49 protein-coding genes, 1 tRNA gene, 1 pseudogene and 1 riboswitch (2 of these 52 cut by a window edge) are annotated in these 56,721 nt (G+C 67.8%); of the genes and pseudogenes, 27 read left to right on the top strand and 24 right to left on the bottom strand.

Annotation, left to right across the window (positions count from 1 at the left end; translation table 11 throughout):
- The 5 genes from recN to OLX23_RS19320 all read right to left on the bottom strand — a co-directional run.
- Positions 1-866, bottom strand: the 5' portion of a protein-coding gene (gene recN / locus OLX23_RS19340; RefSeq protein WP_264446691.1) for a DNA repair protein RecN. 799 nt of this gene lie to the left of the window's left edge; only the first 866 of its 1,665 coding nucleotides appear in the window; its start codon is at positions 864-866; its stop codon lies beyond the left edge, outside the window.
- 36 nt (positions 867-902) lie between these two features.
- The gene (locus tag OLX23_RS19335; protein ID WP_264446690.1) at positions 903-1,346 is read right to left on the bottom strand and encodes an RrF2 family transcriptional regulator; all 444 of its coding nucleotides are present in this window, start codon (positions 1,344-1,346) and stop codon (positions 903-905) included.
- Between the two features lie 103 nt (positions 1,347-1,449).
- Positions 1,450-2,247, bottom strand: a complete 798-nt coding sequence (locus OLX23_RS19330; RefSeq protein WP_264446689.1) for an outer membrane protein assembly factor BamD — start codon at positions 2,245-2,247, stop codon at positions 1,450-1,452.
- A 67-nt stretch (positions 2,248-2,314) separates the two neighbouring features.
- Positions 2,315-3,601 carry a hypothetical protein gene (locus OLX23_RS19325; RefSeq protein WP_264446688.1) on the bottom strand — a complete coding sequence of 429 codons (1,287 nt, stop codon included), beginning with the start codon at positions 3,599-3,601 and terminating at the stop codon, positions 2,315-2,317.
- A 2-nt stretch (positions 3,602-3,603) separates the two neighbouring features.
- The gene (locus OLX23_RS19320) at positions 3,604-4,167 is read right to left on the bottom strand and encodes a TetR/AcrR family transcriptional regulator (RefSeq protein WP_264446687.1); all 564 of its coding nucleotides are present in this window, start codon (positions 4,165-4,167) and stop codon (positions 3,604-3,606) included.
- An 85-nt stretch (positions 4,168-4,252) separates the two neighbouring features.
- On the opposite strand from OLX23_RS19320, the gene OLX23_RS19315 reads away from it, so the two are divergent.
- Together OLX23_RS19315 and OLX23_RS19310 are read left to right on the top strand one after the other, a co-directional pair.
- Complete coding sequence (locus tag OLX23_RS19315) at positions 4,253-6,313, top strand: molybdopterin-dependent oxidoreductase (protein ID WP_264446686.1); 2,061 nt, start codon at positions 4,253-4,255, stop codon at positions 6,311-6,313.
- A gap of 202 nt (positions 6,314-6,515) precedes the next feature.
- Positions 6,516-6,776: pseudogene (locus OLX23_RS19310) on the top strand (endonuclease domain-containing protein); the annotation flags it as partial.
- 82 nt (positions 6,777-6,858) lie between these two features.
- On the opposite strand, the gene OLX23_RS19305 reads toward OLX23_RS19310, so the two are convergent.
- The 8 genes from OLX23_RS19305 to OLX23_RS19270 form a co-directional block, all read right to left on the bottom strand.
- Positions 6,859-7,728, bottom strand: coding sequence for an SDR family NAD(P)-dependent oxidoreductase (locus OLX23_RS19305; protein WP_264446685.1), 870 nt, complete (start codon positions 7,726-7,728; stop codon positions 6,859-6,861).
- 146 nt (positions 7,729-7,874) lie between these two features.
- Positions 7,875-8,723, bottom strand: a complete 849-nt coding sequence (locus tag OLX23_RS19300) for a TauD/TfdA dioxygenase family protein (protein ID WP_264446684.1) — start codon at positions 8,721-8,723, stop codon at positions 7,875-7,877.
- Between the two features lie 330 nt (positions 8,724-9,053).
- Complete coding sequence (locus tag OLX23_RS19295) at positions 9,054-9,905, bottom strand: TauD/TfdA dioxygenase family protein (RefSeq protein WP_264446683.1); 852 nt, start codon at positions 9,903-9,905, stop codon at positions 9,054-9,056.
- A 135-nt stretch (positions 9,906-10,040) separates the two neighbouring features.
- The gene (locus tag OLX23_RS19290) at positions 10,041-10,874 is read right to left on the bottom strand and encodes a TauD/TfdA dioxygenase family protein (RefSeq protein ID WP_264446682.1); all 834 of its coding nucleotides are present in this window, start codon (positions 10,872-10,874) and stop codon (positions 10,041-10,043) included.
- Between the two features lie 29 nt (positions 10,875-10,903).
- Positions 10,904-11,527 (bottom strand): TetR/AcrR family transcriptional regulator, encoded by a 624-nt coding sequence (locus OLX23_RS19285; RefSeq protein ID WP_264446681.1) that lies wholly within the window; start codon positions 11,525-11,527, stop codon positions 10,904-10,906.
- A gap of 126 nt (positions 11,528-11,653) precedes the next feature.
- Positions 11,654-12,892 (bottom strand): MFS transporter, encoded by a 1,239-nt coding sequence (locus OLX23_RS19280; RefSeq protein ID WP_264446680.1) that lies wholly within the window; start codon positions 12,890-12,892, stop codon positions 11,654-11,656.
- Positions 12,892-14,148 (bottom strand): MFS transporter, encoded by a 1,257-nt coding sequence (locus OLX23_RS19275; protein ID WP_264446679.1) that lies wholly within the window; start codon positions 14,146-14,148, stop codon positions 12,892-12,894. The genes OLX23_RS19280 and OLX23_RS19275 overlap by 1 nt, the downstream gene beginning before the upstream one ends.
- Positions 14,149-14,243: 95 nt before the next feature.
- Positions 14,244-16,793, bottom strand: coding sequence for a TonB-dependent receptor (locus OLX23_RS19270; RefSeq protein ID WP_264446678.1), 2,550 nt, complete (start codon positions 16,791-16,793; stop codon positions 14,244-14,246).
- A gap of 342 nt (positions 16,794-17,135) precedes the next feature.
- Between OLX23_RS19270 and OLX23_RS19265 the strand changes: the two genes are divergently transcribed.
- Together OLX23_RS19265 and OLX23_RS19260 are read left to right on the top strand one after the other, a co-directional pair.
- Positions 17,136-18,392: an MFS transporter gene (locus OLX23_RS19265; protein WP_264446677.1), complete on the top strand. Its 1,257-nt coding sequence runs from the start codon at positions 17,136-17,138 to the stop codon at positions 18,390-18,392.
- Positions 18,392-19,663, top strand: coding sequence for an MFS transporter (locus OLX23_RS19260; protein ID WP_264446676.1), 1,272 nt, complete (start codon positions 18,392-18,394; stop codon positions 19,661-19,663). Before OLX23_RS19265 ends, OLX23_RS19260 begins: the two co-directional genes overlap by 1 nt.
- On the opposite strand, the gene OLX23_RS19255 is transcribed toward OLX23_RS19260, so the two are convergent.
- The 4 genes from OLX23_RS19255 to OLX23_RS19240 all read right to left on the bottom strand — a co-directional run bounded on the left by OLX23_RS19255 (position 19,660) and on the right by OLX23_RS19240 (position 25,230).
- On the bottom strand, positions 19,660-21,276 hold the full coding sequence (locus tag OLX23_RS19255) for an ATP-binding protein (protein WP_264446675.1): 1,617 nt from the start codon (positions 21,274-21,276) through the stop codon (positions 19,660-19,662). The genes OLX23_RS19260 and OLX23_RS19255 overlap by 4 nt on opposite strands.
- A 151-nt stretch (positions 21,277-21,427) precedes the next feature.
- Positions 21,428-22,732 (bottom strand): cytochrome P450, encoded by a 1,305-nt coding sequence (locus OLX23_RS19250; protein WP_264446674.1) that lies wholly within the window; start codon positions 22,730-22,732, stop codon positions 21,428-21,430.
- A gap of 102 nt (positions 22,733-22,834) precedes the next feature.
- Positions 22,835-24,088, bottom strand: a complete 1,254-nt coding sequence (locus OLX23_RS19245; RefSeq protein ID WP_264446673.1) for an MFS transporter — start codon at positions 24,086-24,088, stop codon at positions 22,835-22,837.
- 128 nt (positions 24,089-24,216) lie between these two features.
- Positions 24,217-25,230 (bottom strand): methyl-accepting chemotaxis protein, encoded by a 1,014-nt coding sequence (locus OLX23_RS19240; RefSeq protein ID WP_264446672.1) that lies wholly within the window; start codon positions 25,228-25,230, stop codon positions 24,217-24,219.
- 319 nt (positions 25,231-25,549) lie between these two features.
- On the opposite strand from OLX23_RS19240, the gene OLX23_RS19235 reads away from it, so the two are divergent.
- The 3 genes from OLX23_RS19235 to OLX23_RS19225 all read left to right on the top strand — a co-directional run bounded on the left by OLX23_RS19235 (position 25,550) and on the right by OLX23_RS19225 (position 29,163).
- Positions 25,550-27,658, top strand: coding sequence for a RelA/SpoT family protein (locus OLX23_RS19235; protein WP_264446671.1), 2,109 nt, complete (start codon positions 25,550-25,552; stop codon positions 27,656-27,658).
- 83 nt (positions 27,659-27,741) lie between these two features.
- Positions 27,742-27,832 (top strand) — tRNA-Ser (locus tag OLX23_RS19230).
- A gap of 197 nt (positions 27,833-28,029) precedes the next feature.
- Positions 28,030-29,163, top strand: a complete 1,134-nt coding sequence (locus OLX23_RS19225) for a hypothetical protein (RefSeq protein WP_264446669.1) — start codon at positions 28,030-28,032, stop codon at positions 29,161-29,163.
- An 18-nt stretch (positions 29,164-29,181) separates the two neighbouring features.
- Here the strand turns inward: OLX23_RS19225 and OLX23_RS19220 are convergent, their stop codons facing one another.
- Both OLX23_RS19220 and OLX23_RS19215 read right to left on the bottom strand, forming a co-directional pair.
- Positions 29,182-30,393 carry a thiolase family protein gene (locus OLX23_RS19220; protein ID WP_264446668.1) on the bottom strand — a complete coding sequence of 404 codons (1,212 nt, stop codon included), beginning with the start codon at positions 30,391-30,393 and terminating at the stop codon, positions 29,182-29,184.
- A gap of 2 nt (positions 30,394-30,395) precedes the next feature.
- On the bottom strand, positions 30,396-30,881 hold the full coding sequence (locus OLX23_RS19215) for a Zn-ribbon domain-containing OB-fold protein (protein WP_264446667.1): 486 nt from the start codon (positions 30,879-30,881) through the stop codon (positions 30,396-30,398).
- Positions 30,882-31,027: 146 nt separating this feature from the next.
- Here OLX23_RS19215 and OLX23_RS19210 point away from each other — a divergent pair, with 146 nt between their 5' ends.
- The 8 genes from OLX23_RS19210 (at position 31,028) to OLX23_RS19175 (ending at position 41,707) form a co-directional block, all read left to right on the top strand.
- Entirely contained in the window at positions 31,028-32,293 is a 1,266-nt protein-coding gene (locus OLX23_RS19210) for an MFS transporter (protein ID WP_264446666.1), read from the top strand.
- 84 nt (positions 32,294-32,377) lie between these two features.
- Entirely contained in the window at positions 32,378-33,289 is a 912-nt protein-coding gene (locus OLX23_RS19205) for a LysR family transcriptional regulator (protein WP_264446664.1), read from the top strand.
- A gap of 164 nt (positions 33,290-33,453) precedes the next feature.
- Positions 33,454-34,572, top strand: a complete 1,119-nt coding sequence (locus OLX23_RS19200) for an amidohydrolase family protein (protein WP_264446662.1) — start codon at positions 33,454-33,456, stop codon at positions 34,570-34,572.
- A gap of 22 nt (positions 34,573-34,594) precedes the next feature.
- Positions 34,595-35,761, top strand: coding sequence for a thiolase C-terminal domain-containing protein (locus OLX23_RS19195; protein WP_264446661.1), 1,167 nt, complete (start codon positions 34,595-34,597; stop codon positions 35,759-35,761).
- Complete coding sequence (locus OLX23_RS19190; protein WP_264446659.1) at positions 35,758-36,201, top strand: Zn-ribbon domain-containing OB-fold protein; 444 nt, start codon at positions 35,758-35,760, stop codon at positions 36,199-36,201. The genes OLX23_RS19195 and OLX23_RS19190 overlap by 4 nt, the downstream gene beginning before the upstream one ends.
- Positions 36,198-37,889: a class I adenylate-forming enzyme family protein gene (locus OLX23_RS19185; RefSeq protein WP_264446658.1), complete on the top strand. Its 1,692-nt coding sequence runs from the start codon at positions 36,198-36,200 to the stop codon at positions 37,887-37,889. Before OLX23_RS19190 ends, OLX23_RS19185 begins: the two co-directional genes overlap by 4 nt.
- 29 nt (positions 37,890-37,918) lie before the next feature.
- Positions 37,919-40,288, top strand: coding sequence for a TonB-dependent receptor (locus tag OLX23_RS19180; RefSeq protein ID WP_264446657.1), 2,370 nt, complete (start codon positions 37,919-37,921; stop codon positions 40,286-40,288).
- Between the two features lie 114 nt (positions 40,289-40,402).
- Positions 40,403-41,707 (top strand): LLM class flavin-dependent oxidoreductase, encoded by a 1,305-nt coding sequence (locus OLX23_RS19175; protein WP_264446655.1) that lies wholly within the window; start codon positions 40,403-40,405, stop codon positions 41,705-41,707.
- Between the two features lie 27 nt (positions 41,708-41,734).
- On the opposite strand, the gene OLX23_RS19170 is transcribed toward OLX23_RS19175, so the two are convergent.
- From OLX23_RS19170 to OLX23_RS19160, 3 genes are read right to left on the bottom strand one after another with little or no spacing between them, the layout of a single operon-like run.
- Positions 41,735-42,313, bottom strand: coding sequence for a TetR/AcrR family transcriptional regulator (locus OLX23_RS19170; protein WP_264446653.1), 579 nt, complete (start codon positions 42,311-42,313; stop codon positions 41,735-41,737).
- A gap of 3 nt (positions 42,314-42,316) precedes the next feature.
- Positions 42,317-43,717: an efflux transporter outer membrane subunit gene (locus OLX23_RS19165; protein ID WP_264446651.1), complete on the bottom strand. Its 1,401-nt coding sequence runs from the start codon at positions 43,715-43,717 to the stop codon at positions 42,317-42,319.
- A gap of 11 nt (positions 43,718-43,728) precedes the next feature.
- Positions 43,729-45,342 (bottom strand): DHA2 family efflux MFS transporter permease subunit, encoded by a 1,614-nt coding sequence (locus tag OLX23_RS19160; protein ID WP_264446650.1) that lies wholly within the window; start codon positions 45,340-45,342, stop codon positions 43,729-43,731.
- Positions 45,343-45,429: 87 nt separating this feature from the next.
- Between OLX23_RS19160 and OLX23_RS19155 the strand changes: the two genes are divergently transcribed.
- The 5 genes from OLX23_RS19155 (at position 45,430) to OLX23_RS19135 (ending at position 48,881) form a co-directional block, all read left to right on the top strand.
- A complete protein-coding gene (locus tag OLX23_RS19155; RefSeq protein WP_264446648.1) occupies positions 45,430-46,596 on the top strand; it encodes an HlyD family secretion protein in 1,167 nt (388 codons plus the stop codon).
- 30 nt (positions 46,597-46,626) lie between these two features.
- On the top strand, positions 46,627-47,433 hold the full coding sequence (locus OLX23_RS19150) for an SDR family NAD(P)-dependent oxidoreductase (RefSeq protein ID WP_264446647.1): 807 nt from the start codon (positions 46,627-46,629) through the stop codon (positions 47,431-47,433).
- Entirely contained in the window at positions 47,426-48,073 is a 648-nt protein-coding gene (locus OLX23_RS19145) for a glutathione S-transferase family protein (RefSeq protein WP_264446646.1), read from the top strand. Before OLX23_RS19150 ends, OLX23_RS19145 begins: the two co-directional genes overlap by 8 nt.
- Entirely contained in the window at positions 48,070-48,381 is a 312-nt protein-coding gene (locus OLX23_RS19140; protein WP_264446645.1) for a winged helix-turn-helix transcriptional regulator, read from the top strand. The genes OLX23_RS19145 and OLX23_RS19140 overlap by 4 nt, the downstream gene beginning before the upstream one ends.
- Before the next feature lie 89 nt (positions 48,382-48,470).
- Positions 48,471-48,881, top strand: a complete 411-nt coding sequence (locus tag OLX23_RS19135; protein WP_264446644.1) for a cupin domain-containing protein — start codon at positions 48,471-48,473, stop codon at positions 48,879-48,881.
- Positions 48,882-48,911: 30 nt separating this feature from the next.
- Here OLX23_RS19135 and OLX23_RS19130 read toward each other — a convergent pair whose 3' ends face one another.
- Positions 48,912-49,820 carry a formylglycine-generating enzyme family protein gene (locus OLX23_RS19130; RefSeq protein WP_264446786.1) on the bottom strand — a complete coding sequence of 303 codons (909 nt, stop codon included), beginning with the start codon at positions 49,818-49,820 and terminating at the stop codon, positions 48,912-48,914.
- Between the two features lie 162 nt (positions 49,821-49,982).
- A riboswitch (cobalamin riboswitch) is annotated at positions 49,983-50,219 on the top strand.
- Between the two features lie 241 nt (positions 50,220-50,460).
- Between OLX23_RS19130 and cobG the strand changes: the two genes are divergently transcribed.
- Genes cobG through cobJ form a run of 4 tightly spaced genes read left to right on the top strand, consistent with a single transcriptional unit; the run spans position 50,461 to position 53,691 of the window.
- Positions 50,461-51,594: a precorrin-3B synthase gene (gene cobG, locus OLX23_RS19125; RefSeq protein WP_264446785.1), complete on the top strand. Its 1,134-nt coding sequence runs from the start codon at positions 50,461-50,463 to the stop codon at positions 51,592-51,594.
- Positions 51,594-52,223 carry a precorrin-8X methylmutase gene (locus tag OLX23_RS19120; protein WP_264446643.1) on the top strand — a complete coding sequence of 210 codons (630 nt, stop codon included), beginning with the start codon at positions 51,594-51,596 and terminating at the stop codon, positions 52,221-52,223. The genes cobG and OLX23_RS19120 overlap by 1 nt, the downstream gene beginning before the upstream one ends.
- Entirely contained in the window at positions 52,220-52,945 is a 726-nt protein-coding gene (cobI, locus tag OLX23_RS19115) for a precorrin-2 C(20)-methyltransferase (RefSeq protein ID WP_264446642.1), read from the top strand. The genes OLX23_RS19120 and cobI overlap by 4 nt, the downstream gene beginning before the upstream one ends.
- The gene (cobJ, locus tag OLX23_RS19110; protein WP_264446641.1) at positions 52,942-53,691 is read left to right on the top strand and encodes a precorrin-3B C(17)-methyltransferase; all 750 of its coding nucleotides are present in this window, start codon (positions 52,942-52,944) and stop codon (positions 53,689-53,691) included. The genes cobI and cobJ overlap by 4 nt, the downstream gene beginning before the upstream one ends.
- On the opposite strand, the gene OLX23_RS19105 is transcribed toward cobJ, so the two are convergent.
- Positions 53,667-54,416: a cobalt-precorrin-6A reductase gene (locus OLX23_RS19105; protein WP_264446784.1), complete on the bottom strand. Its 750-nt coding sequence runs from the start codon at positions 54,414-54,416 to the stop codon at positions 53,667-53,669. The two genes, cobJ and OLX23_RS19105, sit on opposite strands and share 25 nt — an antisense overlap.
- Here OLX23_RS19105 and cbiE point away from each other — a divergent pair.
- The 3 genes in view from cbiE to cobM are tightly spaced (each overlapping or abutting the next) and all read left to right on the top strand, a layout consistent with a single transcriptional unit that may run on beyond the window.
- Positions 54,415-55,623, top strand: a complete 1,209-nt coding sequence (gene cbiE / locus OLX23_RS19100; protein ID WP_264446640.1) for a precorrin-6y C5,15-methyltransferase (decarboxylating) subunit CbiE — start codon at positions 54,415-54,417, stop codon at positions 55,621-55,623. The genes OLX23_RS19105 and cbiE overlap by 2 nt on opposite strands.
- A complete protein-coding gene (locus OLX23_RS19095) occupies positions 55,605-55,985 on the top strand; it encodes a cobalamin biosynthesis protein (RefSeq protein WP_264446639.1) in 381 nt (126 codons plus the stop codon). The genes cbiE and OLX23_RS19095 overlap by 19 nt, the downstream gene beginning before the upstream one ends.
- Positions 55,982-56,721: the 5' portion of a precorrin-4 C(11)-methyltransferase gene (gene cobM, locus OLX23_RS19090; protein WP_264446638.1), read on the top strand. It continues 46 nt past the right edge of the window; the window shows 740 of its 786 coding nt (coding positions 1-740); the start codon lies at positions 55,982-55,984; its stop codon lies off the right edge, out of view. Before OLX23_RS19095 ends, cobM begins: the two co-directional genes overlap by 4 nt.

The following is a 56,721-nucleotide window of genomic DNA, read 5'->3' as shown; positions in this document are numbered from 1 at the left end:
GCCTCGATCGCGCGGCCGATGCGATCCTCGGCCTCGCTCGCCTCGATCACCGCGCGGTCGAGCGATTCGAGCGCTTCGGCCAGCAGGGGATGCTCCTCGGCGATGCGGTCGAGCCGGCGCGCCGCACCGCGCAGCGCGGCCAGCGCCGAATCCGATCCCGACCACAGATGCTGCAGCGCCGACAGGTCGTCGGACAGCTTCTCGCCCTTCTGCATCGCCGCGCGGGCTTCGGCGAGCTGCTCCTCCTCGCCCGCCTCGGGCGCGAGCGCGGTCAGCTCGGCGAGATGTGCGAGCAGCAGGTCCTGGTCGGTCGCCGCCTGCTCGACCCGCGCGCGCGCCGCGGCCAGGGCGTCCTCCGCCGCGCGCCAGCTGCGCCAGGCGGCCTCGAGCCCGGCGGCATCGGCGCGCGCATAGCGATCGACGAGGGCGCGGTGGCCGCGCGGATTGACCAGGCCGCGGTCGTCGTGCTGGCCGTGGAGCTCGACGAGGAAGCCGGCGAGCTCGCGCAACAGCGCGACACCCACGGGCTGGTCGTTGATGAAAGCCTTCGACCCGCCATCCGCCTTGAGCTGGCGCTTGACGATCAGCGGCTCGCCGGGCTCGATTTCCACCTCGGCGTCATCGAGGATCGCTGCGATGCCCCCCGGCAGCTTGCCGAATTCGAAGCTCGCGGTGACGCTGGCCTTGTCCTCGCCGGCGCGGACCAGGCCGCTGTCGGCGCGGTTGCCGAGCACGAGCCCCAGCGCGTCGAGCAGGATCGACTTGCCCGCGCCGGTCTCGCCGGTAAGCACGCCGAGACCGCGCGCGAAATCGAGGTCGAGCGCTTCGATCAGTACGATGTTGCGGATGGAAAGGCGGGTCAGCATGTTCGCGGGACGTTCTAGCGCAGCGAAATCAGATCGTCACTCGACTTCGGTGCCTTCGAACGGCGGCACCAAGGTGATCGGATCGGCGAGCGAAACCTTGTCGAGCATGTCGGCCATCTCGTCGCGCAGGGTCAGCATCAGCCCGCGCAGCCGGCATTCGGCCTCGGGCAGGCAGTTCGTGCAATGCTCGTGGGCGTTGCGCGCGGCGCAAGGCACCAGCGCCAGGCTGCCGCGCGTCAGGCGGATGATGTCGCCATAGCGGATGTCGAGCGGCGACAGCGCGAGTTCGTAGCCGCCCTCGCGGCCGCGGTGCGAAATGACCAGGCCCTCGCGCACCATTTCGGAGAGGATGACGGTGAGGAACTTGCGCGGGATGTTCTGCGCTTCGGCGATGGCATCCAGGCGCACGGGCCCCTGCTGCCAGGTGTCCGACAGGTGCTGAAGGGCGCGGATCGTGTAGCGTGTCTTCTGCGAGAGCATGTGCCCTCACTCAGCGCGCGCTCACGCGAAATGTCAACTTGGGGAGTAGAAACGGACGGGGATTTGTTCTTCCCCGTGTCGCTCAGGCCTCAGCTCCTGCCCGTCAGCTCGTCGTCGTGCCGGGCGCGTGCTTGCCCATCAGCTCGTAGGCCTTCTTGTACCACTCGCTGTCGGGATAGTTGTTGCCGAGCACGGCAGCGGCTTTCTGCGCCTCTTCGGGCACGCCCAGCGAAAGGTAGGACTCGACCAGGCGGAACAGCGCCTCGGGCGTGTGGCTGGTGGTCTGATAATTGTCGACGACGTTGCGGAAGCGCAGGGTCGCGGCGACCCAGCGGCCGGTGCGCTCGTAGAGCCGGCCGATCGTCATTTCCTTGCCCGCGAGGTGATCGTTGACGAGGTCGATCTTGAGCCGCGCGTCGCTGGCATAGCGCGTGTTCGGATAGCGGCGCGTGACCTCGGTAAGTGCGGTCTTGGCCTGGAGCGTGATCTTCTGATCGCGCGTCACGTCGCTGATCTGCTCGTAGTAGCAGAGCGCGATCAGGTAATAGGCGTAAGGCGCGTCCTTGTTGCCCGGGTGGATCGACAGGAAGCGCTGCGCCGACTGGATCGACTTGGTGTAGTCGCGCGCGACGTAATAGGAAAACGCACTCATCAGCTGCGCGCGGCGCGCCCAGGGCGAATAGGGATGCTGACGCTCGACCTCGTCGAACAGCGCCGCGGCCTGGCGCGTATCGCCCCGATCGAGGCGGGTCTTGGCGGCGGCGTAGAGCGTGTCGACGTCGCGCGCGACATAGGCGGTATCGCGGTTCTTGCCCCCTCGCCCGCCACAACCGGCGGTGAGCAGCATGGCGCCGGTGGCGACGGCAAGGACGGTGAGCTTCAGCGGCGATCGATCGAGCATGGCGGGGTCTATAACCAGCGGTGTGCTGAACGCCAAGTGAAGTTGCGCGGGTGTAAACAGACCCGATTCAGACCAGTGACCGCATCGCGTCCAGGCTCGCGCCGAAATCGCGGCGGGCCCAGAGGTCGAGAAAATTGGTCGAAACGTGGAGGAAGCCGCGGACCACGGGGTCGCGGTCGATCAGCGGGTCGCGCGGGCCGCTGGCCGAGGCCGCCTCGGGCAGGCGCGCGGTGAGCAGGGCCGGGAATTCGAGCATCAGCGCGAGGCCGAGCATGGCGACCGACAGGTCGAAGTGCAGGTCGAGCCGGTCGCGCGGCAGTTCGGGACCACCCCGCGCCGCCAGTTCGCGCGCGAAGAGGTCGAGCAGGTCGTCGAGATCGGCTTCGAGCATCGCGCCCTCGGCTGCCGAGAGGCCGCCCCAGAGGCCGTAAGCGAGGTTCATCTGGCGGGCCATGCCCCAGTCGAGCAGGCCGCAGCGCAGGACACCGGCGGCATCGCGCCAGAACCAGGCGTTGTCGATGTTGGTGTTCCAGTGCGTCAACGCGACGAAGCGCGGATCGGCGTGGAGGAAACGGCGCACCGCGGCTTCGTGGCGCTGGAAAGCCAGCGCGTCGCGTTCGAGCCGCTCTATGAAGCCCGGCGCCCGGACCGCGGGCGGGAACAGCTGCGGGCTGCCCTGCACCAGCGCACCGATCGCCGCGACCCTGGCGCGGATCTGCGCGGGCTCCTGCGGGATCGGAAGGTCGGCCGCGGCGGCGGCTTCATCCCAGGGGAACAGCCGTTCGAGCTCGGGCGACAGCGCCCCGCGATGCTGCGCGGCGGCGAGCGCCGCGAGCGCGGTCACGGTCGCCTGGTAGTGTTCGAGCGCGTTGGGCAGCTCGTGATCGCGGCACTTCGCGCGCAGCGGTTCGAGCCCGCCTTCGCCGAAAGCAATCTGCTGGGTGATCAGCAGGCCCGAGCCGCTGGCGGGATCGAAGTCGGCGAAATAGGGCTTGGCCACGGCGACCGGAAACGCCGGCAGTCGCGCCAGCTCGGCGAGCCGCACTTCGGCCTCGAGCTCGTGGCGACGGCGGTCGCGGAAGGCATCGGCGAAGTCGCGCGACAGCTTGACGAAAAGCCCCGTGTGCAGCGCCGGATCGGGCCTGGCATATTCGACGCTGAGCAGCAGCTTCTGCCCCGAATTGCCGGCATGGCACGGTTCCGCAGCGACGATCCGCGCGACGGCGTTGTCTGCCGGCAGCGAGCCGAAGGCGTGAAAGGCGCGCGTCAGGAACGCGGCGCCAGCTTCTTGCAGCGCTTCGGGATGTGTCGGCATCGCCAGGCCCGTGGCCCGACCGGTCGCGAAGTCCTCCACCGTCAATCCTCGCCGTCGACGATCGCCTGGAGCGAACGCGCGAGCCAGCGCAGCGAATGGTCGGGGATCGTCTCGGGATAGAGACCGTCCATCTGGATGACGAAGCCCGTCATCAGCGCGAACAGGTCCATCGCGCGTTCGAGCGCGTGCGGCGGCCCCAGCCAGTCGACCAGCGGCTGGATCATGTGCTCACGCGAGACGCGGCGGGCAATCTCCTTCGCCTCGGGATCGGCGAGCGCGGTCACCAGCATGACGGTGATGTTGGTATTGCTGCGCTCGGGGATCAGCCGCGCCATCGCCTCGCCGAAGCCCACCTTCTGCCAGGTGAACACCGAGTTGGCGCGCAGGACGTGGACCAGCGCCTCCTCGAACAGCGCCGCCTTTGAGCCGAAGTAGCGGCTGACCAGCGAGGGCGCGACCTCGGCCTGGACCGCGATCTCGCGCAGGCCGGAATTGGCATAGCCCGAGCGTGTGAACACGTCGGCCGCGGCCGCGAGGATGCGCGCGCGCGTCTGCTCGAGATTGCGGCGCTTGGGCTCCGGTTTGTCGGCGAGAACGGACTCCATCGCCCCGGCCTATCAGAGTGCTTCCCGTTGACAAGGTTTCACAAGTGGCCGATTGACCACTTATTGGGATTTGGGAGTTCGAACCGTGGAAAATGCGGTCAGCAAGAAGACCTATTGCCGGATCTGCACCAACCAGTGCGGCATGGTCGTCGACGTCGCGCGCGACGAGGCCGGCATCGAGCAGATCGTCAAGATCCGCGCCGACCGCGAGCATCCGCTGAGCAAGGGCTACTCCTGCCCCAAGGGCCGTGCGATCGGCGGTATCCACCACCACCCCGATGCGATCACCCGGCCGATGATGCGCAAGCAGGGCGCGCTCGTCGAAGTGAGCTGGGACGAGGCGCTCGACGACATCGCCGCCAAGCTGCGCGGCGTGATCGACGCGCACGGCCCCCAGGCGATCGGCGTCTATTTCGGCAGCGGGCTCGGCATGGACGCCTCGGGCTATCGGCTGGTCGACACCTTCTACAAGGCGCTCGCCGAAAAGGGCGGCGTCGCCCCGCCCAAGTTCTCGCCGCTGACGATCGACGGCACGGCCAAGCTGCTCGTGGCGATGCAGGTCGGCGGCTTCCCCGGACTCAATCCCAAGACCGACGACAAGAACTGCGACATGCTGGTCTATGTCGGCACCAACCCGATGGTCAGCCACGGCCACAACACCGGCATGTTCAACCCCGCCGGCCCTATCCGCGCGATGGCCAGGCGCGGCGAAGTCTGGACGATCGACCCGCTGCTGACCGAGACCGCCAAGTTCTCGACCCGCCACATCCAGCCCTATCCGGGCAAGGACTATGCCGTGCTCGCCTGGCTGGCGCGCGAGATCATAGACGGCGGACCGATGACGCCGGCCCAGCCGATCCAGGGCCTCGACGACCTGCGCGCGGCCCTCGCCGGCTTCGACCTCGCCACGGCGGCCGAGATCGCCGGCGTGCCCGAGGCGGACCTGACCGACCTGCTCGCCGCGGTCCGTCGCAAGGGCCACGTCACGATCGAGACGGGCACCGGCGTGACCATGTCGAAAAGCGCCAACGTCACCGTCTGGCTCGGCTGGGTGATCAACATTCTGACCGGGCGGATGAACCGCGAGGGCGGCACCTGGTTCCATCCGGGCTTCATCACCCAGTTCGACAGCTTCGAACTGCCCGTACTCGACGATCCCTTCACCCCCGGCGCGCCGACCATGCCCGAGGTCTCGGGCATCTTCGGCGACTGGCCCTGCGCCGCCCTTCCCGGCGAGATCGCGGCGGGCAACATCCGCGCGATGATGAACTTCGGCGGCGCGCTGCTGCGCTCGTTCCCCGATGCCAACGTGCTGACGCCGCAGCTCGAAAGCCTCGACCTCCACGTCACTTTCGAGATCGTCGCCAACGAGACCACCGCGCTCTCGACCCACGTCCTGCCGACCAAGGACCAGGTCGAACGCCCCGACATCGCCTTCTGGGATACGTTGTCGGGCAGTCTGTCGATGATGCACACGCCCGCGCTCGTCGAACCGCAGGGCGAGCGCCGCTCGGCCTGGTGGGTGATCGCCGAGATCATGCGCCGGGTGGACCTGCCCCTGCCCGACTACGTGCCCGAGAGCGACCTCCAGCAGGGCGCCGACGAGGCCATGCTCGCCGCGCTGATGCCCTATGCCCGCGCCAGCTACGACGAGGTCGCGGCGAACGGCGCCGTGGTCCTGCCGATGGAATTCCCCGGCAAATGGGTCGACGCCCATATCGAGCGCATGGGCGGCTGGAAGCTCGCGCCGCCCGCGCTCGTCGGCTTCTGGCAGGAACTCCGCGCCGAGGACGAGGCCCTGCTCGGCCAGCCGCGCCCGCTGTGCTTCATCTCGCGTCGCCAGCGCCGCAAACTCAACGCCGCGCTGAGCTTCCTCGGCAGCCCCGCCGACATCATCCTCCACCCCGCCGACGCCGAGGCTAACGGGATCGTCCACGGCGATCCGGTGCGCGTCAGCACCACGCGCGGCGAGATCGTGCTGACCGCGAACGTCAGCGACACGATCCGCCGCGGCGTCGCCTCGATCCCGCACGGGCACGAGGCGGCGAACGTCAACCTGCTGACCAGCGTCGAGCAGGTCGACCGGCTGACGGGGATGGTGCTCTACACGGGGATCCCGATCGAAGTGGCACCGGTGGCGGCCTGAGCGGAGCGCGAAGGGAGGGGGCGGAAACGGATGCAATCGCCCTTCTCCCGCTGGCGGGAGAAGGATACGCAGGCTTGGCGCTTCAGCGCCTAGCCGGAGTTGGATGAGGGTGGCGATCACACGTCGCACCAATTCTCACGCACGCCAGCTCAGGCGTGACATGACCGATGCCGAACGACGGCTTTGATATTGCCTCAGGGATCGCCGGTTCGCGGGCTGGAAGTTCCGCCGGCAAGTGTCCGTAGGGCCATTCGTAGCGGACTTCCTCTGTCACTCCGCAAGGCTGATTATAGAGGTCGATGGCGGCCAGCACGGGAACGAAATCGACGCGCGGCGGACGGCCTTTCTCGAGCGAGCAGGCTATCGCGTGGTGCGGTTCTGGAACAACGAAGTGCTGGAGAACAACGACGGCGTTCTGCGAGCCATCGATAATGCGCTAAACCACCCTCACCGCTGCGACTAAGCCGCTACGCGGCCAAGTCTCGCGCCTCTCCCGCCGAGCGGGAGAGGGTTGGAGCTTGGGATGAAGGTTGCGCGGCCGCCGCTCACTTAACCTTGTAGGCGCCGTACTCCACCGGCGCGATGCCGGTCGCCTCGCGGAACGAGGGCGCGAACTGGCCGCCGAGGTCGGTGATGCCGTAGTGCTTGGCCATGTCGGCGCCGACCAGGGTCTTGCCGTTGTAGTCGAGCAGCTTGGGATCGTTGTAGAGCGCCCAGGCGACGTGGCCGGTGAGCCCGGTGGATTCGAGCTGGCCTTCGAGGTGTTTGAACTTCTCGGGCTCGGCCGCCATCATCTCGAGCAGGCGTTCCGAGGTCAGCGCGCCCATCCAGATCGACACGGCGGCGACCTTGGAACCGGCATCGGCGAAGTCGACGCCCATGTCGAAGGCCATCTTGTCCATGCCGGCCTTGTGCGCGCCGTAGGCCGGGCCGAAGCAGTAGTGCATCGCGCCGGGCGACGAGGTGAACAGGATCAGACCGCGATCTTGCTTCACCATGTGCGGCGCGACGTGCCAGCTCGCGACGAAGCCCGAACGCACGCCGACGTTGATCATGTCGCCGATCTTGAGCGGCTTTTCCCAGAAGTTTCCGGGCATCGACAGCTCGTCGTAGATGGCGCAGGCGTTGTTGATCAGGATGTCGACCCGGCCCTGCTCGGCGATCACGCGTTCGACCAGCGCCGCGACTTCCTCGTCCTTGCTGCTGTCGCAGGCGACCGCGATGCCCTGGCCGCCGGCCGCGGTCACCTCGGCCGCGGTGGCGTGGATCGTCCCCGGCATCGAGGCCTGGCCTTCCTTCTGCGAACGGCCGGTGACGTAGACGATCGCCCCGTGCGAGCCGAGCGCCGTGGCGATGCCCCTGCCCGCTCCGCGGCTCGAGCCGGTGACGATCGCGACGGGTGGCTGGGTCATCATGTCTCTCCCTGATTTCGATTCGTCAGGTTGTTAGCGACGTGCGCCGGGAGCGGTCAATCTCCGGATACGCCGCTCCAGCACCTGCCACCACCGTCATCCCCGCGCAGGCGGGGATGACGATCAAAGGGCTGTCTAGCGAAGCACCCTCAAGCGAAGGCTTCTTCGCCCTCGAGCTTGGTCCGCATCATCAGCCGGCCGCTCTTGTGGTCGTAGGGCAGCGCTCGGTGCATGGTGCCGGTGTTGTCCCAGATCACCATGTCGCCGAGCTTCCAGGTGTGGCGATAGGAGAACTGCTCCTGCGTCGCCCAGTCGCGCAGGCGGACGAGCAACGACTCGCTTTCGGTCGGGTCCTTGCCGAGAACCGACAGCGCGGTCGCGCCGAGGACCAGCGACTTGCGGCCCGAGCGATGCTTCCACACCAAGGGCAGCGTGTTCTTGCCGCGCGACTGCCACTGCTGGAGCAGCGCATAGCTCGGCTCGGGATTCACGTAGAGCTGCGAACGCCACATCGCGTGGTCGACCTGCAGCCCCTCGATCGCGGCCTTGTCTTCCTCGGGCAGTTCGTCCCAGGCGGCATAGGTGTTGCAGAAGTCGGTCTCGCCGCCGACCGGCGCGAGCGCACGCGCGCTCATGATCGAGGCGAGGATCGGCTTGTCCGACATCGTGCCGTCGAGGTGCCAGAAGAAGGCGCCCTTCAGGTATTCGGCGATCGGGTTGATGCTCGAATCCATGGTGATCGGATAGACCGCATCCTTGCCGCCCGCGGCCTCGCCGTCCTCGTGCGCGAAAGTGCCGAGCGTGTGGGTGAAGGCGATCTGCTCGTCGTCGGTCAGGTTGATCTCGGGGAAGACGATGACCCCGCGGCGCTCCATGATCTCGCGGATCTCGCTCGCGCGCTCGCCCGACAGCAGGGTCGCCTTGTCGGTGTGGATCGCCGAGCCGATCTTCGGCGCGACGTCGGTGACTTCCCAGCGTGAGGATACGGCCGTGGCCATCTTCGTGTTCTCCCAAATGCCTTGCCGGCGTTCTTGTTGAACACTTGTACAGCGCGACGCGCGCGAGCGTCAACGCGAAAGGGGCAGGCCCGATCGCGAGCAGATGCTCCTTAGCTGTCGCCCCTGCGAAGGCAGGGGCCCAACCAAGCTCTCGTCCTGCTACGAAGGCTGCAAGAAGGCTCGGTCAGATGGGCCCCTGCCTTCGCAGGGGCGACGAGATAGTGGGGCAAAGCGTTTTGATGACGGAACGTCCTGGACGGGATAGCCCACCGCGAAACGGCCGCCCTCTTGCGAGGGCGGCCGCCGCGAAAGTTCGAAACGAAGGCGCGCTTACTGCAGCGGCTCTTCGCCCTCCAGCTTGGTGCGGACCATCATGCGGCCCGTGGCGGGATCATAGGCCTCGGCACGGTGCATCGTGCCGGTGTTGTCCCAGATGATCATGTCGCCGACCGACCACTCGTGGCTGTAGACGAACTGCTCCTGGGTCGCCCACTCGCGCAGCCAGTTGAGGATGCGGACGCTCTCGAAGTGGTCCTTGCCGACGATGGTGTGCGCGGTGTTGCCGATCACCAGCGACTTGCGGCCGGACTCGTGGTTCCAGACCAGCGGGATCTCGACGTCGCCGATGCCCTGCATGCGCTCGAGCAGTTCCTGGTTGGGCTCGGGGTTCCAGTACATCAGGGTCGGCCAGGCGCCGTGGCGGACGCGATAGCTGTCGAATTCGGCCTTCTTGTCCTCGGGTAGCGCCTCATAGGCGGCATAGGTGTTGGCGACGCCGGTGTTGCCCGTGCCCTTGGGCGACGGCACGACGCAGCGCAGCAGCGAGGCGCGGATCGGCATCTGGTTCATCGTACCGTCGATGTGCCAGAACAGCGAACCCTTGAGGTAGATCGCCGAGCTCGGGTTGACCTTCTCGTCGAGCGTGATCGGGTGGACCTTGTCCTCACCGCCCTTGTCGGTCATTTCCGGCGCGAAGGTGCCGAGCGTCTTGGTGAAGGCAACCTGTTCCTCGTCGGTGAAGTTGACCTGCGGGAAGACCAGCACGCCGCGCTGCTCGAGCAGGTCGCGCAGCTCTTCGGCATTCTCGCCGCGCAGCAGCTCTTCCTTGCTGTTGAGGATGCGGCTGCCGATCCCGGGCTTGATGTCCTCGACGGAAAGGCGGGTCTTGGCGGCGGTGGCCATGGCGAACTCCGATCAATGAGAAAAACGAACTAATCGCGTCTATTTCTGCCAAGCGGGGCTGGCCGTCAAGGACGCCGAGGCGATCACTGTGATCGTGTACAGTTTAATTTGATCTGAATTCGGACAGCGATTCCGTCAGCCCAGCGGCTCCTCGCCGGCGAGCTTGGTGCGGATCATCAGCCGGCCGCTGTCGGCCGGATAGGGCCGCACGCGGTGCAGGGTGCCGGTGTTGTCCCACATCACCGCATCGCCGAGCGACCAGGCATGCGAATGGCGGAACCGCTCCTGCGTCGCCCAGTCGCGCAGCCAGACGAGCAGTTCGAAGCTCTCGAGCGGGTCCATGCCGACGACGTTGACCGCGGTGTTGCCGATCACCAGCGAGCGGCGCCCCGAACGGTGCGTCCAGACCAGCGGCAGGGTACGGCGCGGCACCCGCAGCCATTGCTGGAGGGTCTCGTAGCTCGGCTCGGGATCGACCGCGCGCTGTGCGCCGGCCATCGCATGGACCACCTGGAGCCCCTCGATCTGGCGCTTGCGATCCTCGGGTAGCGCCTCCCAGGCGGCATAGGTGTTGCAGAACTCGGTCTCGCCGCCGCTCGCCGACAGGACCTTGGCGCAGAGGATCGAGGCGAGGATCGGCGCGGCGTTCATGTAGCCGTCGAAGTGCCAGAAGAACGAGGCGCGCGTGTAGTCGGCGCTGCGACCACCAGCAGGATCGATCGAGATCGGCGTGACGCCCTCGTCCTTGCGATCGGGCGCATAGGCGCCGAGCGTCCTGGTGAAAGCGACCAGCTCGGCCTCGGAAAAATCGACGCGCGGGAAGACCAGGACCCCGCGTTCCTCGAGCAGCGCGCGCAGGTCTGCGGCATGGGTTCCCGAGAGCAGCGCCGGCTTGTCCGCCAGCACCTCGGCCCCGATCGTCGGCTTGATCGTGCGATAGTCGAGCCGGTGCGCCGCCTCGCTTGCCATGCCTGCTCTCCCGCGAACCGGGGCGAGGCTCAGGCCTGGCGCGCCTCCGCCGGTTCGGCGCGTTTGTCCAACGGCGGCGCCAGCTTGTCCAGCCATTGCTCGACAAAGGCGCGCGCATCCTCGTGCCCCGAGGTCACGCCGAGCCCGCCTTCCATGACCAGCGCGCGGCCGATCCCGGCCAGCACGAGGCTGAGCCCAGCCGGCGGCACCCCATCGGGTCCGGCCAGGCGTTCGCCGAGCAGCTTGGTGAAGATCTCCACCTCGCGCTGACGCATCGCTTCGCAATGTTCGGCCATATGCGCGCGCACGGCCTTGCGGTGGTTGGCGAGCGCCATGAATTCGAGCGCGATGGCGATCCGGCTGGTGTCGGTCAGATAGGCCCAAAGCGCGCGGATCGGATCTTCGGAGCGCAACGCCTCCTCGATCATCCGGTCACTGTGCTCAGCGCCGTGACGCGAAACCGCGAGCAGCAGGTCGTCGGTCGTGGTGAAGTAGTAGTGGACCAGCGAGGGCTTGAGTCCGGCCTTCGCCGCGACGCGGCGCGTGCTGACGGCGGCATAGCCTTCCTCACGGATCAACTGCTCGGTCGCTTCGAGGATCAGCGCGCGCGTCGCCGAATTCTCCGCTCCAACCCTGCGTGGCGTAACGGCCATCCAAAACCCCTGACTACGGGCCCCATCACCTAGGACCCCAGGCGCTCAAGTCAAGGAAAGCGGGCCTCGCACCTGTGGGCTTTGCCCGCGCAAGCCTGCGGTATCGCCCCCACGAGCATGGTCCGCTCAGGGCGCTTCCACCCGCCAATCGCGCTTGGGCCGCCCCATCGTCGCCATGGCCAGAGCGCCGATCGTCATCGCCACCATCACCGTGATCAGCAGACCGTCGTAATTGCCCGTGCGGTCGTGCAGTTCGCCCGCGACATAGGGACCGATCGCCGCGTTGATCGCGCCGAAGGTGATGATCGCGCCGAACAGCGCGGCGAAGGACCGCAGGCCGAAGTGCCGCGTCGCGAGGTAAAGGGCGACGTCGATCTCGGCCCCCGTGGCGATGCCGAAGCAGGCGACCGCCAGGGTCAGAAGCATGACGCTCGGCGCGTCGAGCAGCAGGATGGCGCAGCCGATCACCGGCAGGAACTGCGTGGCCGCGCCGAGCAGGCCGCCGGGGAAGCGATCGAGCAGGAAGCCGACGGTGAGCCGCGCGACGATGCCGACGAGCCCCATGACCGAGGCGATCCGCGCCGCCTGCATCGGGCTGATGCCGGTCTCGCCCAGCAAGGGCACGAGATTGGCCGACATCGCCATGTTGTAGAGCGAGAAGGCGCCGAAGGCGATCAGCAGCCGCCAGAAGGCCGCGGTGCGCATGCCCTCGCGCAGGGTCAGGCCGGGGACCGGTCCGGTGACGACCTGCGCCGCCTCGCCGGGCTTGCGGCCGTCCTTGAAGAACAGGAACACCACCGGGAAGGTCGCGAGGATCCAGGCCGCGGCGACACCGACGAAGCCGACGCGCCAGCCGTAGTCGCCGATCAGCCAGGTCGCCAGCACGGGCACGACCGCGGCGGTGATCGGCGTACCCGACAGCGCCACGGCCATGGCCAGTCCGCGCGAATGATCGAACTTGGCGGCGACGGCGCTGGTCCAGACCGTCGACTGCACGAGCACCACGCCGACCGCGAGCACGACCCAGAGCAACGACCAGTTGAGCAGGGTGCCGGTCGCCGTCGCCAGCAGCGCGAAGGAACCGGTCTTGACCAGCAGCCCCGTCAGCGCGACGCGGCGCGGGCCAAAGCGATCGACGATCATGCCGATCAGGATGTTGAGGAACACGCCGACCGCGTTCGACAGCGACAGGCCGATCATCACGTCGGCCCGCGTCCAGCCGAAGGCCTGTTCGAGATGCGGCACGAAGGGACCGATGCCGTAGCTTTGCAGCCCGATCGTCGAATAGCCGACGAGAGCGGCCAGGGTCAGCGGCCAATAGGCGCGCCACTCGGCCGCACCGGCCTGACGATCTCCACTATGCATCAGTGCCCCAGGCTCCAGTCGTGCTTGGGCCGCCCCATAGTCGCGATCGCGACCGCGCCGCTACCCATCAGTATCATCAACAGGACCAGCATCTGGTCGTAGTCGCCCGAGCGATCGTGGAGCCAGCCGGCGACGAGCGGCGCCGCCGCCCCGCCGAGCGCGCCCGAGGTCAGCAGCGCGCCCATCAGCGAGGCGAAGCTCTTGAGCCCGAAGTGACGCGAGACGAGATAGAACACAACGTCGTATTCGGCGCCGATCGTCACGCCGAAGCTGGCGACGGCCAGAGCGAGGACAAGGTAGCCGGGCACGTCGATCAGCATCAGGCCGCAGCCGATCACCGGCAGGGTGAACACCGCCGTGCCGAGGATCGTCGCCGAGAAGTGATCGAGCAGGAAGCCCGCCGAAATCCGCGCGACGATCCCGACCATGCCCATCAGCGCCGCCAGCTGCGCGGCGACCAGCGCGGTCTGGCCCTTCTCGCTCATCAGCGGCACGAGGTTGGGCGCGATCGACATCGTGTAGAAGGCGAAGGCGAAAGCCGCGACCATCAGTTGCCAGAAGGCCGGCATGCGCAATCCTTCGCGGATCGTCACGCCGGGCAGCGGCGGCAGCTCGGCCGCGGCGACTTCGGCAGCCTTGCGATCCCGCCGCTCGTCGTCCTGTCGACCGTAGAAGAACAGGAATACCACGGGCAGCGCCACGGCCAGCCAGATCGCGGCGACGCCGACGAAGGCCAGGCGCCATCCATAGGCGCCGATCAGCCAGGTCGCGAGCACTGGGACGATCGCCGCGCAGAACGACGAGCCGCTGAGCGTCACCGCCAGGGCCAGCCCCCTGCCCTTGTCGAAGCGGCTGGCGACGGCGCTGGCCCAGACGTTGGCCTGCGCGAGCACCGCGCCGAAGGCGACGACCAGCCAGAGCAGCGACCAGTTGAACATCGTGCCCGTCGCCGTCGCGAGCAGCGCGATCGCGCTGGCTTTGAGCACGACGCCGCCGAGCGCGACCCGGCGCGGCCCCATGCGGTCCGCGAGCACGCCGACCGCGAAGTTGAGCAGGACGCCGATCGTGTTCGAGATGGTGAGCCCGAGCATCACCTCGGAGCGCGACCAGCCGAAGGTCTGCTCGAGCGGCGCGACGAAGGGACCAACGCCGTAGGTCTGGAGCGCCATGGTCGAATAGCCGATGCCGGCCGCGATCGGCAGCACGCCATGCCGCCGCCACTCGCTCAACGCCGTTCGCGGCGCGTCCTGTTTCATTGTCCTCTCCCGCGTCCCGTTCCCACCCGGGTTAAACGAAACGGCGGCCCCTTTGGCAAGGGACCGCCGCCGCTCTGTTCCGCTCGGGAAAAGACTTAGCTGCCGAAATTGATCTTCACGCGCATGCCGTACATCCGCGGCGCGCCGAGGAGCAGCCATTCGGCGCCCGACGAGGCGAGGCCGTTGCTCGACGCCACCCAGTACTTCTGGCCCGTGACGTTGGTCGCGAAGACCGCGAGATCGACGCCGCTGCCCGCGATCGAATTCCAGTTGAAGTTGAGGTTCAGCAGGTCGGTCGCCGGCGCGATGCTGGCGTTGTAGGGAATCGCGCCCTGGGCGAAGGCCTTGTCGTTGCCGTGGTTGCTGAACTGCTTGTCGGTGTGGGTGAAGGTCGCGCCGAACGAGACCTTGCCGACTTCCTCGGGCACCGACAGCGAGTAGGTCGCGGTCAAGGTCACGCGGTTCTTCGGCGCGAAGGGCAGGATCGTGCCTTTGGCGAAGCCGCTGGCCTGGTCGCAGTTGAACGCCGCGCTGTTGCAGTTGGTGACCGTGCCGCCGCCCTGAATGACCTTGGCGTCGAGATAGGCATAGCCCAGATCGAACCGCCAAGCGTCGCCGATCATCAGCGAGCCGTCGACCTCGACGCCCTTGAGCTCGGACCGACCGACGTTCTGGATGCCGTTGATGCCCGTCGGCGCCGGCGCCGTGCAGGTCGCGCGGCCGCCGACATTCGGCACGCCGTTGGCATTGGTCAGCGGCAGGCACTGCGGGATGAACACCGAGACCTGCTGATCCTTGAACTTGTTGAGGAAGGCCGCGAAGTTCAGGTTGCCGCGCACGTCGCCGCTGTTGAAGCTGGCCTTGGCGCCCAGTTCGTAGCTGTCGACATATTCGGGCTGCCAGGCCTCGAACTGCAGGTTCGCCTCGTTGACGCTGCCGCCGCGATAGCCGCGCGCGTACTTGGCGTAGATCAGCGTGTCGGGATCGGGCTTGAAGTCGAGGTTGATCAGCCAGGTCGGCTTGCTCGACCGCGTCTCGAAGCTCCGGCCGATGCCGCAGGCGCCGTTGGTCAGAACGGCGGCCGTGGCGCCGCCCGCGGGCTGCGCGGCGCGCGCGCAGCGATAGGTCAGCGCGCCCGTGGTGGCATTGCGGATGACCTGGATGTTGTCCGCCTCCACCCGCACGCGATCCCAAGTGTTGCGGATGCCGCCGGTGATGGCGAACTGTTCGGTCAGCTTGTAGGTGGCCTGCGCGTAGAGACCGTAGTTCTTGTAGAAATAGTTGTTGTGGGCGATCGAGATGTTGCCCAGCGCGCTGCAGTTGAAGGCCCATACGTCGGCCTGGTTGACGCAGTTCGACAGGATCGCGGTATACTGCGTCTGCTGTTTGTTCGGCTCGCTGTGCTCGAGGTAGCCGCCGACCTGCCAGACCAGCTTGTCGCCCGCGGTGTGGCCCTGGAGCTGGAGCTCCTCGCTCAAGGTCCACTGATCGCCCTGGCCGCCGTCGGGGCCGGGATTGGTGATGACGAAGGAGCGGGGAACGGTCGTATCGCCCAGCGCCGGCAGCAGGAAGGCATCGCCCGACAGGTTGAACGAATACGATTCCTTGGCCTTGCCGTAGCTGAAGATGTTCTTGACGGTGATCTCATCGCTGGCCCGCCAGGTGGTCGTGTTGATCGCCTGCCAGGTCTCGTTCTTGACGAAGGAATTGCGGTTGTTGTTGGCGACGTCGTAGTAGCCGTAGCGCGCCGCGGTCTGGCGATCGAGCTCGGTACAGTTGGCCGCGCGCGAGGTCAGCGCCGTGCCGATGTTGCCGTCCGAACCCGCGACCGTGCCACGGTTGCAGTAGGCGTACTTGCCCATGTAGCCGTTGGTGTCGGACTTGGCCCAGCTGAAGATCGCGTAGTTCTCGAGATCGGGGGTCACATCGATCACCAGGCTCGCGCGCGCCGCCCAGTAATCGATGTCGTTGAAGGTGCTCGGCCCCACGCCCGAGCGGTTGCGGATGTAGCCGTCGCGCGTGTTGCGATCGACCGCTGCGCGGAAGCGGATGCTGTCGCCGAGCGGCACGTTGAGCACGCCCTGGATGCGCCACTGATCGTAGTTGCCGATCGTGCCCTCGACATTGCCCTCGAAGCGGTCGGTCGGCTTCTGCGGCACGAGCAGGATCGCACCGCCCGTGGTGTTGCGGCCGAACAGCGTGCCCTGCGGGCCTTTCAGCACCTGGACGTTCTGCAGGTCCATCATCTGGCCCACGCCGGCGCCGTTGCCGCTGGTGATGTTCGACGACAGGCGCGGCGCCGTGGCTTCGGCGAAGTAGACCGCGACCGAGGGCGCCGTGTTGAGATCCTGCGAGAAGCCGCGGATCGCGAAGCTCGACTTGTCGGGGCCGTAACGGCCGTTGACCGTCAGCGACGGCGTATAGGTCGCGAGGTCGGTGCTGTTGACGATGTTGCGCGCGGCGAGCTGCTCGGGATTGTAGACCGTGATCGAGATCGGCACGTCCTGCAGGCGCTCGTCCATGCGGCGGGCGGTGACGATGATGTCGCCGGCGTTGGTCTCGGCCGCCTCCTGCGCGAAGACCGGCGTCGTCATGACCACGGCCATGGCGGTCGCAGCTAAAGCAAAGTTCCTCGTTCTTTTCATTATTTCCTCCCCACTATCCCCGCCGGGCGACCGCTTTTGCGGGTGTGGCCCGATGTGTCGTCAGATGCGCTGGATTGGACGGATTTCCGCCAACCTTCCCAATCGTTTTCTTGCTTTTCGGCCTCGAATTTTGGCCTTTATTGCGGAGGTGTCAAGCAACACTTGGAACTTTAGTACCATGTTTCGAATGACTGCCGCCGCACCGGCTTGACCCCAAACGAAAAAGCATCGCGCAGCTCGCGCCCCCACCGCTCGCAGCGATCGGACCGACCGAAAAAGCGACCGTCCGGCGATTGACACGGCGGCTCGCAATTGGGAGCTTCGGGCAAAAGGGAGAGAGGATTGCCAGACATATCGCCGGCCACGGCCGCATCGGAGTGGCGCGCTCACTGGACCGTGGTGCTTGCCGCCGCCGCAGGCGTTTCGCTCTCCGCGATCAGCGTCTCGTCGCTGGGCGTGATGATGGAACCGCTCGAGCAGGAGTTCGGTTGGAGCCGCACCCAGATCTCGCTCGGCACCTCGCTCGTCTCGTTCATGGCGGTCCTGCTCGCGACCTTCGTCGGCCTGGCGATCGACCGGCTCGGCGCGCGCTTCGTCGGCATCGTCGCCGCGACCTTGATGTGTTCGGGCGTAGCGCTGATGTCGGCGGTCGCGGGCGAACTCTGGCAATGGTGGAGCCTGTGGCTCATCGTCGGGCTCGCCGCCTCGGCCATGCCCACGGTCTGGCTCACGCCGATCTCGAGCCTGTTCCAGTCGGGTCGCGGCCTCGCCGTCGCGATCGCGCTCAGCGGCTCGGGGATCAGCACCTCGCTCGTGCCGATCGTCGCCAACCAGCTGCTCGCGAACTACGGCTGGCGCGGCGCCTATCTCGGGCTGGGCGCGATCTGGGCGGCGGTGACCCTGCCGCTGATCGTGCTGTTCTTCCGCGGATCGGCACGTCCGCAGCCGGCGACGGGCCAGGCCGCAGCGACCACCGAGCCCTCGGCCCCACTCCCCGGCCTCACCGCACGCGAGGGTTTCACCTCGCCCAAGTTCTACAAGCTCGCGCTCGCCGCCTTCTTGTCGATGTCGGCCGGCGTCGCGTTGATCCTCAACCTCGTGCCCGTGCTGCGCTATACCGGGCTCACGCCGGCCAGTGCCGCCGCGGTCGCCGGGGTCATCGGCCTGGCCACGATCACCGGCCGCATCGCCGGCGGCTGGCTGATCGACCGCATGAGCGCGGGGACGATCGCCGCGATGTCCTCGGCCGGAGCCATCGCCCTGCCCGCGCTGCTGCTGATCGCGCCGGGATCGGTCGCCGCGGCGACCGCGGGCGTGGCGATCTACGGCCTGCTCGGCGGCGCCAAGGTGCCCGCGGTCGCCTACCTCGCCAGCCGCCATTTCGGCGCGCGCGCCTTCGGCACGCTCTATGGCGCGACCAACACGGCGATCGCGCTCGGCGTCGGGCTCGGCCCGCTTGCCGCGAACTACGTCTACGACCTGACCAAGTCCTACACGCCGGTGATGTGGACCGCGGTGCCCTTCCTGGCCATGGCGGCGCTGCTCTACCTGTCGCTCGGGCCCTATCCCGATTTCGCCCGGCAGGAGGCCGCGGCCTGATGGCGACGACAACACCCGGCTCGGCCCTGACCGAATGGCGCAAGCATTGGCCGCTCGTCGCGGCGACGATGATGGGCATGTCGCTGGCGGCGATGCTGACCTCGGTGTTCGGCGTGATCCTCGGCCCGATCGAACAGGAGTTCGGCTGGACCCGCGCGCAGATCTCGTCGGGGCCCGCCGTGGTCTCGATGATGGGGCTGTTCCTGGCGATCCCCGCCGGGCACCTGATCGACCGGTTCGGCGCCCGGCGTTGCGGGCTGGTGGTGATCGCCTGCTCCTTCGCCTCGATCGCCGGCATGTCGGCGATCGGCGACCAGCTCTGGCAGTGGTGGGCCTGCTGGGCAATCTTCGGCATCGCAGGTTCGTTCACCTCGACCGTGTGGATGGCGCCGGTCTCGACGATCTTCCACAAGGGCCGTGGCATGGCCATCGCGCTGACCGTCTCGGGCACGGGCATCTCGATGACCCTGGCGCCGGGCATCGCCGAATGGTTCGTCCAGCACTATTCCTGGCGCACCGGCCTGCTCGCGCTCGGCGTGATGTGGTGCACGGCAACCCTGCCGCTGGTCCTCGCCTTCGTGCCGAACACGACCGGCCCCGTCGATGAGGCCGAAGACGCGCTGGCGCCGGTACAGGACCGCAACGTCGGCCTGACCCCGCGCGAGGGCTTCGCCTCGCCCACGCTCTATATCCTGTTCTTCGCCTCGCTGCTCTCGGCCATGACCGGGGTCGCGCTGATCCTCAACCTCGTGCCGGTGCTGACCTTCACCGGCCTGACGCGGACCGAGGCGGTGACGATCGCCGGATCGATGGGGATTGCCTCGATCGTCGGCCGCATCGTCGGCGGCTACCTGATGGACCGCTACGACGTGCGCCGCCTGGCGATCGGCGCCTGCGTGGTGTCGCTCGGCCTGCCGCTGTCGCTGCTGCTCGGCGCGGGCACATTCTGGGCGGCGATGGGCGGGATCATCGCCTATGGCCTGACAGGCGGCATGAAGATGAACGCCGTGGTCTATCTGGTCAGCACCCACCTGGGCGCGCGCAGCTTCGGGCTGTTCTACGGCGTGATCAGCATCACCACGACCGTGGCCATGGGCATCGGTCCGCTGATCGCCAACCACATCTACGACGTCAGCAAGTCCTATACGCCGGTGATCTGGGCGACGGTTCCCGGCTTCATCCTCTCGGGCGTGCTGTTCGCGCTGCTCCGGCCGGCACCGCTGCTGTGGCGGCCAGAGCCGGAGCCCACGCCGGAACCTGCGATCGCCTAGCCGTCCTTCTGCTGCATCAGGTTGCTGATGCGCCGGCCCAATTCTTCGACTGCGAAAGGCTTGGTCAGGACCTGCATCCCGCGCTCGATGTGGCCGTGGTTGAGCACGGCGTTTTCGGCATAGCCGGTGACGAAGAGGATGCGCAGGCCTGGCTTGAGCTGCCGCGCGCGTTCGGCCACCTGGCGCCCGTTGAGCCCGCCCGGCAGACCGACGTCGGTGACGAGCAGATCGATGTCGGGCGTGGTCTCCAGAATTTGCAGTCCCGAGGGGCCATCGGCCGCCTCGAGGCAGCCGTAGCCGAGGTCCTCGAGCGAATCGACGATGAGCATACGCACCATCGGCTCGTCGTCGATCACCAGCACCGTCTCGCCCGAGCGCGGCGCGGCGGCGCTCGATTGCGCACGCGGCTCCTCCTGCTCGCTCGGCCCATCGTGACGCGGCAGGTAGATGCAGACCATCGTGCCCTGGCCGAGCTCCGAATAGATGCGGACGTGGCCGTGGCTCTGGCGCGCGAAACCGTAGACCATCGACAGGCCCAGGCCGGTGCCCTGGCCGATCGGCTTGGTCGTGAAGAAGGGATCAAACACGCGCTCGAGGTCTTCCTTCTCGATGCCCGTGCCCGTGTCGCTGACGCAGATCGTCACGTACTGACCGGGATCGAGCCGGTGCTGCGCGGCGGCGCGCGCGTCGATCCAACGGTTCGAGGTCTCGATCGTGATCTTGCCGCCATCGGGCATGGCGTCGCGCGCGTTGATGCAGAGGTTGAGTAGCGCATTTTCGAGCTGGTTCTCGTCGACCAGCGTCGACCACAGACCGCTCGCGGCGATCGTCTCGACGTGGATACCCGGCCCGACGGTGCGCCGCACGAGCTCAGCCAGGTCCTGCAGCAGCGCATTGGCCAGCAACGGCTTGGGCGAGAGGTTCTGCCGCCGCGAAAAGGCGAGCAGGCGATGAGTCAGTGCGGTCGCGCGGCGGGTGGCGCCCTGCCCGGCCTGGAGATAGCGCTCGACGTCGGTGGTACGGCCCTGCGCCAGGCGCGTGCCGATCATTTCGAAGGCGCCCGAGATGCCCGCCAGCAGGTTATTGAAATCGTGCGCCAGACCGCCGGTGAGCTGGCCGACGGCTTCCATCTTCTGCGCCTGGCGCAGCGCCGCCTCGGTTTCCTCACGCTCTGCCAGGGCTTCGGCGATCCGCGCCTCGAGCGTCTCGTTGAGCTCGCGCAGCGCCGCCTCGGCCTCGATGCGCGGGGTGACGTCCTTGAACAGCACCGCGACCTGCTTTTCCGAACCGTCGCCGATGCGATAGGCCGACACCTCGATGTGATGCCCGGTCTCGATGATCTCGCGCTGGAAACGGATCTGCTGGCCGGTGGCCAGGACCTGGCCATAGGTCTCGACCCAGCCATCGGCCTCGTCGCCGACGAGGTCGCGCACCTTCTTGCCGACGACGTTGAGCAACCCGGCGTTGCGCTCGTAGGCGGGATTGGCCTCGACGTGGACGTAGTCGCTCAGCGGCCCGTGCGGGCCGTCGATGAATTCGATGACGCAGAAGCCCTCGTCCATCGTTTCGAAAAGCGTGCGGTAATGCTCCGCATTGCCCGATAGGCTAGGCATCCCCTGTTCGACCCTTTCGCGTCCCGATCACCGGCTTCCCGCGCGCAACGATCAGCAGCGCGGTTTGTGCCATCACCGCGCCCACGAGTCTGTTTTTATTTGTAGCCGCCGTCGATGGTGTCGTCCCCGCCGCGCGGGCGGGGACGATCGATCACTTGACGTCCCAGACCAGCGGCAGGTTGCGGATCGACATCAGGCCCGGGAACACCGAGGTATCGCTGCCAGGCTTGGGCCGGAACTCGGGAATGCGCTTGAACCATTCGTCGAGCAGAATACGCAGTTCGCGCCGGGCGAGATGGCCGCCGAGGCACGAGTGGACACCGCCGACGAGGGTGAAGTGGCGGTTGCCCTTGCGCGTGGGATCGAACTCGCGCGGGTTGTCGAAGCGCGCCGGATCGAAATTGCCCGCGGGGTTGAGGCAGGAGAAGCTGTCGCCGGCCTTCACCTGGACGCCGTGCCACTCGAAGTCCTTGGTCGCCCGGCGCGCCGAGGAGAGGATCGGCTGGGTGCGCAGGAATTCCTCGACCGCGCCGTTGATCAGTTCGGGATTGTTGCGGAGCTGGGTCTGAATCTCGGGCTGCAGCGCCATGCGGCGGAACATCTGGGCGATCGTCGCGGCGACGGTGTCGAGACCGCCGAGCCAGAGGAACCAGACCATGCCGATCTTCTCGTCATCGGTGAACTTACGTCCCTTGATGTCGCCGTGGACGATCGACGAGGTCAGGAACTGGTCGGGGTTCTTTTCCTTCTCGGCGATGAACCCGCGCAGGAAATCGAGCACGCTGCGCAGCGCCCACTGCATCTTCTCGAGGCTGCCCGAATGGAGGATGTTCCATTCCCATTCGAGGAAATCGTCGAACATCTCCTTGGGGAAGCCCATCATGCCCATGAAGATGCGCACGGGGAACACGCGGGCGAAATCCCAGGCCATGTCGACCTCGCCCTTGTTCTCGATCTCGCCGATCATCTCGTCGAGCACTTCGCGGATCATCGGCTCCATCACGCGGGTGATCGTCGCCGGGCCGAGGAACTGGGTGAGGAACATGCGATAGGGCGTATGCTCGGGCGGATCGAGGCCGAGCGGGATCGACGGGAAGGTCTCGCCGATCAGGCGCTGGAACTCGGCCGTGCCCTTGTTCGAGAAGTGATCGTTGTCGCAATAGACGCGGTCGATGTCCTCGTAGTGCGTGACCACCCAGTTGCCCGCGGCCGAGCCCCCCGCGATCGCGCCCAGCCCGCCAGGCGCCGGCGGATTGAACAGCAGCCGCGGAATGTTCTCGCCAGCCAGCCAGCCCATGTGCTCGTAGGGATCGACCTGATCGTTGGGCAGGCCGCCCATCGTCCACGACAGATCGACGATCCGGTCCTTCGGAACGTGCGGCGGTGCCTCGGGGAAATCGACGCGGATGTCGTCGAGGCTCTTGGGATGCGGGGCGGCAATGGTCGGCGCAGACATGATCTTCTCCCTTATTGAGAAGGTGCATGCCACCAACCCGCGCGCCGAGCAATCATCGGTGAGAACGCGGTTTCCTCCTTCGCGGGAGCGATGGAGTCGGCCCTATTCGAACGCCGCGACCGGATCCTCGCCCTCGTCGCGCGCGTGCAGCCGGATCGCCGGCAGCCAGAACATGGCGGCGATGCCCAGCGCGCTGAAGGTCCAGAAGATGCCCTTGTAGCTGCCCGTCAGGTCGAAGATCAGCCCGAACATCGGCGGGGTCGCCAGCATCGCCACCAGGATCGTGCCCGAAAGCAGGCCCATCGCCCGGCCCACGGCGCGCTGGCCGAAGACCCGCGGCGCGATGAAGCTCTCGATCGGAACCATCAGCCCGCCGAAGATGCCGATGCAGGCGACGCCCAGCGCGATCGCGGCATAGCCGGCGCTGGCCTGGGTCAGCATGCCGATGCCCAGCGCGAAGCCGCCGAGTGCGACGAACATCAGCACGCGCGGCCCGACGCGGTCGGCCAGCGCGGCGAAGCTCAGCTTGGCGACGAAGCTGCAAGCCGAATAGACCGAGATCAAGGTCGCGGCCCGGGTCGCGTCGATGCCGCTGTCCTGCGCCAGCGGCGCCAGGTTGGTGATCATGCCCTTCATCCCCGCCGTGACGATCGAGACCGTGGCGGCGATCGCCCAGAAGGCCGGATCGGTCAGGATCCGGCGGGCGGAGATCGGCGCCTCGCCCTGATCGATCCGCGCGCGTTCGGGCGCTTCGGGCGCACCGTCGGGGTTGAGGCCGCGATCGGCGGGTCGCTCGACCACCAGCAGCGCCGCGGGCACGGTCCACAGGATCAGCACCACCGATAGCCACTGCAACGCCTGCCGCCAGTCGTTGGCGCCGAGCAGCGCCGAAATGATCAGCGGAAAGGCGAAGCCACCGGCCGAAATCCCGGCGATGGCGATGCCGATCGCACGGCCGCGCAGATTGGCGAACCAGCGCGACAGCAGCACCGTCGCCGCCACCGGCCCCATCAGCGCGTTGGCCGGCGCGATCAGTAGCGCGAAGGCGATCAGAACCTGGGAGAACGAGGTCGCCAGCGAGATCGCGGCATAGCCGGCCGCGAGGAAACAGCCACCTGCGACCATCAGCTTGCGCACCGAGAACCGGTCGGCGAGATTGCCGATCAGCGGCATCAGCACCGCGCTGACCGCCGAATAGACCGTCATCGCCAGCATCAGCACCGTGCGCTTGGGCTGGAATTCCTGCGCCAGCGGCAGGGCCACCAGCGAATAGGTCGAGGCGATCATGCCCGAGGCGGCGAGCAGCAGGAAGCAGATGCCGACCTGGCGCCAGCCGACGGCGAACGATGCGGGCATGCGGTTTACTCTCCTCGGTGCCTTATTGTCCGGCGCTTGTGCCAGACATCACGCCGAGGTCAACGCGGTTCGTATACAATCTCCGCTTTGGCACCGCCTTGGGCAAGCCGCGGCTTCCGCTGCGAAAGTCAGCCCGCCGCGGTTTCGATGCAGCCGTACCAGCCGAGGCCCGCATAGGTTTCGTAGCCCGGCGTGACCGCAAAGGAGACCAGCTTCGCGCCGTTCTGATAGAAACCGCGCTTGCTGCCGGCCTGGAGCGGATAGGTCTCGGCCTCGCCCTGCCCGCCCGAAGACGCGATGATCCGGTGCCGGGCGTTGAGCAGCATCACGCGCGTGCTGCGCCGCTCGTCGGCGTCGAGCGGCACGCCTTCGACGATCGCCCGGGCCTGCGGCTCCCAGTCGAAGAAAATGCCGAGCACGCCGAGCGGCTGGCCATATTCGGCGCCGCCGGCGCGGATCGCGGTGGCATAGGTGGCGACTTCGGCCTGATCGAGCGCGGCATTGCGCTCGATGTCGCAGACCGCGAAGGAATCGCCGCTGGCCGTGGCCATGCCGCTGCGGAACCACTCGGTCCCCGCGACATTGCGGCCGACCACCGAACCGTAACGATCGGGCCGGCCATTGGCGACGACCACGCCGTTGCGATCGGCGATCCAGAGATCGAGATAGACGGTATAGGACCGCAGGATCGTCGCGAGCCGGCCGGTGGCGTGGGACTGGGCTTCAGGCGACGGCCGTTCGAGCACGTCGACCACGGCGGCATCGGTCGCCCACCAGCGCACGTCGCAGGAACGCTCGTAGAGGTTGCGGTCGATGATCTCGACCGCGTTGTGCGCCATGTCGGCAAAGCGATTGCCGCGCGAATCGAGCAGCATCTGCCGCCCCGCTGCCTCGATCCGTCCGGCATTGTCGTTGATCGCGGTGCGCAGGCCCGCCGAGAGCGCGCTGACCTCCTTGGTCACTTCGCCCATCTCCTGTGCGACGACCGCGAAGCTCTTGCCCACTTCACCCGCACGCGCCGCCTCGAGCCGGGCGTTCATCGCCAGCATCTGCGTCTTGACCATGATCATGTCGATCGAGCTGATCTTGTCGGCCGTGTTGCGCGACAGGTCGAGTGCGAGTGTGAGAATGTCGTCTTGCAATGTGGCGCCCCCTGCTGCCGCGTCTCGTCGCCTTGCGCAGGACACCCCTTTTTCCCGATCCGGCGTTTTCCGCCGTGTCGCGACCTTTATCCGCATAACTACTTACCGGCCCGTTAAGCGCGTTTTCCGAGGACGAAAAAATTCGCGGGCGGGCCGCACGGACGGGAACCGAATGCCGGGTCTGCGCGTATAGGCTGTACTGTCGCCGCCTATCCTCCCTGGGCCAGAGCGCTCAAAGCTGGCGGCGACAGGCTTCTCCTTCATTTCACCGGCGCTTCCCCCTTGCCCTCGCGGGGGTTCTCCGCCCATTTAGGCCGAGATGCTGCGCCAGTACGAACTTGTCGAACGTGTGAAGGCCTACGATCCCGATGCGGACGAGGCCATGCTGAACCGTGCCTATGTCTATACCGTCCAGAAGCACGGCACGCAGAAGCGCGCTTCGGGCGATCCCTACTTCAGCCACCCGGTCGAAGTCGCCGGCCTTATGACCGAGCTCAAGCTCGACCAGGAAACGATCGTCACCGCCCTGCTCCACGACACGGTCGAGGATACCCTGGCGACGATCGACGAGGTCGAGAAGTTCTTCGGCCCCGACGTCGCGCGGCTCGTCGACGGCGTCACCAAGCTCTCGAAGATCGAGACCCTGACCGACACCGAGCGCGCCGCCGAGAACCTGCGCAAGTTCCTGCTGGCGATGAGCGAGGACCTGCGCGTCCTGCTGGTCAAGCTGGCCGACCGCCTGCACAACATGCGCACGCTCCATTTCATCAAAAGCGAGGACAAGCGCCGCCGCATCGCCCGCGAGACGATGGATATCTATGCGCCGCTGGCCGAGCGCGTGGGCATGTACGAATACATGCGCGAGATGCAGCTGCTCGCCTTCGAGCAGCTCGAGCCCGAAGCCTATGCCACGATCACCGGCCGGCTCGCGCAGATCCGCAGCCAGGAAGGCAGCCAGGTCGGCGCGATCGCGCTGTCGATCAAGCAGGCGCTGGCCGAGGCCGGGCTCAAGGTCGAGGTCTCGGGGCGCGAGAAGCACCCCTATTCGATCTGGAAGAAGATGGCCGAACGCCACGTCACCTTCGAACAGATCACCGACATCATGGCCTTCCGCGTTATCACCGACAGCGTCGACGACTGCTACCAGGCGCTCGGCTTGCTCCACCGGACCTGGCAGATGATCCCTGGCCGGTTCAAGGACTACATCTCGACGCCCAAGACCAACGGCTATCGTTCGCTCCATACGGCGCTGATCTACGAGAACTCGATGCGCGTCGAAGTGCAGCTCCGCACCAAAGACATGCACGAGACCAACGAATATGGCCTCGCCGCGCACTGGGCCTACAAGCAGGGCGGCGCCAATCCCGGCGGCCCGCGGCCCGACGAGGAAGTGGGCTGGCTGCGCGACCTGATCGAGATCGTCGACGCCAGCCACGATGCCGAGGAACTGCTCGAGCACACCAAGCTGGCGATCTATCAGGACCGCATCTTCGCCTTCACCCCCAAGGGTTCGCTGCACCAGCTGCCCAAGGGCTCGACTCCGGTCGACTTCGCTTATGCCGTGCACACCGATCTCGGCAATGCCGCGGTCGGCGCCAAGATCAACGGCCGCCACATCCCGCTGCGCACCCCGCTCAACAACGGCGACGTGGTGGAGATCATCAAGAGCCGCAACGCCCAGCCGCAGCTCTCGTGGCTCGGCTTCGTCGTCACCGGCAAGGCGCGCGCGGCGATCCGCCGTGCGGTGCGCGCCAAGGAATTGCAGGAAATCGCCGCGATCGGCCGCAAGCTGTTCGAGGAGATCGTCGAGCGCCTGCCCACCAAGATCGGCAAGAAGGCGATCGCCGATGCGGTCAAGCGGCTCGGCTTCGCGCGCGAGGAAGAGCTGATGGCCGCGATCGGCACGGCCAAGCTGTCCGACCGCGAGGTGATGGAAGCGCTCGTCCCCGGCAGCGCCGCCGACCTCACCGAGCACGACGACTGGCCCAAGCAGGAGCGCGCGATCTCGATCCGCGGGCTGACCCCGGGCATGGCCTTCCACCTCGCCGAATGCTGCCACCCGGTGCCCGGCGATCGTATCGTCGGCCTGCGCCAGCCCGGCAAGGGTGTCGAGGTCCACACGATCGACTGCCTCAGCCTCGCCAGCGGCATCGATGCCGACTGGCTCGACCTGTCGTGGGGCGAGCGCTCGACCGGCGCGGTCGGCCGCCTGCGCATCGTGCTCTACAACCGTCCGGGAACTCTCGCCGAAGTCACCGCGATCTTCGCCAACAACCGCGCCAACGTCACCGACCTGCACATGATCCAGCGCGACGATCCCTTCGGCACCTACGAGGTCGATCTCGAGGTCAAGGACGTCGCCCACCTGTCGCGGATCATCTCCTCGCTGCGCGCGAGCGAAGCCGTGGCCGAGGCCGAACGCATCTGAGGCGAAATCGCCACGTTCTAAAATGCGGGCCACGACTTGCGCAGTGCCCCGCCCCCCGCTAGGGCCCGCCTTCCAGAGCATGCGGAGCGGTGGCCGAGTGGTCGAAGGCGCTCGCCTGGAAAGTGAGTATACGTCAAAAGCGTATCGAGGGTTCGAATCCCTCCCGCTCCGCCAGTCTTGCAGGATGATCTTCGCCATGCAGACGAAAACCTGAAGCCAAACGCTCGAGGCACGTGCGGCTCGCGCAGATAGTCCGCTGCAGCAACGAACAGGCCGAGCCCATCAGCTAAAACGATGGGTGTCTTCGTCAATCGCCATGAGGCGCGGTCGGCAGGGGCTGGTATCGACCGCTCCCGACAAGGGAGAGACATATGGCGACAAGGCGATCGATCGCGCAAACCTGCGCGCTGGCAATCCTGGCAGGTCTCGGGACGCCACCTGCGGTCGGGCAGGAGCATCAGCTCCGAGCTGCGGATGCCGAATGCCAGGCGAACGGCGATCTCGTTCCTTACTGCGGCGTGCCGTTTCCCGAGGATCTCGAGCCCGTGCCGGGGACCGCCAGCGTGATCGCCAGCGACATGCATCTGAAGATGGGGCCCAGCGGTCTCGAGCCGCAGCCGGGCGTCCTGAAGCTGGTGAACCTTCGCACCGGCACGGTCGCCGCGCTCTATCCCGCGCGTTCGGCCCGGCCGGGGCGCGCCTCCTGGGGCGATCCCACCTGCACCGAAGAGATCGGCGCGCGCCTGCTACCGCACGGCCTCCATCTGTCGAAGCGACGGGATGGCGCCTGGCAACTTCTGGCGGTCAATCATGGCGGGCGCGAGTCGGTCGAATTCTTCGAGCTGACCGGCCGCGCCGGACAATGGTCGCTGCGCTGGCGCGGCTGTGTGGTCGCGCCGGCCTCGAGCCATCTCAACGACGTCGCGGCGCTGCCGGGCGGCGCCTTTCTCGTGACTACCATGCACATGGGCGGCAATGCCGAGACGCGCGACGCCGGGTTGAAAGCCGCGCGCGGCGAGAACACGGGCTTCCTCTGGCGCTGGGCGCCGGGTGCCGGCATCGGCCGCCAGCCCGGCAGCGAAGCGCCGATGCCCAACGGCGTCCAGGTCGATGCCGCCGGGCGCTATGCCTACATCAACACGGCCAGCAAGGGCGGCGACGTGCGCAAGCTCGATCTCGCCCAGGGCAGGGTCGTGGCCAGCGTTGCCGTGCCTAACCCGGACAATGCCTCCTGGACTGCGGACGGCCGTCTGCTGGTCGCCGGGGTCGCCGCCGGTCCGAAGCCGATGGCCTGCTTCCAGCACCCCGAAAAGCCTTGCCCGGCCGCGTCCGAAGTCTATGCGATCCGCACCGATACGATGACGGCCGAGCGTCTGTTCGCCTTCGCCGGCACCCCGCTCAACGCTGCGACGGTCGCCGTGCAGGCGGGCGCCGATCTGCTGATCGGGAGTTGCTTCGGCAACAGCGTCGTCGCTGTCCGCAAGGTTTTCGCCCGGCGAGACTGAAACACCGCATCGCCGCGCTCAGACCTGGCGCGAAGACACCAGGACCATGGCCGCGGGATCGTGGAAGAAGCTGCCGATGCCGACCATCGCCGTGTCCGCGCCCGCCATCTGGTTGGCGCCGGCGTCGCCGCGAAGCTGGCGCACCGCATCGGCATAGAGGTTCGAGCCCCCGGCCCGGCCCATGGCGAGGCCGCCGCCGTTGGGCGTGACCAGCGTCCGGCCGTTGAGCCGCAGGATCTGGTCCCGTTGATCCCAGGACGATCGGAACAGGTCGCGCGATCCGCCGAGTTCGCAGAAACCGGCGGCTTCGGTGATCGCGATCGCATCGATCGTATAGCCGTCGTAGGGATAGAACAGGTCGAGATCGTCGGTCCAGATCTCGCTGCGCGCGCGCAGGCCGTCGAGGCAGGCGGTGAAGGCGTTATCGTGCCAGCCGGCCCAGTTCTCGTAATATTCGCCGATCCGTGTCCCGCCGAGCGACATCGCGTGGACATAGACGGGGTCCCCCCGAAGATCGCGCGCGCGCTCGGCCGTGGTGACGACGAAAGCCTCGGCGCAATCGACCGGCAGGTCCATGTCGGCCATGACCATCGGCTCCCAGATCAAGCGCGAGGCGCGATAGTCGTCGAGCGTCAAAGGGCTGCGCAGGACGGCGTCGGGATTGGTCAGCGCGTGGCTGCGGTTGTTGACCGCCATCAGGCCGAAGGCTTCGTTGTCCACGCCGAAGTCGTGCATGTAGCGCCGCATGATCGCGGCATAGGGTTCGCCCGAGTGGATCCAGCGCTTGGCCATGTCGCCCAGCCCGACGTCGCCGCCGACGTCGGCATAGGCCTGGGCGCGCCGGCGGAAGGGATCGCGTGCGGCGGCCCGCGACATGCCGGGCTCGCGCAGGTAGGACTGCACGACCAGCGCCGTATCGCAGAGTCCGGCGAACACCGCCTCGACCGCAAAGACCAGCGCCGATCCGAGCCAGCCGTTCTTGGCCCAGGTGCAGCGTTCGATGCCGAGCGCGCCCTGGAGGCTGAGGAAGCCCGCACCGCCCATGGCCAGCGGCGTCATGCCGGTGCCGCAGATGCCGTCGATCTCCTGCCGATCGATCCCGGCGTCGTCGATCGCCTTGACCGCAGCTTCGAGTCCCAGCGACAGCGCGGTCCGTTCGAGATCGCGACCATAGCCGGCCGAGCCGACGCCGACGATGGCGACGTGGTGCTTGAGGGGGTTGCGCGCCATGCTCAGCCCTCCCCTACCGGCGCAAAGGCCGGCCAGCGGCGCCCGTCCGCCTCGGTCGTCCAGGTCAGCCGGACCGGCATGCCATGGAACAGGGCTTCGCCGGCACAGCCGACCACGCGCGACAGGTAGCGCAAGCCCGCCTGCTCGGCCAATTCGATCGCCGCGAGCCCCATCGGTTCGGTCAGCGGCTTGTTGGGATCGCGCGATTGGTGGAGCAGCGTGTACATATAGACCCGCCCCTCGCCGCCGACCTCCCGGGGTGACACCGACCACGACAGGCAGGCCGGACAGAGCGGGCGATGCGGGTAGATCCAGTGCCCGCAATCGTCGCAGCGGTTGATCACCAGTCGTCCCGTCATCAGCGCGCGATAGTGCTCGAGATTGTCGCGATCGACGTGGACGTCGTGAAAATGCGCGAAGACGTCGTCGTTCGAAGGAACCGGGGTCGTCATACCGCGGCCTTCGGCATCGCTGTATCCATCGCGCATTCTCTCCAATCCGTTTTGACCGATGCCTAGTTCGGATGGGCGCCAGCGATACGCCCGAAATCCAGATGCCCCCTATCGGAAAAAGACATGACTCCCTTCACCGCTCGATGCTCTAGCGATGGGTCGCATCTTGGGAGGGATCGTCGATGAGCTACAAGGGCGAACTGCGCCGCAATGTCCGATCGCTTGTCGCGGCCAGCCTGGGATCGGGCGCCGGGCTCATGCTGATGAGCTATACCACCACCGTCTTCGCGCCGTTCCTGGTCAAGCAATTCGCCTGGTCGCGCGCGCAATATGCGCTGATCGGCCTGTCGATGCTGTTCTCGCTGGTGGCGCTGCCGTTCATCGGCCGCCTGACCGATCGGTTCGGCGTGGCGCGAACCGCGCTGGTCGGCGCGCTCGGCATTCCCGGCTGCCTCGTCGCCTATAGCCTGATGACCGGCAGCTTCGCGGTCTACTTCGCCATCTCGACCGCGATCCTCGTGCTCGGCTCGTTCACCAGCCCCGTGGTCTACACGCGGATCATCGCGGCCGATTTCAAGGAAGCACGCGGGCTGGCCCTGACCGTGGTGACGATCGCGCCGGCGCTGTTCGGTGCGATCGCGGCGCCGGTTCTGACCCAGGTGATCGAAGCCTGGGGCTGGCGCGCCGGCTATCGCGCGCTGGCGCTGTTCGTGCTGGCGTGCAGCCTGCTGGCGATCTGGCTGCTGCCGGCCTCGACCAAGCCGGCCGAAGTACGCGAAAGCACACCGCGACCGGCCCGGGCAGACTACCGCGCGATCCTGACCAGCCGGCCCTTCTGGATCATCTTCGTGGCGATGTTCCTGTGTACGCTGTCGACCCCGCTACACTCGTCGCAGATGGGCCTGATGCTGGGCGACAATCACCTCGCCAGCACCCAGGTCGCAGCGATGATATCGGTCTACGGCGTGGGCACGATCGTCGGACGCTTCGCTTGCGGCGTGGCGCTCGATCGATTCAGCGCGCCGCCCGTCGCGGTGATCTCGATGCTGCTGCCCGCGCTCGGCTTCGCGCTTCTCGCCACCTCGCTCGACGCGCTACCGGTCATCGCCTTTTCGATGTTCCTGGTCGGCCTCGCCGTCGGGGCCGAAGGCGATCTCCAGTCCTACCTCGTCGCGCGCCATTTCGACCTGCGAATTTTCAGCACCACGCTCAGCCTCGTCTACTGCGGCGTCTTCGCGGCATCGGCCTTCGGTGCGGCGATCGTCAGCCTGACGCTGAAACTGACCGATTCCTTCGATCTCTTCCTGACGCTCATCGCCATAGCCGTGGCGATCGGCAGCGCGATCTTTGCACTGCTGCCGAAAGCGGCGAGCGCGAAAGTCGGCGAGGCTACCGATGCCGACGGCCCGGCGGAACACCGGTCCGCATCGCGCCAACCCATCGGATGAATTGATTGGTTCGTTTTCAAGTCAACGGCTAGGACGAGAGCGTGGGATCTGCGCGAAGCGCCTTGCGCAGAAGGGAGACCCGCTATGAAAGTCACGCTCCGTCAGCTCCTGGTGTTCGATGCGGTCGCGACGCTGGGCAGCGTGACGCGTGCGGCGACCAAGCTCAACATGAGCCAGAGCGCCGCGAGCAGCGCGCTCACCGATCTGCAGATCATTCTCGGACGCTCGCTGTTCGCCCATGTCAAAGGCCGGCCCCTGCAGATCACCGACGAGGGCAAGCGGCTGCAGCCGCTGGTCCGTTCGGTCCTGGGCGAGGTCAACGAGATCGAGGTGTCTTCGTCCGAAGCGCCGCTGAGCGGCCGCCTTGTCGTCGGCTCGACCGCGATGATCGCCGAAACCGTGCTGCCGCGGCTCTGCATCGAATTCATGGAACTCCACCCCGACGTCCGCATCATGGTTCAGGCGGAATCGGTGGGCGACCTGTTCGAGCGGCTCCAGCGCTTCGAGCTCGAGACCGCGCTGATCGAGATTTTCCCGGACATGGAAGGGATCGAACTGACCAAGTGGCGGACCGACGAGCTGATCCTCGTCGTCGCCCCCGATCATCCGCTGGCGGGACGATCGGACCTGCGGATCGCCGATCTCGCCGGCCACAAGTGGTGCACGCGCGAGCAGTTCTCGTCGAATACGGCGCGGCTGCGCTACATGCTGCACGAACAGCTCGGCCAATTGCCGGTCGCCTTCGAATCCACCAGCAACTGGGCCGTACGCCATGCGGTCATCGCCGGCGGCGGCATCGGCTGCCTGTCGCGCGCGATCGTCCAGTTCGATCTCGACAACGGCCGGCTCTGCCAGCTCGACGTCGGCGATTTCACCTATACGCGCTCGCTCAGCCTCGCGCGGCCCAAGGCGATCTGGCGCGGGCGCCTCGCGCGCGCGTTCGATGCCTTCCTGCTCGAGCGCGGTGATCTGGCCGAAACGAAGCCCATCGGATGAACCGATAAGGGGTATCTTCGAATTGCGGCTATTCCGAACCCCGGTCGCTGCCTAAGCCGCATCTCAAGGGAAAGCCGCCGCCGTATCGTGCGGGCATCGCTTCCACAATCGAACATCAGAACAAGCGGATCGGCACGACCGGTCGCGCTCGGAGAGGGACGACCATGGCATTCGTGTTCAGCGCCGATGGGCATTTCGTCGAACCGTCGAACCTGTTCAGCGAGGGTCTGCCGCCGTCGCTGCGGCCGTTCGGTCTACGCTCCGAGATGCAGGACGAATTCATCGTCTCGCTGGCCGGCGACAAGGTGCTGAGCAAGACCCCGCTCGACCGCACGCCGCGGCTAGGCCCCGACGGCGAGCCGTTCGGCCGCCCCGACCGCCGCGGCAATCGCGAGGTCGAATTCCGGCTCCAGGACATGGCGCTCGACGGTGTCGATGCCGAGATCGTGTTCCCCAGCCTGGGCCTCACCGCCTACATGATCGAGAACGCCGAAGCCGAACTGGCGACGGCGCAGGTCTACAACGACTGGCTGCACGGCCTGCTCAAGGATCATACCGACACCTTCGTGCGCTGCGGCATCCTGCCGGTGCGCGACTTCCGCAACACCGTGGCGGAAATGGAGCGCATCGCCGCGCTCGGCTTCACCTCGGCGATGATCCCGAGCCTGATCGACAAGGGCTCGGGCCTGCCCGAATATACCCGCGAGGCCTGGGATCCGGTGTTCGATGCGGCCCAGCGCCTCGGCATCGTCTTCGCGCTCCACACCGGCACCGGCCGCACCGACGTACGCTCGTTCCGCGGCGCCGGCGGCGCGGTGATGAACTACATGGTCCAGGCGACCGACGGCATGATCACGATCGGCGCCATGGTCGCGGGCGGACTGCTCGATCGCTTCCCCGGCGCCAAGGTCTGCGTGATCGAAGGCGGTGCCTCCTGGCTGGCCGCCCTCGCCGAGCGCATGGACGAGGTCTACCTGGCGCACGACATGTTCGTCCGGCCCAAGCTCTCGCTGCTGCCCAGCGAGATCATCGCCCGCCAGGCCGCCTGCTCGTTCCAGACCGACCGCGCCTGCATCATGTCGCGTTCGGTGACGGGAACCAAGGCGCTGCTCTGGGGCGCCGACTATCCGCATCACGAAGGCACCTTCCCGCGCTCGCGCGAGGTGATCGCCCATCTGTTCGACGGCATCGACATCAGCGAGCAGGACAAGGCGGACATCGTCGGGGGCAACGCCGCGCGCCTGTTCCGCCTGAACCGTCCCGAATTCCTCGCGGCCGCCTGAGCCGGCTGCGCGGGAGACGATCATGACAGCGAAAGCGACTGCGGCGATCGTGGGCTCGGGCTCGACGCCCTATTACTTCCGCGGCGAATCCGCGCCGCAGACGATCTACGAACTGATCGGCAAGGCGGTGCACGCCGCGGCCGCGGACGCCGGTATCGGTCTCAACGACATCGACGGCCTGGTCTTCTTCGCCTTCGGCTTCGACACCGGCCTGCTGATCGAGCAACTCGGCCTGAAGAACGTGGTCTTCGCGCACTGCGTCTCGGGCTTCGGCAGCGGCATGGCCGGCATGTTCGACCTTGCCGCGATGGGCGTGGAAACCGGGCGCGCGAAGAACGTCGTCTGCATCGGCGCGACCCAGCAGGTCGGGCGCCGTGTCGGCCAGGCGTTGGGCAATTTCGCGGCGACGCCCGACAACGTGTTCCACCGCATCGCCGGTCTCGGCGGGCCGGGACAGGCGCTGGCCCTGTCGGCGCGGCGGCACATGCATCGCTACGGCACCCGGCGCGAGGCCTTCGCCGAAGTGGTCATGGCCAGTCGCGCCGCGGCGGCGACGCGCGAGACCGCGTTCCGGCGCAAGCCGCTGAGCCTCGACGAATACATGGCGGCGCCGATGCTGGCCGATCCGCTGTGCAAGTTCGACTTCTGCCTCGAGACCGACGGCGCGCTGGCTTTCGTGGTCAATGCCGTCGATCGCGCGGCCGATCGCCCGCACCGGCCGGTCTGGATCAAGGCCGTCGCCCAGGTCGCCGATCCCGCCTGGGGCCGCGCCTTCTTCTGGCTCAACCAGACCGACGACGCTTTCGTCAGCGCCGGGGCCGAAGCCGTCGCGCAGCGGCTCTACGCGCGCGCCGGCCTGGGGCCGCAGGACATCGACGTGGCCCTGCTCTACGATCATTTCTCGCCGCTCGTGATCATGCAACTCGAGGACTACGGCTTCTGCCCGCGCGGCGAAGGCGGCGCCTTCGTCGAGAGCGGCGCGATCCGCGCGGGCGGCACCATCCCGGTCAACCCGCACGGCGGGCACCTGTCCGAAGCCTATGTCGTCGGCGTCACCCACGTCCGCGAGGCGGTCGAGCAATTGCGCGGGACGGCGGTCAACCAGGTCGCCGGCGCGACCACGGCGCTGATCACCGGCGGCCCCGCCCCCGTGCCGATGACCGGCGCAATCCTGAGCAGCGAACGATGACCGGCCCCAGCATCACCCCCGATTTCACCGCGCTCGAAGTGCCGATGGACACGTGGAGCGAACCCTTCTGGCAAGGCACGGCCGAGCATCGTCTGACCTTCCCGCGCTGCACCACCTGCGGCACCTTCCGCTGGCCGGCCGGGCCGTTCTGCCCCTCGTGCCATGCCCAGCCCGTCGACTGGGTGCCCGCAGGCGAGCCGCGGATCTATTCGTTCACGATCCTGCCCGTCCGCAGCGCCGGCGACGATGAGCCGGCAAGACAGCGGATTCCCGTGCTCGTCGAGTTTGCCGACGCCCCCGGCGTGCGGCTTGTCTCGGTCCTGATCGACGCCATGCCCGAAGCGGCCGCGATCGACGCCCGTCTGGTGCCGCACTGGCTGCCAGCCGCGAACGCCGTCGTGCCCGCCTTCCGGCTCGCATCCCCGGAGATTTCACGATGACCGCCACCGCCGAACCGCGATCGCCGATCGCCTGGATCAAACCCGACGAAACCGCACGCCAGGCGCTCGCCGAGGCACGCTCGCGCACGCTCTGGCAAGCGATCAGCGATGCCACGGCACTCGATCCGACACGCACCGCGCTGGTCGCCGCCGATGACGAGGGCATGGTCCAGCGCCTGACCTATGGCGAACTGCTCGACCGGGTTCGCGCCTTCTCGGCGGGTCTCGCCTCGATCGGCGTCGAGCGCGGCGACCGCGTGGTGCTGTGGATGACCAATCGGCTCGAATGGGTGATCTCGTGCTTCGCCGCGGTCCGCCTCGGCGCCGCCGTCGTGCCGATCAACACCTTCCTCAAGCCGCCCGAGATCGCCTATTGCATCGCCCAATCGGGCGCGCGGCACCTGATCATGCTCGACCGCTTCCGCAAGCTCGACATGCCGGCCATGCTGAGCGAGATCGCCCCGGCCTTCGGCCGCGCGACCACGCCGGGCAAGCTCTATGCGCCCGAAACGCCGGACCTGCGCAACGTCGTCATGTTCGCGCGCGAAGGCACCAGCCATCCCGGCGCCTTCGACTGGACCGAGCTCGAGGCCAAGGGTGGCGAATGGCTCGACCGGGCCGATCGCATGGCCGTGCAGGCGACGCCCGAAGACGTCATCATGATCAAGTACACGTCGGGCAGCACGGGCTTTCCCAAAGGCGTGATGCTCCAGCAAGGCGGCTTTATCGCCAACGGCATCCTTCACGCGCGCCGCACCGGCATGCGCCGCGACGACGTCTATTTCAGCATGATGCCGCTGTTCCATGCCGGCGGCTCGATCTACGGCCTGATGTCGATGCTGCCCCAGGGCGGTACCCTGGTCTTCACCGAGGCCTTCGGCGTCGACCTGGCGATCCGGCTGATCGAAGAGGAGCGGCCGACGATCTTCGTCAGCGTGCTCGGAAAGGAAGTCGTCGAAGAAGCCCACGCACGCGGTCTTAGTTTCCCGTCGATTCGCCTGGCCCACGTCCACAACGACATCGCCCGGATCGTCCAGCCAAACGCCGACTTCGCCTTTTCGCCTTACGGCCTGACCGAAACCTACGGCCCCGCCGCGATCACCAGCCCGCGCGATCCGGCCGACAAGCAGAAGACCACCGGCGGCCGTCCGCTCGACGGCAACGAGGTCCGCGTGATCGATCCGGCCACCGGCGAGGACCTGGGCCCCGACCAGATCGGCGAGGCCTGGATCCGCGGCAACACGATGCTCGGCTACTGGAACAAGCCCGAGGAGACGGCGAAGACAGTCGATGCCGAAGGCTGGGTGCACAGCCAGGACCTGGTCTCGGTCGATGAACAAGGCTTCGTCACCTACCGCGGGCGCATCAAGCTGATGGCCAAGGTCGGCGGCGAGAACGTCAGCCTCGAGGAAGTCGAGCGCGTCGTCACCGAACATGCCGCGATCACCCATTGCGCCGCGGTCGGCGTCGCCGATCCGCGCAAGGTCGAGGCGGTACGCATCTACGTCGTCTGCCGCAGCGATCTGGCCGTCTGCGCCGAGGACCTGCGCGACTGGCTGAAACCGCGCCTCGCCCACTTCAAGCTGCCCCGCGAGATCGTCTTCGTCGGCGATCTCCCGCGGCTGGGCAGCGGCAAGCTCGACCGGCTGACGCTGGCGAAATGGGGCGCCGAGACGATCACCGCATAACCGAACCGATAACGACACGGGAGAATGACATGAGGAAATTGCGTAAGCTCGCGCTCGCGAGCATCAGCCTCGTCGCGCTGGCCGGCCCGGCCTGGGCGCAGGATCTGCCGGCGAAGGATGCCGATCAATCGGCGAGTCTGGCCGAAGACGGCATCGTCGTCACCGCCCGCCGCCGCGACGAGGATCGCCAGGACGTGCCGCTGGTCGTCCAAGCCGTGACCGCGCAGGATCTCGGCAAGCTGAACATCCGCGAGTTCCGCGACGTCCAGTCGCTGGTCCCCGGTCTGACCCTGGCGTCCGACACCAACGGCATCGGCAACCGCGCGACCCTGCGTGGCATCGCCTATGACGTGAACGCCAGCGGCAACAACGGCACGATCGAATTCTATTTCAATGAGGCGCCGATCTCGGCCGGCCTGCTGTTCCAGTCGATGTTCGACGTCAGCCAGATCGAAGTGCTGCGCGGGCCGCAGGGCACGCTGCGCGGTCGCGCCTCACCGTCGGGCTCGATCACCGTGATGTCGCGCAAGCCCGACCTGGGCGAGGCGGGCGCGAGCATGACCGGTACGCTCAACACCTGGGGCGACACCAACCTCCAGGCGGCGCTGAACGTGCCTGTCATCCGCGACATGCTGGCCGTGCGCGTCGCGGGCGTGATCGACGAGAACGACGACAACCGCGTTCGCTCGATCAACAATAGCCTCAAGCCGACGCGCCGCACCCGGGGCATTCGCGCCTCAGTCCGCTTCGATCCGATCGAGAACCTGACGCTCAACGGTTCCTATACGCACACGCTGCGCAAGGTCAGCGATTTCCTGCAGGTGGAATCGGGCAATCTCGCCAACCCGGCCTTGGCGCCCAGCCCGATCCTGATCCGGCCCGAGGATCGCCAGGCCGTGCTCCGCGTAGCCAACCGCTTCCGCCAGGACTTCCAGGTGTTCAACTGGTCGGGGCAATACCGCTTCCTCGGCCAGAAGCTCGACTACGTCGGCTCGCACAACATCCAGAAGTATTTCGCCTTTGCCCCGAACGACCTCGGCGCCGCCCTGCCTTCTACGGCGCCGGCAAACTTCCTGGGCGCGGCACAGGTCAGCGACGTCAACGGCAAGCAGACCAACCACGAAGTGCGGTTGTCGTCCGACGAACGTGTCGCCGGGATCTTCGACTACGTGATCGGCGCCTTGTGGAACAAGCTCGACAATCCAACCTCGCTTGATGTCCAGACCCCGGTCTTCGCCGGCAGCACCGCCAATCCGCTGCTGTTCAACCGCACCGCCGTGCTACGCACGGGCGGCTCGCGCGAGCGATCGTTCTTCGCCAACCTCACCGCACATCTGGGCGAGGATACCGAAATCTCGGGCGGTATCCGCCGCATCCGCTATCGCTCGTTCGGCGGCCTGCTGACCAATGGCGTCGCGGTCGCGGCCGCCAACGAAGACCGCACGCTGCATGCGACGATCTTCTCGGCCTCAGCCAAGCACAACTTCACGCGCGACCTGATGGTCTATGCCAACTTCGGCACGTCCTGGCGCCCGGGTTCGGCCAGCAACGCGATCCAGACCCGTGGCCAATCGAACATCACCGGCACTCTCGCCGCCTTCCTGTTCCCCGAGCCGGAAAAGTCGAAGTCCTACGAACTCGGCTTCAAGTCGACCTGGTTCGACGGGCGCCTGCGCCTCAACGCCGACGTCTTCCACCAGACCTTCGACAATTTCGGATATGCCGCGCCGAACATCTTCTACCTGACCAACACCGGCGGCGTGCAGGGCGTGGGCACGATCACCACGCTCGCCGTCGGGGTCCCGGCCAAGGTCGACGGCGTCGAAGCCGAGATCGGCTTCAAGATCCTGCCCAACTGGGATCTGTCGGGCACGGCCGCCTATTCGAAGGGCACGATCAGCAACGCAACGATCCCCTGCAACAAGTACGGCGGCGTGGTGCCGACACCGGCGCAGTTGCTGGCGGCCACCGGCGGCGAACAGATCGCGACCTGCAACGTCTCCAACCTCCGCGCCGGCACCAGCGCGCCTTTCGTCGCGACGCTGCAGTCCGAATACACCGCTTCGCTGGGTCCCTCGCTCGACGGCTATGTCCGCGCGCTGGCCAACATCTACGGCAGTTCGCTGAACGATCCGACGAACGCCTTCGACGACGTGAAGTCCTATGCGCTGATCAATCTCTACGCCGGCCTGCGCGCGCCCGACGGCAGCTGGGAAGTCGGCGTCTTCGCCAAGAACCTGCTCGACACCGACCGGGTGCTCACGCGCAACGCCACGACCTCGACCAGCGGTTCGTCGGTTGCGGGCGGGGTTCCTCCGGTCAGCGCCTATCGCGTAATCTCGATGACGGCGCCGCGCGAGATCGGCATCACGGGCCGCTTCGCGATCGGATCGCGATAGAACCTCGAGCCTTCGGGGCGGGCGGCAATGGCCGTTCGCCCCGAAGGCTCACACACCAAGTTTCACGACTTTCAATTCTCACAGGATGACGAAGACATGGCGAGCCCACGGCAGATGAAACTCGGTGCTTTCTGCGGTGGCAGCTACCATCAGGCCGGCTGGCGCCATCCTGCCAGCACGCATGCGGCCGACATCGGCGAATGGATCAAGCTCGCGCACAAGCTGGAAGCCGCGAAGTTCGACATGATGTTCGTCGCCGACACGGCTTCGCCGAGCAATGCCGAGAACCCCGAGGTGTTCCGCTATCTGGCGGCGGGCGACAATCTCGAACCGATGACTCTGCTCGCGGCAATCTCCGCCCGCACCACGCATCTCGGCCTCGCGGGCACGATCGCCACCTCCTATCGCCCGCCTTACGACGCCGCGCGCGAAGTCCTGTCGCTCGACGTCATAAGCGGCGGACGCGCGGGCTGGAACATCGTCACCGGCATCTCGCCCGACGACGCCGCACAATATGCCGATCAGACCTTCCCCCCGCTCGACGAGCGCTATGCCCGCGGCGAGGAATTCGTCGACGTCGTGCTCAAGCTCTGGAGCAGCATCGAGCCCGGCGCTTACCCGCGCGACAAGGAGCGCGGGATATACAAGGACCTCGAGAAGATCCGCATGATCAATCACGAGGGCAAGTACTATCGCGTCCGCGGGCCGCTCAAGGGCGTGCCCTCGCCGCAAGGACGGCCGCTCATGATCCAGGCGGGTCAGTCGCCCGATGGACGCGCAATGGCCTCGCGCGTGGCCGAGGCGATCTTCACCGCGCAGTCGACCTTCGACGAAGCCAAGGCCTTCCGCGACGACATCCGCGCGCGCGCCGAGGCCTGGGGACGCAGCCCCGATCACGTCAAGATCATGCCCGGTGCCGTCGTCGTCGTGGGTGAGAGCCAGCAGGAAGCCGACGACAAATGGGGCGAACTGCAGGGGTTGATCGACCTGGAGGCCGCTCGCGCCTCGCTCGAGCTCGCGCTCAAGGGCTTCGACCTCAGCGGCTACGATCTCGATGCGCCCTTCCCCGAAGTGCCCGCTGAGTCGGTGGTCAGCCGCGGCAAGAACCACGTCGAGGCGGCGAAGCGCGAAGGGCTGACCTTGCGCGAAGTGCTGATCCGCTCGTCGGGATCCAACGCCCACCTGGCGCTGATCGGGCCGGTCAGCGAGGTCGCCGATCAATTGCAGCATTGGTTCGAGCACGGCGCCTGCGACGGTTTCAACTTCATGCCGGCGGTCAACCCGATCTCGTTCGACGACGTAACCGAACGCGTGGTCCCCGAACTCCGCCGGCGCGGCCTCGTCCGGACCGAATACGAAGGGCGCACCCTGCGCGAAAATCTCGGTGTGCCGGCGATACCGCCGCCGTTGCTGAGCTAGTTTCTCAGTCGGCTTTCGAGGCCCTTCTCAGGTCACGCGTTCCTTGAGCCGTTCGCGCGAGGCCGCGAGATAGGCCAGGGCTGTCGTTTCGTCGGAGATCGACCGCGCCAAGGTCATCGCGCCAACCAGCTCGGCCTGGATCGAGCTGGCCAGCGCGGCGCTATCGGCCCGACCCAGCTTTGCGAGCACCTGCTCGATCCGATCGCGGAAAGCGCGCACGCCCGCCTCGAAACGCTCGCGCGCGGCCGGGGGCATGCGCGCGGCTTCGCCGAGCAGGCCCGGCAGCGGACAGCCCTTGTCGACCGCGCGGTAGGCGCGTTCCGACAGATAGTAATCGATCAACCCGGCCAGCCCCTCTGCGCCGGCATCGACGCCTAGATGGCGGTCGAGCATTGCCGCGCTGTCGACGAACATCCGATCGATCGCGTGGGCCACCAGATCGTCGCGCGAGCCGAAATGCGCGTAGAAGCCGCCGTGCGTCAGCCCCGCGCGCTTCATCAGGTCGGCCACCGAAATGCCCTGCGCGCCGCCCGTGCGGATCGCGCTGGCCGCTTCGTCGAGGATGCGCGCGCGGGTCCTGGCCTTGTGTGCACTCTTGTCTGCCATGGCTCACGCCTCCTCGTAACCGCCGCCGAGCGCGCGGATCGCCGCGACCGAGGCCCGCGCTTGCTGCGCGCGCGCCTGTTCGAGCCGATCCGATGCTTCCAGCAAGGCCCTGTCTGCATCCAACACGTCGAGCAAGGCAACCACCCCGCTTTCATAGGCCGATTGCGTCTGCGTGCGGGCCAGTCGCAGCGCCGCGACCTGGCGTTCGAGCGTCGCCACCTCGGTCCGCCCCTCGCCCAGCCGGACGAAGGCGTTCTCGACGTCCTCGGTGGCATGAAGGATCGATGAACGATAGAGCGCCAGCGCCTCGGCCTCCCTGCCTTTCGACTGCGCGACTTCAGCGTCGATCCGGCCGAAGTCGAACAGCCGCCAGCGCAGCCCCGCCCCGGCGCTCGCCTGGACCGAATTGCCGGTGAACAGCGAACTCGTGCCCAGGCTGACGACGTTCAGCACGCCGCTGAGCGAGAGGTGCGGGTAATATTCGGCCATCGCCGCGCCGATCCGCGCATTGGCCGCAACCAGCCGGCGCTCGGCCGCGACCACGTCGGGCCGGCGGCGCATCAGCTCGGCGGGATTGGAGCTGCCGCTGGGATCGGGGCCGAGCGGGATCGCGCCCGCCGTCGCCAGTTCGGCACGCCAGGTGCCGGCCTGCGCGCCCATCAGCATGTCGAGCCGGTTCATCTGCCCGGCGATCGCCGCGCGTAGCGGCGGCAGCGAGGCGGAAACCCCTTCCTCCTCGCCCAAGGCGCGCTGCAGTTCGCGCTCGGCCGAGACGCCCTGGTCGACGCGCTGGCGGATCAGCCCGACCAGCGCATGTTCGGTATCGCGCTGGCGTTCGGCCACGGCCAGCCGCGCCTGGAGCCCGCGCAGCTGGAGATAGGCATCGACCGCCTCGGCCACGACGCTGAGCCGCACCGCCGCCGCATCGGCGGTCGCGCCCGCGGCATCGGCACGCGCGGCTTGCTGTTGACGGGTGAGACCGCCGAACAGGTCGACTTCCCACGAGGCCTGCGCGCCGGCCGTGTAGAGATCGTAGCTGCGCGGAAAGCCCAGTTCGTGCGCGGCAGCGCCGAACGGCGAGTTCAGCGATTGCTTCGCGGTCTCGGCCGAGGCGCCGACCTCGCCCGTGGGCAGTAGCGCCGCGCCGGCCCCGCGCGCGACGGCGCGCGCCTGCGCGATCCGCGCGCCTGCCGCGGCGATGTCGAGGTTCTGGGCCAGCACCCGCTCCACCACGCGATCGAGCAGCGGATCGTCGAAGCGGCGCCACCACTGCGCATCGGGCGCGGCGACCTGCGCAGGCGTCGCATAGGCGGGGGTCAGCGCGACTTGCGGCCGCACATATTCGGGGCCGACGGCGCAGGCCGAAAGGCTGGTGGCGAGCAGGAGGGCGAACGGGATACGCATCGGCTTCATCCTCAGTGGGCGGCGGCTTCGGGGGGCGGCGTCTGGGCGCCGGGGGCAGGACGGCAGAACGGCACGAGCACCAGCGCGGCCAGGAACACCCAGGCCATCAGCCGGAACACGTCGTCGAAGGCCATGGTCAGCGCCTCGCGCCCGACGACCTGCGCGAACAGGCCGCGCGCGGCGGTGGCGGCGGCGGTGGGATCGGGCGCGGCGCCCTGGATCTTGGCGGTCAGCGCGGCGATCGTCTCGCCGGCCGAGTTGGCGCTGTGGCCCAGCGCCTCGCCGAAGCGCGCGGCGGCGATCCGCGTATAGTCCTGCAGCCAGGTGTTGACCGTGGCGATGCCGATCGCGCCGCCCAGGTTGCGCATCAGGTTGAACAGCGCCGAAGCCGCGCCCAGCTCCTGCGGCGGGAAGGCCGACAGCGCCATGTTCACCGAAGGCACGATGCAGAGCATCAGCGCAAAGCCGCGAACGGCAAGCGGGAAGAACAGCTCCCAGAAGCCCCATTGGCTGGTCATCTCGGAACTCAGCCACAGGCTCCAGGCAAACAGCGCCAGGCCCGCGGTGATCATCCAGCGCATGTCGATCCGCTGGCTCAGCGCCGCAGCGATCGCCGTGCTGCCCAGCTGCGCGATGCCGACGACGAAGACCGTGGTGCCGATCTGCAAGGAGTCGTAACCGCGCACCCGCGCCAGGTAGACCGGCACGAGGTAGATCGACGAATAGAGCCCGAAGCCGATCACCAGGTTGAACACGCAGGCGAAAGCGAAGATCGGCTTGCGCAGCGGCTTCAGGCTGACCACCGGATTGGGCGAGAAGAACGCGCGTTCGAGGAACAGCACGAAGCCGACGAACGACAGCCAAGCGCCCACCGCGATCGCCGGATCGCCGAACCAGTCGTTGCGCGGGCCTTCCTCGAGCACATATTCAAGCCCGCCGAGGAACACCGCCATGGCGACGAAGTGGCTCCAGTCAATCTTGCCGAACATCGACGGTTCGGCCCGATCCAGCCGCAGGATGAAGATCGACGCCACCGTCACCAGCACGCCGGGCACCAGGTTGACGAAGAACAGCCAGCGCCAGTCGAGCACCTGGGTGATCATGCCGCCGACCGTCGGGCCGAGAGCAGGGGCGATCACCGCCACGGTGCCCAGGATCGCCGGGATCATCGCGCGCTGCTTGCCCGAGAAGATGGTGAAGCCCACGGCGAAGACCAGCGGCACCATCGCGCCGCCGGTGAAGCCCTGCATGGCGCGGAAGGCGATCATCGATTCGATCGACCAGGCCAGGCCGCAGAGCAGGCTCGACAGGGTGAAGAAGCCAGCCGACAGCACGAACAGCCAGCGCGTCGACATCGCCCGCGCGAGATAGGCCGAGAGCGGGATCATCACCAGCTCGGCCATCAGGTAGGCGGTCTGCACCCAGGACACCTCATCGGGCCCGGCAGCCAGGCCCGCCTGCACGTCGCTGAGCGAGGCCGAGACGATCTGGATGTCGAACAGCGCCATGAACTGGCCGAAGGCCATGACCCCGAAGATCAGGAACTTGCGCTTGTCGGGCATCGCGGCGGGGTCCGCCGACCAGTCCTGACCCAGATTGCCAAGGCGGCTGAAGACGGTCGTCATGGCCCTTTCGCAGATCCCTCTAGACAAATGATGATCATCATATATATGACGTACATCATGTTGGCAAGCCATCAGGGAGTTCGCGTGATGCAGACAGCCGAAGCCGAGGATCGCGTGATCGAATTGCGGCGGGATCAGCCCGAAGCGGGCGAGGTCGATACGACGACTGCCGCCGGGGAGGCTCCGCGCGGCCGCAAGCGGTCGCGCACGTTGCTGGTGTCGGCGCTGGCCGGCGCCGTGGCGCTCGGCGGCGCGCTGTGGATCCTCGCACGGCCCTCGGCCGAGAGCACCGACGACGCCTATCTCGCCGCCGATACCACTTCGGTCGCCCCCAAAGTGCGCGGACTCGTCTCCGAAGTGCTGGTGCGCGACAATCAGACGGTGCGTGCGGGCGACCCGCTGGTGCGCATCGACGCCGAGGAATTCGACGCCAAGCTCGCCTCGGCCAGCGCCGACCTCGCCGATGCCGAAGCAAACCTTGCCGCCGCGCGCGCCGCGCTGGTCAGCCAGGGCGCCGAGGAACGCCTGACCCTGGCGCAGATCGCGGCGACGCGCACCGCGATCCGCTCGTCATCGGCCGAGGCCGACCACGCCAATGCCGACAGCCGCCGCTTCGATGCGCTGGTCGCCACCGGCGCGATCGCCCGGCGCGACGCGGAGAGCTATCGCACCGCCGCGGTCGGCGCGCAGCAGGGCGCGGCCCGCGCCCAGGCGCAGCTCGCCGTCGCGCGCGAGCAGGCCGACGTCACTTCGGCCCGGCGCCCCGGCCTCGTCGCCGCGGTCCAGCAGGCCGAGGCCGCGCGCCAGCGCGCCGCCGCCGCGCTCGATCTCGCCCGCCAGGATCAGCGCAATTCGCTGATCCGCGCGCCCATCGCCGGCACGGTCGGCAACCGCCAGGCGAGAGTCGGCGACTATGTCCAGCCCGGTTCGCGCCTGCTGACCCTGGTGCCACTCCACGCGCTCTACGTCACCGCGAACTTCAAGGAGACGCAGACGCGCGACATGCGCGCCGGCCAGCCGGTCACGATCGACGTCGACGCGCTCGGCGGCGAGCCGCTGAAGGGCCGGGTCGAAAGCTTCGCCCCCGGCTCGGGCTCCACCTTCGCGCTGCTGCCCTTCGAGCCGGGCACCGGCAATTTCACCAAGATCGTCCAGCGCGTGCCCGTCCGCATCCGGCTCGATCCCGGCCAGCCCGGGCTCAACGCACTGCGGCCGGGCCTGTCGGTGACCGCGAAAGTGCGCCTCTCGAACTGATCCCCTACTCCCTCCCCCAGGAAACCTGACATGACACAGACCTCAAAAGGCATCGCCCTCGTCACCGGCGCGTCCTCGGGCATCGGCGCGATCTATGCCGACCGCCTGGCCCGGCGCGGTTACGATCTGATCCTCGTCGCCCGCGACAAGGTGCGGCTCGAAGCCCTGGCCGCGAAGCTTCACGGCGAGACCGGCCGCACGGTCGAAGTGCTCGCCGCCGATCTGGTCGATCCCGTTGCCGTCGATGCGCTGGCCGACCGGATCACTCGCGAGCCGCGGCTGACCTTGCTGGTCAACAACGCCGGCATGGCGCTGCACGGCACGCTGCTCAGCGCCGCCCCCGAAGAACTGACGCGGATGATCGCGCTCAACATCACCGCGCCCACCCTGCTGACCCGCGCCGCGATCCACGCCTTCGGCGAGCACGGCGGCGGCAGCGTGGTCAACATATCCTCGATCCTCGCGGTCGCGCCCGAGATCCTCGACAGCGCCTATGCGGCGACCAAGTCCTACCTGCTCTCGCTCGGCCAGGGACTGCTCAAGGACGCGGCCGAGCGCGGCGTTCATATCCAGTCGGTGCTGCCCGGCCCGACGCATACCGAGTTCTGGGAACGGTCGGGCAACGATGTCACGATGCTGCCGCCCGAATGGGTGATGGATGCCGAGGATCTCGTCGATGCCGCTCTGGTCGGGCTCGACCGCAAGGAAGCCGTGACGATCCCGCCGCTCCACGACACCGCGGACTGGGACGCGATGCAGACGAAGCGCCTCGAACTGCACGCGCAACTCGCGCGCCGCCAGGTCGCGCCGCGCTATCGGGAAGCGATCGATGCCTGAGGCGACGGATCGACGGTTCGAATTGCTCGGCGCCGAGACCGGGAATTGCCTGCGCGTGTCGGTCGCGCTCGAGGTGCTCGGCCTGCCCTATGCGGCGGTGCCGGTCGATCTTCGCCGCGCGGAACATCGCAGTCCGGCGTTTCTGGCGATCAATCCCGACGGACGCGTTCCCGTGCTCGTCGATCGATCGCAGCCCGAAGCGCCGCTCACGCTGACCCAGTCGAACGCGATCCTGTTCCATCTGTGCGATCTGCAACCGGGCGCCCTGTTGCCGGTGGAAGCCGGCCCCGCGCGTTCGATTGCCCTCGAGCGGTTCTTCTATTTCGTCACCGATGTCATCGCCCCCAACGGCAATGCCTTCTTTCTGAAGCATCGGGTCAAGGCTGAGGGCGCCGATCATCTGGCCCAGCGATCGATCGAGGCGATCGTCGCGTCGGAACGGTTCCTCGATGACGGATATATGGCCGGCGATGCCTTCTCGCTGGTCGACATCGCGGCGGTGACGGTCATCCGCGCGAGCGCCGACCGGCTCGACTGGCCAAGCCTCCCGCGACTGCGATCCTGGTTCGAAACCGTCGTGACCCGGCCGGATGTCCGCAGGGGGCTTGCCGCCTTTGCCAGTCCGGGATCGAATATGTGAAGGAACCGCAGAAGGACGGCGCGAAAGACGCCTTCGCGCTGATCGAGCGGCGCTGGTTGCTACGGATCGTCGCGTGCCTCATCGCTGGACCACGGCGCTTCGCGGACTTGCGCGCGGCGATGCCGATAGTCAGCGCCAAGATCCTCACCCAGCGCCTGGAGGAAATGATCGAGGCGGGACTGGTGGTGCGCGACCGTTTGAGCGCCCAAACCAAGGTTCAGGTCTATGCGCTGACGGATAAGGGCGCCTCGCTGGAGCCTGCGATCGCCGCGCTCAACGCCTGGGGCTCAACGTTTCAATCGGACTGAACCGCTTCGGTGGAATCGGCTCTTGCCGGAATTCTCCTAGCTGCTGAAAATCCTCGTCTTCCGACAAAGAGGATTGGCCCTTGCCCGCAATGCAACCACCCCGTCGCGTCGTCACCGGACTGGATGCCGACGGGCGCTCGACAGTTATCATCGACGGCCCGGCGCCGAGCGTCATTTGGTCGGCCCCCGATTGCCCGGCCGACAACGACGGCAACGCCGATGCCGGCAATGATCAGTTTGACTTCCCCGAAACGGGCACGAACTGCATCTGGGTCGATATTCCGCCGGGTGGCGGCACGGAAATGCACGCGACCGCGACGATCGACTATCTCGCCGTCCTGTCGGGCGAGATCACGCTCGTGACCGAAACCGGCAAGACGGTCCTCCGCCCCGGCGACATTCTCGTCGATCGCGGGGTCGTCCATGCCTGGCAGAACGAGGGCACGGTCCCCTGCCGCATCCTCGGGACGCTCGTCGCGGCCAAGCCGATAGTCCGCTAGGCGAGGACCCGATCGAGCGGACTTTCCGCGTCAGCCGCGCACGATGCAGCGGAAGCCGACATGGCCGGTCGTGGTGTCGACCGGCTGGGCATAGCGCGCCGCCGGGCGGTAGCGCTGGCAGTAGTTCTCGGCGCAGAGATGCGATCCGCCCTTGAGCACCTTGCGCGGCATCCTGGCAGCATCGTGCTTGACGATCGAGCCGCCGCGGGTGCCGCCGCGCGGATTGGCGGGAACACAGCACGATCCCTTCGCCTTCCGCTCGACCTTGGGCTGGGCGTACCAGTCGGCGGTCCATTCCCAGACGTTGGCGATCATGTCGTAGAGACCGTAACCGTTGGCCGGATATGTGCGCACCGGCGAGGTGCGCAGCCAGCCGTCGGTCAACTGGTTGGCGAAAGGGAACAGCCCCTGCCAGTAATTCGCCAGCATCGCACCCTGGGGCGCCAGTTCGTCACCCCAGGCGTAGTCCACGCCGTCGAGCCCGCCGCGTGCGGCGAATTCCCACTCGGCCTCGGTCGGCAGCACCTTGCCCGCCCAGGTCGCATAGGCCTCGGCATCGGCATGGGCGACGTGGACCACGGGGTGGTCCTCGATCCCTTCGATCGAGCTGCCAGGGCCGGTCGGCGCGCGCCAGCTCGCGCCGAAGCGGAAATGCCACCAGCTCGGCACGCCGGTGTCGACCGGACGGTCGGTCATCTCGAAGACGGCCGAGCCCGGCTGCGCCAGCGCCGGATCCATGCCCGGATAGTCCTTGGGATCGGGAGCGGTCTCGGCCAGTGTGACGTATCCCGTCGCCGCGACGAATTCCGCGAACTGGGCATTGGTGACGGGCGTCTCGTCGATCCAGAACGGATCTACGCGCACACGTCGCACCGGCGCCTCTTCGGGATAGAAGCGGTCGGAACCCATGGCGAAGGCGCCGCCGGGCAAGTGGATCATGCCTTGGGTGGTCGGGAGCAGATCGATGGTCATCGCCGTCTCGTCGCCGACCGACCGGGGCTTCGTCAAGCCGGGACCCGATCATCGAGACCGAAACCAGCGATCGGTTGCACAGACCGAGGCAAGCCTATAGGGCGCCGCCATTCGGCGCGCGCGAGCGGGCCGGACGAGAATCGCGCCGGTGCCCCGCAAGGGGCTTAATAGGGAACGCGGTGCGGGTGGCCTGCCACCCCAATCCGAGGCTGTCCCTGCAACTGTAAGCGGCGAGCGTGAGGCACATCGCTCTTTCCAAGCGGAAGGAGCCGCCACTGGGCCCGGCGATCATCGCCGGCCTGGGAAGGCCGTGCCGCACACTTTGACCCGCGAGCCAGGAGACCTGCCGGCGTCTGTTCGCTCTTGCCGTGGCCCAGGGGATGGTCAGGGCACGGTGTAATCCGTCTGGGCGACGAACCTTTGCGGCTGGGGCTGCATCGGTGCGTGACGCCAGGCGCTTCCCACGCCCGCCGGCATCACGCAGCGACCGACCGGACGTCGGCAAGCCCCGCCAACGTTGCTCGGTGTGGACGGAGTCGTCGTGAGTCTGCTGCCGCCGCGCCTTTTTTCGGGCGCCAGGTCCGAAACCGGGCTTCCCGATACACCGATCGAGAACGCGCGTGGCAAGCGCGGCTGGTGCCCCGACGCCTGGCGACCGATGGCGGCCGGCGACGGCCTGCTGGTGCGCGTGAAGCCGCGCCTCGGCCGGATCGAGGCCGGCCAGGTTCTCGGCCTGTGCGATGCCGCGCTGCGCTTCGGCAACGGCCTGATAGACCTGACCAACCGCGCCAACCTGCAGATCCGCGGCGTTTCCGAGCAGGGCTGGCCTGCGCTGCTCGATGGCTTGATCGCGCTCGACCTCGTCGATCCGGATCCTGACCGCGAAGCACGGCGCAACCTGCTGATCGCGCCGGACTGGCAGCCCAAAGACGACAGCGCGCGCCTGGCCGAGACGCTGGTCTCACGCCTGGCCGACCTACCGCCGTTGCCGTCGAAGATCGGCTTCGCGATCGATGCCGGACCCGCGCCACTGCTGCAGACCGCCCCCGCGGATTTCCGGATCGAGCGGGCCGCGGACGGCGCCCTGCTGCTGCGCGCGGATGGACGCGCGAACGGCACGCGCGTGACCTTGGACACGGCCGTCGATGCCCTGATCGCGCTGGCCCACTGGTTCGTCGACACCGGTGGCTCCGCAGCCGGGAGGGTCGCGCGTCATGCTGCCGCCTTGCCTGCCTGGGCTGACGGCGACGTTCACGCCGCCCCTGCGCGCGCTCCGCTCGTTGCCGGTCCTCACCCGCTGGGCCAAGCCTTCGGCGTACCGTTCGGCAGCATCAAGGCTCAGGCGCTCCGCCTGCTGATCGAGCGAAGCCGTGCGTCCGCGCTGCGCCTGACGCCCTGGCGCACGGTGCTGCTCGAAGGTGAGCGCCCAGCATGCAGCGAGGGCTTCGTCGACACGCCCGACCATCCCGCGCTGCGCGTCGCCGCCTGCCCCGGGATGCCGGCCTGCCCGCAGGCGACGGTCGAGACGCGTGCACTCGCGCTGCGCCTCGCGCCCCATGTCGCGGAAGAGTTGCACCTGTCGGGCTGCGCCAAAGGCTGCGCGCATCCGGGCACGGCCGAGATCACCGTGACCGGACGCGACGGCCGCTTCGACCTGGCCTTCGCCGCGCGCGCCGGCGATCCGCCGTCACGCGCCGGCCTGACCGCCACTGACCTGCTCGCCGCTTTCGGAGCCGCCTGATGCCCCACATCTATGAAACCGATGGCCAGGCCATCTACCGCCAGTCCTTCGCGACGATCCGCGCCGAGACCGAACTTGCCCGCTTCACGACCGAAGAGGAACGCGTGGCCGTGCGCATGATCCACGCCGCGGGCATGGTCGAACTCGCCGCGCACATTCGTTTCTCGCCGGGCTTCGCGACGGTCGCCGCCGAAGCGCTGGCGGCCGGCGCGCCAATCCTCTGCGATGCCCGCATGGTCTCAGAAGGCATTACGCGGTCGCGATTGCCGGCCGACAATGCAATCGTCTGCACGCTCAACGACCCGAGCGTTCCCGATCGAGCCAAGGCCATGGCCAACACGCGCTCGGCCGCGGCGCTCGAACTGTGGCGACCGCACCTGGCCGGCGCCGTCGTCGCGATCGGCAATGCCCCCACGGCGCTGTTCCACCTGCTCAACATGCTCGAAGACCCGGCCTGCCCGCGCCCGGCGGCGATCGTCGGCTGTCCGGTCGGCTTCGTCGGCGCAATGGAATCGAAGGCTGCGCTGTGGGAGGCGCAGCCCGTGCCCTGCGGCATCGTCGAAGGGCGGCTGGGCGGCAGCGCGATCACCGTCGCCGCGATCAACGCGCTGGCGAGCCCGATCGAATGAACACTGGCACGATCCACGGCGTCGGCCTCGGCCCGGGCGCGCAGGACCTGCTCAGCGTGCGCGCCGACCGGCTGGTGCGCGGCGCGCGCCACGTCGCCTATTTCCGCAAGGCCGGCAAACCCGGCCAGGCGCGCCGCATCGTCGAAGGCATGCTGCGCGACGACGTGATCGAACTGCCGATGGAATACCCGGTGACCACCGAGATCCCGGTGACCGATCCGCGCTACAACGCGATGCTCGCGGCCTTCTATGCCGATTGCACGCAGCGCCTGGCCGCGCTGACGGGCACCGGCGAGGACGTCGTCGTGCTCTGCGAGGGCGATCCCTTCTTCTACGGCTCGTTCATGCACCTCTACACGCGGCTGTCGGGCCAGGTGCCGATCATCGTGGTCCCCGGCATCACCGGCATGTCGGGCGCCTGGACCGCATGCGGCCAGCCGATGACCTGGGGCGATGACGTCCTGACCGTGATCATGGCGACGATGCCCGAGGACGAGCTGACCCGCCGCATCGGCGATACCGACGCGCTGGTGGTGATGAAGATCGGCCGAAATCTCTCCAAGCTGCGCCGCGCGGTGGTCGCGGCCGGGCGGCAGGATCAGGCCTACCTCGTCGAATATGCGGCAATGGCCGAGCAGCGGGTCACGCCGCTGTGCGAGGCGGAAAGCGTCACGCCCTATTTCTCGATCCTGCTGATCCACGGCCAGGGACGCCGGCCATGAGCGGCTGGCTCGCCATAGCCGGCATGGGCCCGGGCGACGCGGCGCTGATCACGCCCGAAGTGACCGCGGCCCTGGCGGAGGCCACCGACATCGTCGGCTATGGTCCCTATGTCTCGCGCGTCACCCCGCGCGCCGGGCTGGCGCTGCACGCCTCCGACAACCGCGTCGAGATCGAACGATCGCGGCACGCGCTGGAACTGGCCGCGGCGGGGCACCGCGTGGTCGTCGTCTCTTCGGGCGATCCCGGCGTCTTCGCGATGGCCGCCGCGGTGTTCGAAACTCTCGAACAAGGCCCCGCCGCCTGGCGCGATCTCGACATCCGCGTGCTGCCGGGGATCACTGCCATGCTGGCCGCGAGCGCGCGCGCCGGCGCGCCGCTCGGTCACGATTTCTGTGCGATCAACCTGTCGGACAATCTCAAGCCCTGGGACCTGATCGAACGGCGCCTGCGCCTCGCGGCCGAGGCCGACTTCGCGATGGCCTTCTACAATCCGCGATCGAAGGCCCGGCCCGAAGGTTTCGCCCGCGCGCTCGAGGTCCTGCGCGAGGCCTGCGGCGGCGAACGCCTGGTGCTGTTCGCCCGCGCGGTCTGTACGCCCGAGGAGAGCTTGCGGATCGTGACGCTCGCCGATGCCCGGCCCGGGATGGCCGACATGCGGACGATGGTCATCGTCGGCTCGAGCCAAACCCGGCTGATCGAACGACCGGGCGCGCCGATCCTCTACACGCCGCGGTCGGCACCATGATCGAGCCAGTCCAGCACCGCACCGATCTCGTGGACTGTGTGCCGTTCGGGCAAGGCGGGCCGGTCGATCATCAGCACCGGCAGACCCAGCCGCCGCGCGGCGATCAGCTTGGCCTCGGCGCCGCTGCCGCCGGCGTTCTTGCAGACGACGAGCTCGATCTCATGGTCCTGCATCAGGGCCACATCGCCCTCGACCGAGAAGGGGCCGCGATCGACAACCAGCGCGTGATCGGGCAGCACGGGTGCTTCCTCGGGCGCATCAACGAAGCGCAACAGGTAGTGGTGCTGCGGCTGGGCGGTGAAGGCGCTGACATGCATCCGGCCGAGCGCGAGCATCACCCGGCGCCGGGGACCGGCCAGGGCTGCGACCGCGGCCTCGATGTCAGGCACATGCCGCCAGCAATCGCCGGCCGCTGGTGCCCATGCCGGCCGGGTCAGCACGATATGGGCAATGCCGGTCTCGGCCGCCGCCGCGACGGCGTGGGCGCTCATCGTCGCGGCGAAGGGGTGGGTCGCATCGACCAAGTGGGTGACCGCCTGCTCGCGCAGATAACGCACCAGTCCGGCGATCCCGCCAAAACCGCCAACCCGGGTCGGCAGCGGCTGCCTACGCGGGTTCGCCACCCGGCCCGCATAGCTGAGCACGGCCGTCGCGCCGCGATCGGCGAGCGCTTCCGCCAGGGCGCTGGCCTCGGTCGTGCCACCCAGGATCAGGATGTTGGGTATGTCGCAAACTCCTGAACGCGCATGGCTGACGATCGTCGGCATCGGCGAGGATGGCTTGTCCGGCCTGTCCGACGCGAGCCGCGAAGCGCTGGCCCAGGCCGAACTGGTCACCGGCCCCGCACGCCATCTCGCCCTCGTGCCCGACCTTAGGTGCGAGCGCCTGACATGGCCAGTGCCCTTCACCGACGGCATCGCGCCGCTGTTGGCGCAGAGGGGACGTCGCGTCGTGCTGCTGGCCTCGGGCGATCCGTTCTGGTTCGGCGCGGGCAGCGTGATCGCGCGCGAGCTCGAGCCTTGGGAATGGACCGCCTGCCCCGCGCCCTCGACCTTCGGGCTCGCCGCGAGCCGGCTCGGTTGGCCGATCGAGGATACCTTGTGCCTCGGCCTCCACGCCGCGCCGCTCGCGAGGCTGCGTCCGCACCTCGCGCCGGGCCGACGCGCGCTGGTGCTGGTGCGCGACGGCAAGGCCGTGGGCGAGCTATGCCGCTATCTGGACGAACGGGGTTTCGGCGCTTCGGCGGTCACGGTGCTCGAAGCGCTCGGCGGACCGCGCGAACGCGTGCGCGAGGCGACGGCTGCGACCTTGGCCTTCGACGACATCGTGCATCCGGTTGCACTCGGCATCGTCTTCGCCGGCGACGGCGTAGTCCTGCCCGCAGCCGCGGGCCGTCCCGACGACTGGTTCGAGCACGACGGCCAGATCACCAAGCGGCCCGTGCGCGCGCTGACACTCTCGGCGCTCGCGCCGCGTCCCGGCGAAACGCTGTGGGACATCGGCACGGGATCGGGTTCGATCGCGATCGAATGGCTACTCGCTCATCCGACGACCCAGGCGATCGGTTTCGAGGCGAATGCCGAGCGGGCCGCGCGTGCGCGCGCCAATGCCGCCGCGCTCGGCGTCGATCGGCTCCGCGTGATCGAAGGCATGGCGCCCGCTGTGCTGGCCGATCAGCCCTCACCCCAGGCGGTTTTCATCGGCGGCGGCCTCAGCGCCGAACTGCTGCAAGCTCTGGCAGATCGTCTCGCGCCCGGCACGCGGCTGGTGGCCAATGCCGTAACGCTCGAATCCGAAACGCTGCTCGCGCAGTGGCATGCCGAGCGCGGCGGATCGCTGCTGCGCATCGACCTGGCCCAGGCCGCGCCGCTGGGCTCGCGCCGCGGCTGGCAGGCCAGCTATCCGATCGTGCAGTGGAGCGTGACGCTGTGATCGTCGCGGGCTTCGGCTTTCGTCAGGGCACGGCACTGCCAGAGCTGCGCGCGGCGCTGGATCTGGCCCAGGCAGATCTTCCCGCGGTCGAGGCCCTCGCCACGCCGCGCGACAAGGCTGCCGGTCTCGCACCGCTCGCACAAACGCTGGGCCTGCCGCTGATCACCGTCGACGAGGCCGCGCTCGAAACGCAGCAGACGATCACGCAATCGTCGGCCAGCCTCGCCGCCCGCCGCACCGGCAGCGTTGCCGAGGCGGCCGCGCTCGCCGCCGCCGGCCCCGGCGCGCGACTGCTCGGACCGCGCCACGTCTCACCCGATCGCATGGCGACCTGCGCCATCGCCCAAGGAACCCCGTCATGACCGTTCACTTCATCGGCGCCGGCCCCGGCGCGCCCGACCTGCTGACCCTGCGCGGTCGCGACCTGATCGCGAGCAGCCCGGTCTGCCTCTATGCCGGATCGCTCGTGCCCGAAGCCGTGCTCGGTCACTGCCCGCCTGGCGCGCGGATCGTGAACACCGCACCGATGGCGCTCGACGACATCATCACGACGATCCGCGAGGCGCACGAAGCCGGGCACGATATCGCGCGATTGCATTCGGGCGACCTGTCGGTCTGGTCGGCCATGGGCGAACAGCTGCGCCGGCTGCGCGCGCTGGACATTCCCTTCACGGTGACTCCCGGTGTGCCCGCTTTCGCCGCCGCCGCCGCGGCGCTGGAGGCCGAACTGACCCTGCCGACGATCGGCCAGTCCCTGGTGCTGACGCGCACGCCGGGTCGCGCCAGCTCGATGCCGGCGAATGAGAGCCTGACGCGCTTCGCCGCGACCGGCGCAACTCTGGCGATCCATCTGTCGGTCCACAACCTCGCCAAGGTGGTCGCAGACCTGCTGCCCGACTACGGCGGCGACTGCCCCGTCGCGGTCGTCTATCGCGCGAGTTGGCCCGACGAGCGGATCGTTCGTGCCACACTCTCGACGATCGAGGATGCGCTGGCGGGAAGCATGGAGCGAACCGCACTGATCCTCGTCGGCCGCGTGCTCGACAGCGACAGCACCGCCGAAAGCAGCCTCTACGCGGCGAGCTACGATCGCCGCTT

The sequence above is a fragment of the Novosphingobium sp. JCM 18896 genome, from assembly GCF_025938095.1.
In the GTDB taxonomy this organism is placed as follows: domain Bacteria; phylum Pseudomonadota; class Alphaproteobacteria; order Sphingomonadales; family Sphingomonadaceae; genus Novosphingobium.
Note: the sequence above shows the minus strand (reverse complement) of the source record. Positions and strands in the feature narration are given on the sequence as shown.

Bases quoted from the DNA above. Each gene is read 5' to 3' on its own strand.
- OLX23_RS19150 (WP_264446647.1), top strand. From the start codon at position 46,627: ATGACACAGACCTCAAAAGGCATCGCCCTCGTCACCGGCGCGTCCTCG.
- OLX23_RS19270 (WP_264446678.1), bottom strand. From the start codon at position 16,793: ATGAAAAGAACGAGGAACTTTGCTTTAGCTGCGACCGCCATGGCCGTG.
- OLX23_RS19195 (WP_264446661.1), top strand. From the start codon at position 34,595: ATGACAGCGAAAGCGACTGCGGCGATCGTGGGCTCGGGCTCGACGCCC.
- OLX23_RS19285 (WP_264446681.1), bottom strand. From the start codon at position 11,527: ATGGCCGTTACGCCACGCAGGGTTGGAGCGGAGAATTCGGCGACGCGC.
- OLX23_RS19185 (WP_264446658.1), top strand. From the start codon at position 36,198: ATGACCGCCACCGCCGAACCGCGATCGCCGATCGCCTGGATCAAACCC.
- OLX23_RS19175 (WP_264446655.1), top strand. From the start codon at position 40,403: ATGAAACTCGGTGCTTTCTGCGGTGGCAGCTACCATCAGGCCGGCTGG.
- OLX23_RS19300 (WP_264446684.1), bottom strand. From the start codon at position 8,723: ATGGCCACGGCCGTATCCTCACGCTGGGAAGTCACCGACGTCGCGCCG.
- OLX23_RS19250 (WP_264446674.1), bottom strand. From the start codon at position 22,732: ATGTCTGCGCCGACCATTGCCGCCCCGCATCCCAAGAGCCTCGACGAC.
- OLX23_RS19335 (WP_264446690.1), bottom strand. From the start codon at position 1,346: ATGCTCTCGCAGAAGACACGCTACACGATCCGCGCCCTTCAGCACCTG.
- OLX23_RS19145 (WP_264446646.1), top strand. From the start codon at position 47,426: ATGCCTGAGGCGACGGATCGACGGTTCGAATTGCTCGGCGCCGAGACC.
- OLX23_RS19245 (WP_264446673.1), bottom strand. From the start codon at position 24,088: ATGCCCGCATCGTTCGCCGTCGGCTGGCGCCAGGTCGGCATCTGCTTC.
- OLX23_RS19255 (WP_264446675.1), bottom strand. From the start codon at position 21,276: ATGCCTAGCCTATCGGGCAATGCGGAGCATTACCGCACGCTTTTCGAA.
- OLX23_RS19295 (WP_264446683.1), bottom strand. From the start codon at position 9,905: ATGGCCACCGCCGCCAAGACCCGCCTTTCCGTCGAGGACATCAAGCCC.
- OLX23_RS19290 (WP_264446682.1), bottom strand. From the start codon at position 10,874: ATGGCAAGCGAGGCGGCGCACCGGCTCGACTATCGCACGATCAAGCCG.
- cobJ (WP_264446641.1), top strand. From the start codon at position 52,942: ATGAGCGGCTGGCTCGCCATAGCCGGCATGGGCCCGGGCGACGCGGCG.
- OLX23_RS19235 (WP_264446671.1), top strand. From the start codon at position 25,550: ATGCTGCGCCAGTACGAACTTGTCGAACGTGTGAAGGCCTACGATCCC.
- OLX23_RS19120 (WP_264446643.1), top strand. From the start codon at position 51,594: ATGCCCCACATCTATGAAACCGATGGCCAGGCCATCTACCGCCAGTCC.
- OLX23_RS19220 (WP_264446668.1), bottom strand. From the start codon at position 30,393: ATGGCGCGCAACCCCCTCAAGCACCACGTCGCCATCGTCGGCGTCGGC.
- OLX23_RS19225 (WP_264446669.1), top strand. From the start codon at position 28,030: ATGGCGACAAGGCGATCGATCGCGCAAACCTGCGCGCTGGCAATCCTG.
- OLX23_RS19180 (WP_264446657.1), top strand. From the start codon at position 37,919: ATGAGGAAATTGCGTAAGCTCGCGCTCGCGAGCATCAGCCTCGTCGCG.
- OLX23_RS19210 (WP_264446666.1), top strand. From the start codon at position 31,028: ATGAGCTACAAGGGCGAACTGCGCCGCAATGTCCGATCGCTTGTCGCG.
- OLX23_RS19135 (WP_264446644.1), top strand. From the start codon at position 48,471: ATGCAACCACCCCGTCGCGTCGTCACCGGACTGGATGCCGACGGGCGC.
- OLX23_RS19260 (WP_264446676.1), top strand. From the start codon at position 18,392: ATGGCGACGACAACACCCGGCTCGGCCCTGACCGAATGGCGCAAGCAT.
- OLX23_RS19275 (WP_264446679.1), bottom strand. From the start codon at position 14,148: ATGAAACAGGACGCGCCGCGAACGGCGTTGAGCGAGTGGCGGCGGCAT.
- OLX23_RS19165 (WP_264446651.1), bottom strand. From the start codon at position 43,717: ATGCGTATCCCGTTCGCCCTCCTGCTCGCCACCAGCCTTTCGGCCTGC.
- OLX23_RS19200 (WP_264446662.1), top strand. From the start codon at position 33,454: ATGGCATTCGTGTTCAGCGCCGATGGGCATTTCGTCGAACCGTCGAAC.
- cobI (WP_264446642.1), top strand. From the start codon at position 52,220: ATGAACACTGGCACGATCCACGGCGTCGGCCTCGGCCCGGGCGCGCAG.
- OLX23_RS19205 (WP_264446664.1), top strand. From the start codon at position 32,378: ATGAAAGTCACGCTCCGTCAGCTCCTGGTGTTCGATGCGGTCGCGACG.
- OLX23_RS19320 (WP_264446687.1), bottom strand. From the start codon at position 4,167: ATGGAGTCCGTTCTCGCCGACAAACCGGAGCCCAAGCGCCGCAATCTC.
- OLX23_RS19305 (WP_264446685.1), bottom strand. From the start codon at position 7,728: ATGATGACCCAGCCACCCGTCGCGATCGTCACCGGCTCGAGCCGCGGA.
- OLX23_RS19330 (WP_264446689.1), bottom strand. From the start codon at position 2,247: ATGCTCGATCGATCGCCGCTGAAGCTCACCGTCCTTGCCGTCGCCACC.
- OLX23_RS19130 (WP_264446786.1), bottom strand. From the start codon at position 49,820: ATGATCCACTTGCCCGGCGGCGCCTTCGCCATGGGTTCCGACCGCTTC.
- cbiE (WP_264446640.1), top strand. From the start codon at position 54,415: ATGTCGCAAACTCCTGAACGCGCATGGCTGACGATCGTCGGCATCGGC.
- OLX23_RS19215 (WP_264446667.1), bottom strand. From the start codon at position 30,881: ATGCGCGATGGATACAGCGATGCCGAAGGCCGCGGTATGACGACCCCG.
- OLX23_RS19280 (WP_264446680.1), bottom strand. From the start codon at position 12,892: ATGCATAGTGGAGATCGTCAGGCCGGTGCGGCCGAGTGGCGCGCCTAT.
- OLX23_RS19170 (WP_264446653.1), bottom strand. From the start codon at position 42,313: ATGGCAGACAAGAGTGCACACAAGGCCAGGACCCGCGCGCGCATCCTC.
- OLX23_RS19190 (WP_264446659.1), top strand. From the start codon at position 35,758: ATGACCGGCCCCAGCATCACCCCCGATTTCACCGCGCTCGAAGTGCCG.
- OLX23_RS19155 (WP_264446648.1), top strand. From the start codon at position 45,430: ATGCAGACAGCCGAAGCCGAGGATCGCGTGATCGAATTGCGGCGGGAT.
- OLX23_RS19160 (WP_264446650.1), bottom strand. From the start codon at position 45,342: ATGACGACCGTCTTCAGCCGCCTTGGCAATCTGGGTCAGGACTGGTCG.